At 63.9% G+C, this 56,282-nt stretch carries 50 protein-coding genes and 1 riboswitch (1 of these 51 only partly in view); of the genes, 26 read left to right on the top strand and 24 right to left on the bottom strand.

Annotation, left to right across the window (positions count from 1 at the left end; all coding sequences use genetic code 11):
• Positions 1-203: 203 nt before the first annotated feature.
• Positions 204-503, top strand: a complete 300-nt coding sequence (locus tag NDO48_RS00275; protein WP_267320665.1) for a hypothetical protein — start codon at positions 204-206, stop codon at positions 501-503.
• Here NDO48_RS00275 and NDO48_RS00280 read toward each other — a convergent pair.
• Complete coding sequence (locus NDO48_RS00280) at positions 500-1,147, bottom strand: GntR family transcriptional regulator (protein WP_267320666.1); 648 nt, start codon at positions 1,145-1,147, stop codon at positions 500-502. The two genes, NDO48_RS00275 and NDO48_RS00280, sit on opposite strands and share 4 nt — an antisense overlap.
• Before the next feature lie 593 nt (positions 1,148-1,740).
• Here NDO48_RS00280 and NDO48_RS00285 point away from each other — a divergent pair.
• The 7 genes from NDO48_RS00285 to pyc all read left to right on the top strand — a co-directional run bounded on the left by NDO48_RS00285 (position 1,741) and on the right by pyc (position 11,603).
• Complete coding sequence (locus NDO48_RS00285) at positions 1,741-2,643, top strand: branched-chain amino acid ABC transporter permease (protein ID WP_018430072.1); 903 nt, start codon at positions 1,741-1,743, stop codon at positions 2,641-2,643.
• Between the two features lie 4 nt (positions 2,644-2,647).
• Positions 2,648-4,039, top strand: coding sequence for a high-affinity branched-chain amino acid ABC transporter permease LivM (gene livM, locus NDO48_RS00290; protein ID WP_267320667.1), 1,392 nt, complete (start codon positions 2,648-2,650; stop codon positions 4,037-4,039).
• Positions 4,039-5,613, top strand: a complete 1,575-nt coding sequence (locus NDO48_RS00295) for an ATP-binding cassette domain-containing protein (RefSeq protein ID WP_018430070.1) — start codon at positions 4,039-4,041, stop codon at positions 5,611-5,613. Before livM ends, NDO48_RS00295 begins: the two co-directional genes overlap by 1 nt.
• Complete coding sequence (locus NDO48_RS00300) at positions 5,610-6,338, top strand: ABC transporter ATP-binding protein (protein WP_026227619.1); 729 nt, start codon at positions 5,610-5,612, stop codon at positions 6,336-6,338. Before NDO48_RS00295 ends, NDO48_RS00300 begins: the two co-directional genes overlap by 4 nt.
• An 11-nt stretch (positions 6,339-6,349) precedes the next feature.
• The gene (locus NDO48_RS00305; protein WP_018430068.1) at positions 6,350-6,697 is read left to right on the top strand and encodes a DUF6867 family protein; all 348 of its coding nucleotides are present in this window, start codon (positions 6,350-6,352) and stop codon (positions 6,695-6,697) included.
• A 137-nt stretch (positions 6,698-6,834) separates the two neighbouring features.
• On the top strand, positions 6,835-7,953 hold the full coding sequence (locus tag NDO48_RS00310) for a branched-chain amino acid ABC transporter substrate-binding protein (RefSeq protein WP_018430067.1): 1,119 nt from the start codon (positions 6,835-6,837) through the stop codon (positions 7,951-7,953).
• A 191-nt stretch (positions 7,954-8,144) separates the two neighbouring features.
• Positions 8,145-11,603 carry a pyruvate carboxylase gene (gene pyc / locus NDO48_RS00315; protein WP_267320668.1) on the top strand — a complete coding sequence of 1,153 codons (3,459 nt, stop codon included), beginning with the start codon at positions 8,145-8,147 and terminating at the stop codon, positions 11,601-11,603.
• 157 nt (positions 11,604-11,760) lie between these two features.
• On the opposite strand, the gene NDO48_RS00320 is transcribed toward pyc, so the two are convergent.
• Positions 11,761-12,564 (bottom strand): SH3 domain-containing protein, encoded by an 804-nt coding sequence (locus tag NDO48_RS00320; RefSeq protein ID WP_267320669.1) that lies wholly within the window; start codon positions 12,562-12,564, stop codon positions 11,761-11,763.
• Between the two features lie 374 nt (positions 12,565-12,938).
• Between NDO48_RS00320 and NDO48_RS00325 the strand changes: the two genes are divergently transcribed.
• Complete coding sequence (locus NDO48_RS00325; RefSeq protein ID WP_018430064.1) at positions 12,939-14,135, top strand: MFS transporter; 1,197 nt, start codon at positions 12,939-12,941, stop codon at positions 14,133-14,135.
• Here the strand turns inward: NDO48_RS00325 and NDO48_RS00330 are convergent.
• Entirely contained in the window at positions 14,114-15,007 is an 894-nt protein-coding gene (locus NDO48_RS00330; RefSeq protein ID WP_018430063.1) for a LysR family transcriptional regulator, read from the bottom strand. The genes NDO48_RS00325 and NDO48_RS00330 overlap by 22 nt on opposite strands.
• Positions 15,008-15,106: 99 nt before the next feature.
• Here NDO48_RS00330 and NDO48_RS00335 point away from each other — a divergent pair, with 99 nt between their 5' ends.
• Positions 15,107-16,066, top strand: coding sequence for an NAD-dependent epimerase/dehydratase family protein (locus NDO48_RS00335; protein WP_267320670.1), 960 nt, complete (start codon positions 15,107-15,109; stop codon positions 16,064-16,066).
• 8 nt (positions 16,067-16,074) lie between these two features.
• Here NDO48_RS00335 and NDO48_RS00340 read toward each other — a convergent pair whose 3' ends face one another.
• The 5 genes from NDO48_RS00340 to NDO48_RS00360 form a co-directional block, all read right to left on the bottom strand.
• Entirely contained in the window at positions 16,075-16,227 is a 153-nt protein-coding gene (locus NDO48_RS00340; protein ID WP_018430061.1) for a DUF3309 family protein, read from the bottom strand.
• Between the two features lie 92 nt (positions 16,228-16,319).
• The gene (locus NDO48_RS00345; RefSeq protein ID WP_267320671.1) at positions 16,320-19,493 is read right to left on the bottom strand and encodes an efflux RND transporter permease subunit; all 3,174 of its coding nucleotides are present in this window, start codon (positions 19,491-19,493) and stop codon (positions 16,320-16,322) included.
• A 2-nt stretch (positions 19,494-19,495) separates the two neighbouring features.
• Positions 19,496-20,626 carry an efflux RND transporter periplasmic adaptor subunit gene (locus NDO48_RS00350; protein WP_018430059.1) on the bottom strand — a complete coding sequence of 377 codons (1,131 nt, stop codon included), beginning with the start codon at positions 20,624-20,626 and terminating at the stop codon, positions 19,496-19,498.
• A 244-nt stretch (positions 20,627-20,870) separates the two neighbouring features.
• Complete coding sequence (locus NDO48_RS00355) at positions 20,871-22,001, bottom strand: patatin-like phospholipase family protein (RefSeq protein ID WP_018430058.1); 1,131 nt, start codon at positions 21,999-22,001, stop codon at positions 20,871-20,873.
• Positions 22,002-22,028: 27 nt separating this feature from the next.
• Complete coding sequence (locus tag NDO48_RS00360) at positions 22,029-22,811, bottom strand: 3-hydroxybutyrate dehydrogenase (RefSeq protein WP_018430057.1); 783 nt, start codon at positions 22,809-22,811, stop codon at positions 22,029-22,031.
• Positions 22,812-23,089: 278 nt separating this feature from the next.
• Between NDO48_RS00360 and ispG the strand changes: the two genes are divergently transcribed.
• Together ispG and NDO48_RS00370 are read left to right on the top strand one after the other, a co-directional pair.
• Positions 23,090-24,343 (top strand): flavodoxin-dependent (E)-4-hydroxy-3-methylbut-2-enyl-diphosphate synthase, encoded by a 1,254-nt coding sequence (ispG, locus tag NDO48_RS00365; RefSeq protein WP_018430056.1) that lies wholly within the window; start codon positions 23,090-23,092, stop codon positions 24,341-24,343.
• 2 nt (positions 24,344-24,345) lie between these two features.
• Positions 24,346-25,200 (top strand): lytic transglycosylase domain-containing protein, encoded by an 855-nt coding sequence (locus NDO48_RS00370; RefSeq protein WP_018430055.1) that lies wholly within the window; start codon positions 24,346-24,348, stop codon positions 25,198-25,200.
• Positions 25,201-25,203: 3 nt separating this feature from the next.
• Here NDO48_RS00370 and NDO48_RS00375 read toward each other — a convergent pair whose 3' ends face one another.
• The 4 genes from NDO48_RS00375 to NDO48_RS00390 form a co-directional block, all read right to left on the bottom strand.
• Positions 25,204-25,668, bottom strand: a complete 465-nt coding sequence (locus NDO48_RS00375) for a PTS sugar transporter subunit IIA (protein WP_267320672.1) — start codon at positions 25,666-25,668, stop codon at positions 25,204-25,206.
• A 2-nt stretch (positions 25,669-25,670) separates the two neighbouring features.
• On the bottom strand, positions 25,671-25,862 hold the full coding sequence (locus tag NDO48_RS00380; protein ID WP_157632812.1) for a hypothetical protein: 192 nt from the start codon (positions 25,860-25,862) through the stop codon (positions 25,671-25,673).
• A 200-nt stretch (positions 25,863-26,062) separates the two neighbouring features.
• Positions 26,063-28,396: a response regulator gene (locus tag NDO48_RS00385; RefSeq protein WP_018430052.1), complete on the bottom strand. Its 2,334-nt coding sequence runs from the start codon at positions 28,394-28,396 to the stop codon at positions 26,063-26,065.
• A 120-nt stretch (positions 28,397-28,516) separates the two neighbouring features.
• Positions 28,517-29,434: a polyprenyl synthetase family protein gene (locus tag NDO48_RS00390; protein WP_026227617.1), complete on the bottom strand. Its 918-nt coding sequence runs from the start codon at positions 29,432-29,434 to the stop codon at positions 28,517-28,519.
• A gap of 128 nt (positions 29,435-29,562) precedes the next feature.
• Between NDO48_RS00390 and mtgA the strand changes: the two genes are divergently transcribed.
• The 3 genes from mtgA to NDO48_RS00405 all read left to right on the top strand — a co-directional run bounded on the left by mtgA (position 29,563) and on the right by NDO48_RS00405 (position 31,177).
• The gene (gene mtgA, locus NDO48_RS00395) at positions 29,563-30,273 is read left to right on the top strand and encodes a monofunctional biosynthetic peptidoglycan transglycosylase (RefSeq protein WP_267320673.1); all 711 of its coding nucleotides are present in this window, start codon (positions 29,563-29,565) and stop codon (positions 30,271-30,273) included.
• Positions 30,274-30,431: 158 nt separating this feature from the next.
• Positions 30,432-30,614: a 50S ribosomal protein L32 gene (rpmF, locus tag NDO48_RS00400; RefSeq protein ID WP_026227616.1), complete on the top strand. Its 183-nt coding sequence runs from the start codon at positions 30,432-30,434 to the stop codon at positions 30,612-30,614.
• A 149-nt stretch (positions 30,615-30,763) separates the two neighbouring features.
• Positions 30,764-31,177, top strand: a complete 414-nt coding sequence (locus tag NDO48_RS00405; protein WP_018430048.1) for a hypothetical protein — start codon at positions 30,764-30,766, stop codon at positions 31,175-31,177.
• Between the two features lie 95 nt (positions 31,178-31,272).
• On the opposite strand, the gene NDO48_RS00410 is transcribed toward NDO48_RS00405, so the two are convergent.
• Both NDO48_RS00410 and phaR read right to left on the bottom strand, forming a co-directional pair.
• Positions 31,273-31,701 (bottom strand): GlcG/HbpS family heme-binding protein, encoded by a 429-nt coding sequence (locus NDO48_RS00410; RefSeq protein ID WP_018430047.1) that lies wholly within the window; start codon positions 31,699-31,701, stop codon positions 31,273-31,275.
• Positions 31,702-32,012: 311 nt separating this feature from the next.
• A complete protein-coding gene (phaR, locus tag NDO48_RS00415) occupies positions 32,013-32,612 on the bottom strand; it encodes a polyhydroxyalkanoate synthesis repressor PhaR (RefSeq protein WP_026227615.1) in 600 nt (199 codons plus the stop codon).
• Positions 32,613-32,909: 297 nt separating this feature from the next.
• Here phaR and NDO48_RS00420 point away from each other — a divergent pair, with 297 nt between their 5' ends.
• Both NDO48_RS00420 and NDO48_RS00425 read left to right on the top strand, forming a co-directional pair.
• Positions 32,910-34,094, top strand: coding sequence for an acetyl-CoA C-acetyltransferase (locus NDO48_RS00420; RefSeq protein WP_018430045.1), 1,185 nt, complete (start codon positions 32,910-32,912; stop codon positions 34,092-34,094).
• 96 nt (positions 34,095-34,190) lie between these two features.
• Positions 34,191-34,913 carry a beta-ketoacyl-ACP reductase gene (locus NDO48_RS00425; protein ID WP_018430044.1) on the top strand — a complete coding sequence of 241 codons (723 nt, stop codon included), beginning with the start codon at positions 34,191-34,193 and terminating at the stop codon, positions 34,911-34,913.
• Positions 34,914-34,990: 77 nt separating this feature from the next.
• Here NDO48_RS00425 and aqpZ read toward each other — a convergent pair whose 3' ends face one another.
• Positions 34,991-35,677: an aquaporin Z gene (gene aqpZ / locus NDO48_RS00430; protein WP_026227614.1), complete on the bottom strand. Its 687-nt coding sequence runs from the start codon at positions 35,675-35,677 to the stop codon at positions 34,991-34,993.
• A 740-nt stretch (positions 35,678-36,417) separates the two neighbouring features.
• Here aqpZ and NDO48_RS00435 point away from each other — a divergent pair.
• The 5 genes from NDO48_RS00435 to NDO48_RS00455 all read left to right on the top strand — a co-directional run bounded on the left by NDO48_RS00435 (position 36,418) and on the right by NDO48_RS00455 (position 42,217).
• On the top strand, positions 36,418-39,591 hold the full coding sequence (locus NDO48_RS00435; protein WP_018430042.1) for a helicase-related protein: 3,174 nt from the start codon (positions 36,418-36,420) through the stop codon (positions 39,589-39,591).
• 5 nt (positions 39,592-39,596) lie between these two features.
• Positions 39,597-39,980 (top strand): RNA-binding S4 domain-containing protein, encoded by a 384-nt coding sequence (locus NDO48_RS00440; protein ID WP_018430041.1) that lies wholly within the window; start codon positions 39,597-39,599, stop codon positions 39,978-39,980.
• A gap of 147 nt (positions 39,981-40,127) precedes the next feature.
• Complete coding sequence (gene fdxA / locus NDO48_RS00445) at positions 40,128-40,466, top strand: ferredoxin FdxA (RefSeq protein WP_018430040.1); 339 nt, start codon at positions 40,128-40,130, stop codon at positions 40,464-40,466.
• Between the two features lie 353 nt (positions 40,467-40,819).
• A complete protein-coding gene (locus NDO48_RS00450; protein ID WP_018430039.1) occupies positions 40,820-41,404 on the top strand; it encodes a CarD family transcriptional regulator in 585 nt (194 codons plus the stop codon).
• Between the two features lie 255 nt (positions 41,405-41,659).
• Positions 41,660-42,217, top strand: a complete 558-nt coding sequence (locus NDO48_RS00455) for a cysteine hydrolase family protein (RefSeq protein ID WP_018430038.1) — start codon at positions 41,660-41,662, stop codon at positions 42,215-42,217.
• A 20-nt stretch (positions 42,218-42,237) separates the two neighbouring features.
• Here NDO48_RS00455 and NDO48_RS00460 read toward each other — a convergent pair whose 3' ends face one another.
• From NDO48_RS00460 to NDO48_RS00470, 3 genes are all read right to left on the bottom strand, one after another.
• Positions 42,238-43,008 (bottom strand): amino acid ABC transporter ATP-binding protein, encoded by a 771-nt coding sequence (locus NDO48_RS00460; RefSeq protein WP_018430037.1) that lies wholly within the window; start codon positions 43,006-43,008, stop codon positions 42,238-42,240.
• Positions 43,005-43,685 carry an amino acid ABC transporter permease gene (locus NDO48_RS00465; protein ID WP_026227613.1) on the bottom strand — a complete coding sequence of 227 codons (681 nt, stop codon included), beginning with the start codon at positions 43,683-43,685 and terminating at the stop codon, positions 43,005-43,007. The genes NDO48_RS00460 and NDO48_RS00465 overlap by 4 nt, the downstream gene beginning before the upstream one ends.
• Positions 43,686-43,820: 135 nt before the next feature.
• On the bottom strand, positions 43,821-44,594 hold the full coding sequence (locus tag NDO48_RS00470; RefSeq protein WP_018430035.1) for an amino acid ABC transporter substrate-binding protein: 774 nt from the start codon (positions 44,592-44,594) through the stop codon (positions 43,821-43,823).
• A gap of 259 nt (positions 44,595-44,853) precedes the next feature.
• On the opposite strand from NDO48_RS00470, the gene NDO48_RS00475 reads away from it, so the two are divergent.
• Entirely contained in the window at positions 44,854-45,723 is an 870-nt protein-coding gene (locus NDO48_RS00475; RefSeq protein ID WP_018430034.1) for an RNA polymerase factor sigma-32, read from the top strand.
• Positions 45,724-45,730: 7 nt separating this feature from the next.
• On the opposite strand, the gene NDO48_RS00480 is transcribed toward NDO48_RS00475, so the two are convergent.
• From NDO48_RS00480 to thiB, 4 genes are all read right to left on the bottom strand, one after another.
• The gene (locus NDO48_RS00480) at positions 45,731-47,206 is read right to left on the bottom strand and encodes a M48 family metalloprotease (RefSeq protein WP_018430033.1); all 1,476 of its coding nucleotides are present in this window, start codon (positions 47,204-47,206) and stop codon (positions 45,731-45,733) included.
• 189 nt (positions 47,207-47,395) lie between these two features.
• A complete protein-coding gene (gene thiQ, locus NDO48_RS00485) occupies positions 47,396-48,121 on the bottom strand; it encodes a thiamine ABC transporter ATP-binding protein (RefSeq protein ID WP_018430032.1) in 726 nt (241 codons plus the stop codon).
• Positions 48,118-49,734 (bottom strand): thiamine/thiamine pyrophosphate ABC transporter permease, encoded by a 1,617-nt coding sequence (gene thiP, locus NDO48_RS00490; RefSeq protein ID WP_018430031.1) that lies wholly within the window; start codon positions 49,732-49,734, stop codon positions 48,118-48,120. Before thiP ends, thiQ begins: the two co-directional genes overlap by 4 nt.
• A 249-nt stretch (positions 49,735-49,983) precedes the next feature.
• The gene (thiB, locus tag NDO48_RS00495) at positions 49,984-50,988 is read right to left on the bottom strand and encodes a thiamine ABC transporter substrate binding subunit (RefSeq protein ID WP_026227612.1); all 1,005 of its coding nucleotides are present in this window, start codon (positions 50,986-50,988) and stop codon (positions 49,984-49,986) included.
• A 44-nt stretch (positions 50,989-51,032) separates the two neighbouring features.
• A riboswitch (TPP riboswitch) is annotated at positions 51,033-51,154 on the bottom strand.
• Between the two features lie 97 nt (positions 51,155-51,251).
• Here thiB and NDO48_RS00500 point away from each other — a divergent pair.
• The 3 genes from NDO48_RS00500 to NDO48_RS30520 all read left to right on the top strand — a co-directional run bounded on the left by NDO48_RS00500 (position 51,252) and on the right by NDO48_RS30520 (position 53,886).
• A complete protein-coding gene (locus tag NDO48_RS00500) occupies positions 51,252-51,896 on the top strand; it encodes a thiamine diphosphokinase (protein ID WP_018430029.1) in 645 nt (214 codons plus the stop codon).
• Between the two features lie 2 nt (positions 51,897-51,898).
• The gene (locus NDO48_RS00505) at positions 51,899-53,710 is read left to right on the top strand and encodes an ABC-F family ATP-binding cassette domain-containing protein (protein ID WP_018430028.1); all 1,812 of its coding nucleotides are present in this window, start codon (positions 51,899-51,901) and stop codon (positions 53,708-53,710) included.
• A 110-nt stretch (positions 53,711-53,820) separates the two neighbouring features.
• The gene (locus NDO48_RS30520; RefSeq protein ID WP_416377172.1) at positions 53,821-53,886 is read left to right on the top strand and encodes a hypothetical protein; all 66 of its coding nucleotides are present in this window, start codon (positions 53,821-53,823) and stop codon (positions 53,884-53,886) included.
• A 346-nt stretch (positions 53,887-54,232) separates the two neighbouring features.
• Here NDO48_RS30520 and NDO48_RS00515 read toward each other — a convergent pair whose 3' ends face one another.
• Together NDO48_RS00515 and NDO48_RS00520 are read right to left on the bottom strand one after the other, a co-directional pair.
• On the bottom strand, positions 54,233-55,795 hold the full coding sequence (locus tag NDO48_RS00515) for a hypothetical protein (RefSeq protein WP_026227611.1): 1,563 nt from the start codon (positions 55,793-55,795) through the stop codon (positions 54,233-54,235).
• A 77-nt stretch (positions 55,796-55,872) separates the two neighbouring features.
• Positions 55,873-56,282: the 3' end of an adenylosuccinate synthase gene (locus NDO48_RS00520; protein WP_018430025.1), read on the bottom strand. 889 nt of this gene lie beyond the right edge of the window; 410 of the gene's 1,299 nt are visible here — the last part of the coding sequence; its start codon lies off the right edge, out of view; the stop codon is at positions 55,873-55,875.

A 56,282-nucleotide genomic window follows, 5' to 3' on the forward strand; every position in this document is an offset into this window, starting at 1 on the left:
AGATGCAGGCTGGGCTGCTTGTGTGTGGGCGGGGGCGTCCCCATATCGAATCCAGGAGAACCTCGACAGGTTCCCCTGCGACAGACCGGAAACCAGAAAGGAGCGACGCGATGAAGACGTCGAAGCCGGCCTGGATCGTTCCGGCGCGCTGAGGCGGCACATGTGCCTCCATTGCCGGAACGCGAAGGCAAAGGAGGTGCCACATGGCACGCTATTTTTCGTTTCGATGGGTAAGGATGGCCGCGCTTGGCGCGGCACTGGCGATGCCGGCGCAGGCGCAGCAGCTCTGCGGCGCCCACAACGATCTCGTGGAGAGGCTGTCGGCGGCGTTTCAGGAGCGGCGCGTTGGCTACGGCGTGATCGGCAGCGAGGCGGTGATCGAGGTCTTCGTCTCTGCTGGCGGCACCTGGACGATGCTGATGACCGACGTGAAAGGCCGCAGCTGCATTGTCGCGTCCGGCGACGGCTGGGAAAACACGCTGGCCGTCATCGCCGCCGGCTAGCGTGTCGCCGTCGCTTCGGCGTGGACGCGCAGCATGGTCATCAGCCGATCGGCATCTGCCGCTGCGGCGTCCTCGTCATTGTCGAGAACCGAACGGATCAGAGCAACGCGATATTCGGCGAGTGCGGCGAGGTCCGTCTCGCGCCGGTAGCGGAACCAGAAGCGGCGGCCATGTGCCTGCAAGGGTGCTGCGAGCCGCGACGCGAACTGGTTGTCTGCGGCGACCGCCAGTGCCGCGTCGAGCGCCTTGTCGGCGGCAAGGAAGGCCTGGACGTCATTGGCGATCACGGCCTTCTGCACGGCCAGTGCCGCGTCATGGAAATGGTCGACAGCATCGCGGGTGACGAAGCGGGCGGCCGAACGCGCCAGGAGAGTCTCGACGCCGCGGCGTGCATCGATGACGCGGAGCCAGTCACCGGCGTGCAGCGATGCGATTGCGAGCCCCGCGCGCGGCCTGATCTCGACCAGACCCTCCCATGCCAGTCGCTGGATCGCCTCGCGCACCGGAGTGCGGCCGAGGCTCAGCAGTTCGATCAGCGAGCCTTCGGTGGCGATGCTGCCCGGTGCAAGTTCGAGCGTCACGATCAGCCGCTCCAGCTCGTGATAAGCCCGCATTGCTGCCGGTTCCAGTTTCTCAGCTGGCATGACCGAATCCATTGAAAACGTGATGATATATAATTGATATATCAGGTCAGATTGCAAACGAAAAGCCGCGCGGAACTTCCAGTATATATCTCTGATATATCAACTGCGGCATTCGGTGAATGGGTCACCGATGCGTTCCCGACCCTGGTGGCGGCATCCGGCGAGGGGTACCCGGATCGCCCTCCGCCTGCCTCGCTGCGATTGAGGCCGATGGGTGGCGTCACCCTCCCGCACATAGTCCAATAGTCTGATAACGCAGGGTCAATGCTGCCAATATGTCTAGACAATCTGGCAGCCGAGATCGATAGAGCAGCGCAAGGAACTGTTGCAGCTTGGCAATTTGGCGCTACATTCTTCGATCAAGGCGCGCAATATGGCCGGAATCGGCAAAGACATTGCGTTGAGCCAATGCTAGGTTTCGCGATGGTCCAGGGCCTGGACACCATAAGAACAGAGGTTGCCGCAACGGCAGTCCGACAAGCGGCGACGGGATGGAAAAATCACGTTGCAATCCAGGCTCGAAACTTTAGGACTAGGGGAAATATGAAAAGGAATGCGCGCTTGGCGCGACGTTCCAGGGGAGCCGCATCCATATGCAATATTTCGTCCAGCAGCTGGTCAATGGGCTGACGCTGGGGTCCATCTATGGCCTGATCGCGATCGGCTATACGATGGTCTACGGCATCATTGGCATGATCAATTTCGCGCATGGCGACATCTTCATGCTCGGGGCGTTTACCGCTCTGATCGTGTTCCTGATCCTCACGTCGTTCTTCGTTTCGGTACCTGTGGTCATCGCGCTGCTTGTCATGATGGTCGTGGCGATGCTGCTGACCAGCCTCTACAACTGGACGATCGAGAAGGTGGCTTACCGGCCGCTACGCGGGTCGTTCCGTCTGGCGCCGCTGATCACCGCCATCGGCATGTCGATCGCGCTGTCCAACTTCGTCCAGGTTACCCAGGGTCCGCGCAACAAGCCGATCCCACCGATGGTCAGTCAGGTCTACAACGTTGGCGGCATCTCGATCTCGCTGAAGCAGATCATCATCGTCGTCGTCACCGTCGCGTTGCTGGCGCTGTTCTGGTACCTCGTCAACAAGACCGCCCTCGGCCGCGCCCAGCGCGCCTGCGAGCAGGACCGCAAGATGGCGGCGCTGCTCGGCATCGACGTCGATCGCACCATCTCCATCACTTTCATCATGGGTGCAGCCCTTGCTGCAGTCGCCGGAACGCTGTTCCTGATGTATTACGGCGTCGTCGCCTTCTCGGACGGGTTCGTGCCAGGCGTCAAAGCCTTCACGGCGGCAGTGCTCGGCGGCATCGGCTCGCTGCCCGGTGCGATGCTCGGCGGCCTGATGATCGGCTTCATCGAGAGCATGTGGTCGGCCTATTTCTCGATCGACTACAAGGACGTCGCGGCGTTCTCGATCCTCGCCATCGTGCTCATCTTCCTGCCCTCCGGCATCCTCGGCCGGCCCGAAGTCGAGAAGGTCTGACAACATGGCCAATATCGCCCAAGCCTCACACGAAGAGACCGCCTCCCCGATACAGCGTGGCCTTCGTGAGGCGCTCTATGCCGGTGCCATCTCCTTCGGCCTGTTCTTCCTGTTCATCGGCCTCAGGACCGATCAGAACATCCGCAACGAACTGATCCTGGTTCCTCGCTGGCGTCTGCTCATCATCGTTGTCGCCCTGGTCATGATTGGCCGCTTCGTGATGACGGCTTTCATTCAGCCGGCTATCGACCGCCGCAAGGCCGAGCGAGCCAGGGCTGCACCGATTGCCGAGGAAGAGGGCTTTGTCCGCAAGAACTTCACCAAGATCGCGATCGGCGTGCTGTTCATCTACCCGGTGCTGATGGTCCTGCTTTTTGGCTTCCAGGGCTCGCTCAAGTGGGTCGACAATTTCGGCATCCAGATCCTGATCTATGTGATGCTGGCCTGGGGCCTGAACATCGTCGTCGGCCTGGCCGGTCTGCTCGACCTTGGTTATGTCGCCTTCTATGCCGTCGGCGCTTATGCCTATGCGCTTCTGGCCACGCATCTGGGCTGGTCGTTCTGGATCCTGCTGCCGGTAGCCGGCATCATGGCTGCCTTCTGGGGCGTCATGCTCGGCTTCCCGGTGCTGCGCCTGCGCGGCGATTACCTGGCGATCGTTACGCTGGCCTTCGGTGAGATCATCCGTCTCGTGCTGATCAACTGGCGCGAAGTCACCAACGGTGCAGCCGGCATCTCGGGCATTCCAAAGGTCAGCTTCTTCGGGCTGATGTCGTTCAACGTTTCCGATCCGAACTACATCGCCAAGGTGCTTGGAATCGCGCAGTCCGGCGCCTACTACAAGATCTTCCTCTATTATCTGATCCTGCTGATGGCGCTGCTGACGGCCTTCGTCACCATCCGCCTGCGGCGCATGCCGATCGGCCGCGCCTGGGAAGCACTGCGCGAGGACGAGATCGCCTGCCGCTCGCTCGGCATCAACACCACCACGACCAAGCTGACGGCCTTTGCCACGGGTGCGATGTTCGGCGGTTTCGCCGGCTCGTTCTTCGCCGCGCGCCAGGGCTTCGTGTCGCCGGAGTCCTTCGTCTTCATCGAATCGGCCATCATCCTTGCCATCGTCGTTCTCGGCGGCATGGGGTCGCTGGTGGGTATCGCGGTGGCTGCGGTCGTGATGATCGGCGGTACGGAAATCCTGCGCGAAATGGAGTTCTTGAAGCTGGTGTTCGGGAACGACTTCACGCCTGAACTCTACCGCATGCTGCTGTTCGGCATGGCCATGGTGATCGTCATGCTGTGGAAGCCCCGAGGTTTCGTCGGCAGTCGAGAGCCCACCGCATTCCTGAACGTGCGCAAGGCCGTCTCCAGCGCCTTCACCAAGGAAGGACACGGCTGATGAATGCGAGTGCTTCCATGAACAAACCGATCCTTCAGGTCGAGCATCTGTCGATGAAGTTCGGAGGCCTGGTCGCCATCGGCGATCTGTCCTTCGAGGTCAGGCGCGGCGAGATCACCGCGCTCATCGGTCCGAACGGTGCTGGCAAGACCACAGTCTTCAACTGCATCACCGGCTTCTACAAGCCGACCGAAGGCATGATCCGGTTCAACGGCCGCGAGGGTGGGGAATTCCTGCTCGAGCGCATGCCCGACTTCCAGATCACGGCCAAGGCCAAGGTGGCGCGTACGTTCCAGAACATCCGGCTGTTTTCGGGCATGACGTTGCTCGAGAACCTGCTGGTGGCGCAGCACAACAAGCTGATGAAGGCCTCGGGCTACACCATCATGGGTTTGCTCGGGCTGGGCGGCTACCGGGCGGCTTCGGCCGAGTCGGTCGAGATCGCCAAGCATTGGCTGGAAAAGGCCGAGCTTATCGATCGTGCCGACGATCCGGCCGGCGATCTGCCCTATGGTGCGCAACGCCGCCTCGAGATTGCACGCGCCATGTGCACCGGTCCGGAGCTGCTGTGCCTCGATGAGCCTGCCGCCGGTCTCAATCCGAAGGAGTCGCTTGCGCTCAACACGCTGCTCATGGACATCAAGAACAATACCGGCACGTCGATCCTGCTCATCGAGCACGACATGTCGGTGGTCATGCAGATTTCCGACCACGTCGTGGTTCTGGAATATGGCCGCAAGATTTCCGACGGCGATCCACTTTCGGTCAGGACCGATCCGAAGGTCATCGCCGCCTATCTCGGCGTCGACGACGAAGAGGTCGGCGAGGTGCTGACAGAGGTGGGCGACGAGCAGGTCATCGAGGAACTCGAGGGTGTGCCGGATCCGGCCCATGGTCCCAGCACTTCGGCTTCGATGATGGCTGGGCCTATCACCGATACCATCAGCCACAGTGACGGGCATGGCGAGACGGTGCCGGTCTCGAAAGCTGCCTCCAAGGCGGCTCAGGTCGAGGCGCTGGCCACTCGTTCGGCGAAGCCCGCCGCAACGAAGCCTGCTGTCGCCAAGGTGCCGGCGGCCAAAACGACCCCGGCGCCTAAGGCCGCGGTCAAGGCTCCTGCGCTCACCACGCCGGCTGCCAAACCGGTAGCGGCAAAGGCGGATGCCAAAGCTCCTGCAAAGCCGGCAGCAAAGGCCACGGTAGCTGCGCCGGCAACGAAGCCGGTTACGGCGCCGGCCAAGGCGTCCGCCGCCAAGTCCGCAGTGTCCAAGCCCGCCGCCAAGACAGTTGCCCCCAAGGCAATTGCCAACGTGCTTGCAGCCCCACGCGGGGGCGTGGCTGACCGGCTCGTCAGCATCAAGGGCATCGGGCCGGTCAACGAGCAGAAGCTCAACGAGCACGGCATCTTCCATCTCGACCAGATTGCGTCGTGGACGAAGGCCGATGTTGCCGCTGCCGAGGCGTATCTCGCCTTCGAGGGTCGCATCGGACGGGAAGACTGGGTAGGGCAGGCCAAAACGCTGGTGCGTGACGCGGCCAAGGCGGCGAAAGCCAAGCGCGGAGGTGGCAAGTGACCGCTAAGACGTTGCTCGATATCAGGGGTGTCGAGACCTACTACGGCAACATCCGTGCGTTGAACGGGGTCAATGTCTCGGTCAACGAGGGCGAGATCGTTGCGCTGATCGGCGCAAACGGCGCCGGCAAGTCGACGTTGATGATGACCATTTTCGGCAGCCCGCGGGCCCGCCGCGGCACCATCAACTTCGCCGGCACCGACATCACCGAAATGCCGACGCACGAGATCGCCAGGATGCGCATTGCGCAGTCACCCGAGGGGCGGCGCATCTTTCCGCGCATGACGGTGATGGAAAACCTGCAGATGGGCGCGAGCCTCGACAACCTCAAGCATTACGATGAGGACGTCGAAAAGGTGTTTGCGCTGTTCCCACGCCTCAAGGAACGCATCAGCCAGCGCGGCGGTACGCTGTCGGGTGGTGAGCAGCAGATGCTGTCGATCGGCCGTGCGCTGATGGCGCGGCCCAAGCTGCTTTTGCTCGACGAGCCGTCTCTTGGTCTTGCGCCGCTGATCGTCAAGCAGATTTTCGATGCCATCCGCGAGCTCAACCGCACCCAGGGCCTGACTGTGTTCCTGGTCGAGCAGAATGCCTTTGGCGCGCTCAAGCTCGCCACGCGCGGTTATGTCATGGTCAACGGCGTCGTCACCATGAGTGGCACCGGCAAGGACCTGCTCGCCAATCCCGAGGTTCGGGCGGCCTATCTCGAAGGCGGCCGCCACTAGGAGATACGATCATGCACGGCATTCTCTACGAGGAAGCCTCGGTCTGGCAGTTCATTTTCGTCAGCTGCCTGCTGGGCGGATGGGCAGCCTGGATGACGGGGCGTGCCTGCGCCCAGACCTGGCGCAGCTACGGCAAGCTCGTGCTCTACATCCTCGGTCTGGGGGTGGGCATACGCTTCATCCACCACGCCCTGTTCGATGGCACGATGTTCACGCTGCAGTTCTACATTGTCGACACTATCGTTCTGCTCGTGTTTGCAACGCTTGGCTATAAATACACGCGCACCAACCAGATGGTGAATCAATACCATTGGCTCTATGAAAAGGCATCGCCTCTTTCTTGGCGCCCAAAGTCTTGAGGGGTTTCTACCGGCGCCTATTCGCCAATGAATCGGCGTGACAACTGCCGGAAAATCGGCAAACTCACCTTTCTGCGATATGGGTGGGCATCGCATGAAAGAACATCCACGCCCGCTCAAATAATGGGAGTGTTTCAATGAAAAAGTCACTTTTGTCGGCTGTTGCACTGACCGCGCTCGTGGCGTTCAGCGGCAGCGCATGGGCCGACGTACTTGTCGCTGTGGCGGGTCCGATCACCGGCCCCAACGCCGCTTTCGGAGCCCAGCTCCAGAAGGGCGCTGAGCAGGCCGCTGCCGACATCAACGCTGCCGGCGGCATCAATGGCGAGCAGATCAAGGTTGTGGTCGGCGACGACGTCTCCGATCCGAAGCAGGGCATCTCGGTCGCCAACAAGTTTGTCGCCGATGGCGTGAAGTTCGTGGTTGGCCACTTCAACTCGGGCGTCTCGATCCCGGCCTCGGAAGTCTATGCTGAGAACGGCATCCTCGAAGTCACGCCTGCGGCCACCAACCCGAAGTTCACCGAGCGCGGCCTGTGGAACACCTTCCGCACCTGCGGCCGTGACGACCAGCAGGGCGGCATTGCCGGCGCCTATCTCGCTTCGAAGTTCAAGGATGCCAAGATCGCCGTCATCCATGACAAGACGCCTTACGGCCAGGGCCTCGCTGACGAAACCAAGAAGGCGATGAACGCCGCCGGCGTCACCGAAGTCATGTACGAAGGCGTCAACGTCGGCGACAAGGACTTCTCGGCCCTCATCGCCAAGATGAAGGAAGCCGGTGTCTCGATCATCTATTGGGGCGGCCTGCATACCGAAGCCGGCCTGATCATCCGCCAGTCGGCTGACCAGGGCCTCAAGGCAACGCTGGTGTCGGGTGACGGCATCGTCTCGAACGAGCTCGCCTCGATCGCCGGCGACGCAGTTGCCGGTACCCTCAACACCTTCGGTCCCGATCCGCGTCTGATCCCCGAGAACAAGGATCTGGTCGAGAAGTTCCGTGCCCAGGGCTTCGAGCCTGAAGCCTACACGCTCTACGCCTATGCCGCGATGCAGGTGATCGCCGACGCCGCCAAGGCGGCCGGCTCGGTCGATCCGCAGGAAGTGGCCAAGGCCATGAAGGCGAAGGGTCCGTTCAAGACCGCTCTGGGCGACCTCGCCTTCGACGAAAAGGGCGATCCGAAGCTGCCCGGCTACGTCATGTACGAGTGGCAGAAGGGCGCCGACGGCAAGTACACCTACGTGCAGCAGAAGTAATCTTCGCTGCTTCGATTACGACAATGCCCGGCGCTCAGCGCCGGGCATTTTTCGTTTGCCGGCAGGCATAATCAGGCTTTCTGACCCAACGGAATTTAAATCGGTTTAAGGGTGCGCATTTTTGGTTGCGCTGCAACATAATCGCGCTAATCATTCGCCGCCCCTGAAATTCCGGAGCCTGGAGAGTTTACGTGCCGATCAGCAAGATCCTCGTCGCCAACCGATCCGAAATCGCCATCCGCGTCTTCCGCGCGGCCAATGAGCTGGGGCTCAAAACCGTGGCGATCTGGGCGGAAGAGGATAAATACTCGCTGCATCGCTTCAAGGCCGACGAGAGTTATCAGGTCGGCCGCGGTCCCTGGCTCGCCAAGGACATGGGGCCGATCGAGAGCTACCTGTCGATCGACGAGATCATGCGCGTCGCCAAGCTGTCCGGCGCCGACGCCATCCACCCCGGTTACGGCCTGCTTTCGGAGAGCCCGGAGTTCGCCGAGGCCTGTGCCGAGAACGGCATCACCTTTATCGGCCCCAAGCCGGAGACGATGCGCCGCCTCGGCAACAAGGTCGCCGCGCGCAATCTCGCCATCGAGGTCGGCGTGCCGGTGGTGCCCGCCACCGACCCGCTTCCGGACGACATGGACGAGGTCAAGAAGCTTGCTGCCCAGATCGGCTATCCGGTCATGCTCAAGGCGTCATGGGGCGGTGGCGGCCGCGGCATGCGCGCCATCCGTTCCGAGGCCGATCTGGCCCGCGAGGTGACGGAGGGCAAGCGCGAGGCCAAGGCCGCCTTCGGCAAGGACGAGGTCTATCTCGAAAAGCTGGTCGAGCGCGCCCGTCACGTCGAGGTACAGGTTCTGGGCGACACCCACGGCAACGCCGTGCACCTGTTCGAGCGCGACTGCTCGATCCAGCGCCGTAACCAGAAGGTAGTCGAACGCGCGCCGGCACCTTACCTGTCCGCTCAACTGCGGCAGGAGCTGTGCAGCTATGCGCTCAAGATCGCGCGCGAAACCAGCTACATCGGCGCCGGCACCGTCGAGTTCCTCCAGGACGCCGACACCGGCAAGTTCTACTTCATCGAGGTCAATCCGCGCATCCAGGTCGAGCATACCGTCACCGAGCAGGTGACGGGCATCGACATCGTCAAGGCGCAGATCCATATCCTCGACGGCTTTGCCATCGGCACGCCGGAATCGGGCGTGCCTGCCCAAGCCGACATCCGCCTCAACGGCCACGCGCTTCAGTGCCGCATCACCACAGAGGATCCCGAGCACAATTTCATCCCCGACTATGGCCGTATCACCGCCTATCGCGGTGCCACCGGCTTCGGCATCCGGCTCGACGGCGGTACAGCCTATTCCGGTGCGGTCATCACCCGGTTCTACGATCCGTTGCTGGAGAAGGTGACCGCCTGGGCGCCGACGTCGGACGAGGCGATATCGCGAATGCACCGGGCGCTGCGCGAGTTCCGCATCCGTGGCGTGGCGACGAACCTGACCTTCCTCGAAGCGATCATCACTCACCCGGCCTTCCACGATAACTCCTATACGACCAGGTTCATCGACTCGACGCCCGAGCTGTTCGCCCAGGTCAAGCGACAGGACCGCGCCACCAAACTTTTGAACTATCTCGCCGACGTCACGGTCAACGGCCATCCCGAAACGCGCGGCCGTGCTGCGCCCAATCCGGAGGCTGCCGCGCCTGTCGTACCGTGGTTCACCGGCCCGGTTCCCGACGGCACCCGGCAGATGCTCGACGAGCTCGGCCCGGAAAAATTCGCCGCCTGGATGCGTGCGCAGAAGCGGGTGCTGGTCACCGACACGACTATGCGCGACGGCCACCAGTCGCTGCTGGCCACCCGCGTCCGCACCCACGACATCGCCAAGATCGCCGGCACCTATGCGCGCGCCCTGCCGCAGCTGCTGTCGCTTGAATGCTGGGGTGGTGCGACCTTCGATGTCGCCATGCGCTTCCTCACCGAGGATCCTTGGGAGCGGCTGGACAAGGTACGCAAGGCAGCTCCAAACATCCTGCTGCAGATGCTCCTGCGTGGCGCCAACGGCGTTGGCTACACCAACTACCCCGACAATGTCGTGCAGCACTTTGTGCGCCAGGCGGCATCGGGCGGCGTCGACCTGTTCCGCGTCTTCGATTGCCTCAACTGGGTCGACAACATGCGTGTGTCGATGGATGCGATCGGCGCAGAGGGCAAGCTGTGCGAGGCGGCCATCTGCTACACCGGCGACGTCCTCGACCCGAACAGGGCGAAGTATGACCTGAAATACTATGTCGGGCTCGCCAAGGAACTGGAAGCTGCCGGCGCCCACATCATCGCGCTCAAGGACATGGCCGGCCTGCTCAAGCCGGCGGCGGCGCGGGTGCTGTTCAAGGCGCTGCGCGAAGCGACCGACCTGCCGATCCACTTCCACACCCACGACACCTCGGGCCTGTCGGCGGCAACGGTGCTGGCGGCGGTCGAGAGCGGCGTCGACGCCATCGATGCGGCAATGGACGCCTTCTCGGGCAACACTTCGCAGCCGTGCCTGGGCTCGATCGTCGAGGCACTACGCGGTTCGGATCGCGATCCCGGCCTGGCGCCGGAATGGATCCGCCGCATTTCCTTCTACTGGGAAGCGGTACGCAATCAGTATGCCGCCTTCGAGAGCGACCTGAAGGGGCCGGCCTCGGAGGTCTATCTGCACGAGATGCCCGGCGGGCAGTTCACCAATCTCAAGGAGCAGGCCCGCTCGCTCGGGCTCGAGACCCGCTGGCACGAGGTGGCGCAGGCCTATCACGACGTCAACCTGATGTTCGGCGACATCGTCAAGGTGACGCCGTCGTCAAAGGTGGTCGGCGACATGGCGCTGATGATGGTGAGCCAGGATCTCAGCGTCTCTGATGTCGAGAACCCGGCCAAGGACATCGCCTTCCCCGAATCCGTCGTGTCGATGCTGCGCGGCGATCTCGGACAGTCGCCTGGCGGTTGGCCGGCAGCGCTCCAGAAGAAGGCGCTGAAGGGCGAGACGCCGATCACCGTCCGTCCCGGTTCGCTGCTCAAGCCGGCTGACCTCAAGGCCAGCCGCAAGGACATCGAAGGCAAGCTCGGCCGCAAGCTGGCGGAAAACGAGTTCGCCTCGTGGCTGATGTATCCGAAGGTGTTCTCGGACTTCGCACACGCCCAGGAGACCTACGGGCCGGTGAGTGTCTTGCCGACGCCGACCTATTTCTACGGCATGCAGCCGGAGGACGAGGTTTTCGTCGACATCGAAAAGGGCAAGACGCTTGTCATCCGCTGCCTTGCCGTCGGCGATGTCGATGAAAAGGGCATGGTCACCGTGTTCTTCGAACTCAACGGTCAGCCACGGCGCGTCAAGGTGCCCGACAGGGCGCATGGCGCGGGCGCCTCGAAGATGCGCCGCAAGGCCGAGGCCGGCAATGACGCCCATGTCGGGGCACCGATGCCGGGCGTGGTCTCGACGCTGGCCGTGGCCGCCGGCCAGCCGGTCAAGGCCGGCGACGTGCTGTTGTCCATCGAGGCGATGAAAATGGAGACCGCACTGCACGCCGAGCGCGATGGCACCATCACCGAAGTGCTCGTGCGCGCCGGCGACCAGATCGACGCCAAGGACCTTCTGGTGGTCTACGGTTGATCCTAGAGAGTTTCCGCTTTTCTTCGAATCGCGGAATCTCTCTATCTCTTTGTTTTTGCGCAATTCCGGACGGAAAACCGCTGCGCACTTTTCCTGGAATTGCTCTATCCTGCCGGGCGCCCTCAGGGGCTCCCGGCTTGCTTCCGATCCACGAGGCTTAGAAAAGTCCCTGGCCTGCGGCCGCTTCTTCGGCTGCGCCGCGGCGGATGAAGCTCTTGTAGACGTAGCCGCGCTGGCCCTTGTAGACGACGGTGCACCAGCCGCAGTCGGCCTCGGCATCGATGTCGGCATTGGCTGGTACGACCGTCAGCACCTGCGCCTCATCGGCCGGCCCATCGCGCAGATTGACGTATTTGGTCACCTTGGCCGGCTTGAGGTCGGGCTGGCTGACGGCTGCGAGGTTGGTGTCGGAGGCAGCGCTCGGAGTGACCGGCTGGATGCTTGCCGGCTCAGGCACCTGGTCCAGCATGCCGGTGGCCGCCTCAAGCTTGGCGACATCCGCCTCGGTCTCGGCCACCTGTACGTTCGATGCGCCTCGCTGCGGGACGATCGAGGCGGTGCCCGAGGCGTCGGGCACGTCCGCCTGCATCGTTGCCCGCGCGGTGTTGCGCTCGTCCGGTCCTGGCGTCAGCTGGCCATCGGCCACTGCAGGCTTGGCCGGTTCGATCAGATGGGTGTTGTTGGTCGCGACTGGCGCCCGCATCGGGGCACTTTCCGTTGGCTTCTGCAGCGGCGGGATGACCTTGGCCGTCTGGGGCAGCACCAGGCGAGGGGGCAGGACTGCTGCGGTTTCCATCGTGTCAGGCGCCTGGTTGCCGACAAATCCGAAGCCGACAATGGCGAGCGCCACTGCGCCGGCCGCACCGAGCAATGCGACGTCAGGCTTCGACAGCCGCGGACGAGGCAAACGGGCGGCCAGGCCGCTCGAAATCCCGGCGAACCGGAGAATGGGGGTATTCATGGTACAAGACTCCACACTGGTACAGCCTCGGCGACAATGCCGGAGCCGACCCCCAACCCGATTTGGCATGCAAGGCGTCGAAACAATTGCGAAAGCGGGGTGTGTTGCCTGTCCCGCCGCAGTTTCTCGACTGTCCGCCTAGCCGAGCTATTCGACGGAATTCGGGCAGCCGTTAACCTTTGTTACCAGACTGGCCCAACACCTCGCATCCAAAGCGCCTTGACGACGTGTTAAATCGATTTAATTATCCTTGCACGCAAGCGAAGAAGTGCGCCGTCCGGCGGGGCGGCGTCCGGTAACATTTTGAATCCGAGCCCTTCGATCCCCTGAAATCGATTTCGGCAGCAGGGTTCCTGTGCTAGGAGCGGCACTCGATGGACGCCAAGAATGCCATGAACACAAGCCTCATCGCCAAGCGCGGCCGCTGGGCCGTGGCTGCAGCCTTCTTCACCAATGGCTTCGTCACCGGAAGCTGGGCGCCGCAGATCCCGCTGCTGCTCGGCCGCCTCGAGATCAGCGAATTCGTGCTCGGCCTGCTCATACTGGTGTTCGGTCTGGGTGCGCTGACGGCCATGCCGTTCTCGGGCTATCTGATGTCCAAGCGCGGCTCGCGTCCGGTCGTCATCGGCTTTGCCTGGATCGTCGTCTTTGCGCTGCTTTTGGTGGCGCTGGCGCCCAATGTTTGGGTCGCGGCACTCACCATGTTCATCTTCGGCGGTTCCATCGGCGCCATGGATGTCGCCATGAACGCCAATGCGGTGGCCGTCGAAAAGAAGCTGTCGCGCGCCATCATGTCGTCGTCGCACGGCTTCTGGAGCCTCGGCGGCTTTGCCGGTGGCGGGCTCGGTGGCATCATCATCCTCAACTATGGCCATCTCGCCCATGCCGGCTTCGTCACGGTCGCCGCAGGCCTCATGGCTGCGTTCGCCCTGCGCCACCTGGTCACCGAGGACAAGCCGGTCGCGCATGAACACCATCACTTCCGCCTGCCGCGTCTGCCTGTCATCTATCTCGTCGGCATCATGGCGCTGTTTTCGATGATACCAGAGGGGGCGGTGCTCGACTGGGCAGCGCTCTATCTCAAGCAGGAACTGGGTGCGGACATCGCCACTGCCGGCTTCGCCTTTGCTGCCTTCTCCGGCATCATGGCGCTGATGCGGTTCCTCGGCGATGGTGTGCGCAACCGCTTCGGCGCCGTCAACACGTTGCGGGTTTCGGCACTGATCGCCGCCAGCGGCATGCTTGCGGCCGGTCTCGCACCCAATCCATGGGTCGCCATCGTCGCCTTCGCCCTGTGCGGCATGGGCGTCGCCAACATGGTGCCGATCGCGTTCTCCGCTGCCGGCAACCAGCCGGGCGTGGTTCCCAATGTCGGCATGAGCGTGGTCACCACCATGGGCTATTCCGGTATTCTGGTGGCGCCGTCGGCGATCGGTTTCGTTGCCGGGCACATCGGCTTCTCCACGGTCTTCATCGTGCTGTCAGGCTTCCTCGTGGTCGTCTGCACGATGGCGGGGCTTGCCCGCCATGCCGACTTCCGTGCAGTGCCTCAGGCAGCGCCTGCCGAATAGGCCTTCAGGCTGTCGTGAAGAAAATCCGCGACGCGGCGGATGCGGACGCTGGCGCGCACGTCGCGGTGCATGGCGAGCCAGACAGGCAGAACAGGCAAAGGCAGGTCGGCCAACACCACCTCCAGCCGCGGCTCATGGTGGATGAGCGGCTCCTGGCCGATGCCAATGCCGTTGCCAGATCGCACGGCCTGCCAGAGCACGATGTGGTTGTCGCTGCGCAGGCGGAACCCATGCCTGTCGATGCCGGGGACGAAATGCTCGAAGCCCCGCACCATCTCGTCGCTGCGGTCGAAGCCGATCAGGTCGTGATCGCCGAGTTCGTGCGGTTTAGCCGGGCGGCCGCGGCGCTCCAGATAGTCTGAGGTGGCGCAGAAACGCAGCTGGATATCGGTCACCTTGCGTGCCACCAGTTCGTTCTGCGCCGGCCGCACCATACGGATGGCAATGTCGGCGTCGCGGCGCAGCAGGTTCTCGACCTGGTTCGAGGCAACGATCTCAATCTCGATGCCGGGCTCGTCGATCCCCAGCCGGGCCAGCATCGACGGCAGAACATGGGCGGCCACCATCTCGCTGGCGGCAATGCGGACGGTGCCTTCTATGGCCTCGACCGAGCCAAGCGCCAGACGGGAGAAAGCGGTTGCCTCGGCGCTGACGGCGCGGCCACGCTCGAACAACAGGCTGCCTGCTTCGGTCAGCACGTAACCCTGTCGTCCGCGCCGGAACAGCGTCACGTCAAGCGCCTGTTCCAGTTCGGCGATATGCCGACCCAGCGTCGGTTGGCTGGCTGCGAGCTTGCGGGCTGCGGCTGACAGGCTGCCGCTCTCTGCGACCGCCACGAAGCTGCGAATGAGGTTCCAGTCGATCTCGGACATCTATTCAATAATGAATGACAGAGTTCCAAAATCAAGCAATTTCAATTCGCCAGCGCATGACGAGAATGAGGTCATAGCCATCCAACTGGAGTGACCGAAATGACCAGGATTGCAATTCTGGGTGCCCGTGGCCGGCTTGGCCGCGCAGTCGCCAAGGCATTTCTTGAGGCCGGATATGAGGTGCGGGCAATCACCCGCGACGGTAAACTGCCGAGCGACCTGAAGGGCGCCGAAGGCATCGCAGCCGACGCGCTCGACCGAGCCCGGCTTATCGACGCCACAGCCGGCGTCGACATCGTCTTCAACGGCTTGAGCCCAGTCTATTCGGACTGGAGTTCGGTCCTGCCCATGGCGGAAAACGCCATGGCTGCCTGCCATGCGAATGGCGCGCAGCACCTGGCGGCAGGCACCGTCTACAATTTTGGCTCGCCCATGCCCGCAATCATCACCGAGGATACGCCGCAGCGCCCGACCACCGAGAAGGGGCGCATCAGGGCCGAGCAGGAACAGCTCTACCGCCGCGAGGCAGAGGCAGGGCGGGTCCGCACGATTCTGCTTCGGGCGGGCGACTTCTTCGGCGGCAGGGGAACCGGGTCGTGGTTCGACCTGGTGATCGCGTCCAAGCTGGCCAAGGGCGTCTACACTGCACCGGGGCCGGTCGAACTTGTCCATGCCTGGGCCTATCTGCCCGACCTCGCCAGGGCCTTCGTGGCGCTCGCCGACAAGCGCAGGCAGCTTGGTGCCTATGAAAGCTTCAATTTCCCCGGCCATTCGCTCACCGATCTGGAGATCAAGGCATCGATGGAAAGGATCGTCGGCCACAAGCTCAAGCTCGCCAGTATGCCCTGGTGGGTGCTGCGCGCCGGCAGCCCGTTCGTGCCGATGTGGAAAGCGATCGTGTCGATGGCCTATCTGCGCTTCGAGCCGCATCGTCTCGTCTCGTCACGGCTGGAGGCGACAATCGGTGAAATCCCCCACACGCCTCTCGATGCCGCGGTGGCAGGGGCGCTGGCAGACCTCGGCCTGCTGTCGACCGAGGCCGGGCGCAAGGCGGCCTGACACGGCTGTCAGATCCGGCCCATAAGCAACAGCACCAGAACTACGATGAGCAGGATGCCGACGATGCCTGATGGTCCGTAGCCCCAGGAGCGTGAGTGCGGCCAGGCCGGCACTGCGCCGATCAGGATCAGAATCAGGATGATGAGGAGCAGGGTGATCATTTCACGGCCTCGTCTGTCGATTGCGACAAAGGCTGAACGCAAAAGGCCGCCCGGGTGTTCCGGGCGGCCTTTTCAGTCAGATGACCTGTTGCCTATTCGGCGGCCTTCGGGAAGACAGCTCCAGCCTCGCCGGCATCTGCCGCCGGAACGCCGGCTTCCACCTTGGTCTTGCCGCGGCGGAAGAGGCGACCGAACCAGCCGCGCTCGCCCTGTTTGCGCTTGTCGCGGGTGAACACCATCAGCATCGCAGGGGTCACCACCAGCGTCAGCACCGTCGCGAACGACAGGCCGAAGACGATGGCCGAGGAGAGCGCGATCCACCACTGTGTCGACGGCGCATTTATCGTCGTTTCATGGTGGAAGATCTCGAGGCCGAGGCCGAAGGCGATCGGCATGACGCCGAGGATGGCCGAGAGTGCGGTCAGCACCACGGGACGTGCGCGCTCGCGGCACGTCTGCAGCACTGCGTCGCGCTTGCTCCAACCTTCTTCGCGCAGCCGGTCATAGGTGTCGATCAGCACGATGTTGTTGTTCACCACCACGCCGGCCAGTGCGATGAAGCCGATGCCGGACATGACGATGACGAAGGTCTGCCCGGTCAACAGCATGCCGAGCAGCGCCCCGATCACCGCCATGACAACGCAGGACAAGACCAGGAACACGCTGGTGAACTTGTTGAACTGCGCCAGCAGCACGATGAAGATCAGGAAGATCGCCGCACCGAAGGCGTTGCTGAGGAAGGCAGCAGCTTCCGCGCTGTCTTCGTTCGAACCCGCAAGCTTCCAGTCGACGCCAGGCTTGGCCATGTCGCCGACGGTCTTGGCAACCGCCGCCTGCACTTCGGCGACCTGGAAGCCGCCTGCCACGTTTGCCTGGACCGTGATGGTGCGCTTTCCGTCGATGCGCTTGAGGACACCGACTGTCGGTTCCGGCTTGCGCGAGACGAAATTGGAGATCGGCACGGAACCCTGTGCGGTCTCGATGCGCAGCTCGTCGAGCGCCGACAGCGTGCGGCGGTCTTCCGGCAAACGCAGCCGGATGTCCACGGCATCGTCGGTGCCCGCAGGGCGGTAGTCGGTCAGCTTCAGGCCAGTCGTCACCAACTGGACGGCGGTGCCGACTGCCATCGGGCTGACGCCGAACTGCGCAGCCTTGGAGCGGTCGACCTGGAGAGCCCAGTCGACGCCGGGGGGCGGCAGGCCATCGGAGATGTCGATGACACCAGGCACCTTGGCCACGGCGGCCGCGACATCCCTGGCATAGTCGTTCAGCCCGGCCGGATCCGTCGCCGAGAGCTGCACCTGAATGGCCTTGCCGGTCGGCGGGCCAGCGTCAGGAACGCGCACTTCGACGTCGACGCCCGGAATGCCGGCCATCGCGACACGCAGGTCGTCGAGGATCTTGTGAGCCGACTGGCGCTCGCGCCAATCGATGAACTCGTAGTTGATGACGCCGACGACGTCTTCCGGAATGTCCTCGCCACCGCGCGTCTTGCCGACCTTGGTCAGCACCGACTTGATGCCCGGCCAGCCGATGATCCGCTGCTCGGCAATACGGGTCGCAGCATCCATCTCTTCAAGCGAGAGGTTGCCGCGGGCATGTACGTAGAGCAGGCCATAGTCCGGCTCCACCGACGGGAAGAACTCGACGCCGTTGCCGAACTTCACATAGGAGTACAGTCCCCCGCCAAGCAGCATCATCGTCAGCGCGATGGCGGTGATCGGATAGGCCACCGCCTTCTTGACGACCGCCATATAGACGCCGTCGCGATTTTCCTCTTCGCCGTGCAGCGGCGCCTTGCCGATGATCGCGCCGATCGCCGGAGCGAAGATCAGCGCGTAGGCCATCGATGCGGCAAGAGTGACAATCAGCGTGATCGGCAGGTACTTCATGAAGTCGCCGACGATGCCGGGCCAGAACAGCAGCGGCGAGAAGGCCGCGATGCGGGTCAGGGTCGCCGCGATGACCGGTCCGGCCATGCGCTTGGCAGCTTCCTCGAAGGCCTGTTCCTTGGGCATGCCTTCCGACATGCGGCGCTCGGCATATTCGGTGACGATGATCGCGTCGTCGACGAGCATGCCGACTGCCAGGATGAGCGAGAACAGCACGATCATGTTGATCGTGTAGCCCATCAGGGCGAGCAGCAGGATGCCGATCAGGAACGAGGACGGGATCGCCAGTCCGATCAGCATCGAGGCGCGCCCTGACAGCGCGTAGAGAATGACGATGAAGACCAGGATGACGGCAATCATCACGTGGTTCTGCAGGTCATTGAGCAGCTGGTTGACGAAGACCGACTTGTCCTGGGTGTAGGTCACCTGCAGGTCGGGCAGCGCCTGCTTGCTCTTTGCCACGAACTCTTCGGCGATCTTCTTCGAGCCCTCGATGGTCTCGACGACGTTGGCGCCGATGCGCTTCTTGACCGCAAGCGTGATGGCCGGCCTGCCGTCGATGCGGGCGATCGTCTCGGCGTCCTTGAAGGTCGAACGCACGGTGGCGAGGTCGCGAACCCTGACGACGGCGTTGGGGCCGGCGACGACCGGGAGGTTTGCGACATCTTCAGGCGTTTCGATCAGCGACGGCACCTTGACTGCGTATTTGCCTTCCGAACCCTCGATGGCGCCGGCGGCGACAAGGCTGTTCGATGCACCGACGCCCTGGATCATCTGGTCGAGCTGCAGGCCGTAGGAGGACAGCTTCACCGGATCGATGATCGCCTCGACGAGCTCGTCACGCGAGCCCTGGATCTCGGCCTCGAGCACGCCGGGCACCTCTTCGATGCGGTCGCGCAGCTCTTTGGCGGCGGCGGTCAGCGTGCGTTCCGGAATATCGCCGGAAAGCGTGATGAACACGACCGGGAATTCGGAGAGGTTCACCTCGTTGACGGTCGGTTCTTCCACGCCGGCGGGCAGGTCGCGCTTGGCGTCCTGCACCTTGTTGCGTGTATCGATCAGCGCGTCGCCGAGGTTCACCGACGGGTCGAACTCGACGATGACGTTGGCGCCGCCCTGATAGGCGTTCGACTTCATCTCCTTGAGCCCCTTGAGGCTCTTGAGCTGGGATTCGACCGGTCTGAGGAGCAGGCGCTCGGCGTCCTCGGGCGAGATGCCTTGATAGACAAGGCTGACATACATGATCGGAATCGCGACGTCCGGCTCTGCCTCCTTGGGCACGGCGCGGTAGGCAAGCGCCCCCGCGATGACCAGGAAGAGCAGGACCGAAAGGGTCAGTCGCGCATTGCGGATCGCAAGGCTGACGATATCCATTGTTACTGTGTCCCAGCCGCGCTTTCAGCGAGTTTCTTGAGGGCCGCCTCGTCGGCGGCCTGGGCCTTCACTTCATCGCCTTCCTTGACCAGGTCCTGGCCGGCGATGATGATCCTGGCGTCAGCGGGAATGCCGCCGAGCACGAGGCCGTTCTGGGTATCGTCGACCAGATCGATCGGGAAGAAGACGACCTTCGACGCTGCGTTGACGGCGCGGATGCCGAGGTCGCCATTCTGGCTCAGCGTCACCACCGAACGGGGCAGCACCACCGCATCGGTCGGATTGGCGCGCACAGTGATTTCAGCGGTCATGCCGGCCGGGATGGCGTTGTCCTTGTTCGGGACGGCGATCTCGATCGGAAAGGTACGGGTCTTGGCTGTGGCGTCGCGGCTGATGTAGCGGACCGTGCCCTTGACCTCTTCGCCGTTGATCAGGCGCACGTCGGCCTCGTCGCCGATCTTGACGTAGCGCAGGTCGCGTTCGCTGATCTCGCCCTTGGCGAGGATCGGGTCGAGGCTGAGCATCGTGGCCACTTCGCCGCCCTGCGTCACCGAGGAGCCAAGCTCCACTGCAACGCGATCGACGACGCCGTTGAACGGAGCCTTGACCTGGTTGCGCGACAATTCGGCTTCGGACGCCTGGAGCTGCGACTGCGCGGTCTGGAAATTGGACCAGGCGATGTCGGCGGTCAGCTTGGCAGCCGATCCGGCCTTCGTCAGCTTCTGGGCTGCTTCCCATTCGGCCTTGCGCTGCGACAGCACGGCATTGGCGGTATCCACCGCGGCTGCCTTTTCTTCGGCGTCGAGCATCAGGATCAGGTCGCCCTGCTTGATGTGGTCGCCCTGTTTGACCGGCAGTTCGGCAATGATGCCTGCGGCGCGGGTGGCAAGGGTTGCGCGCTTTTCGGCCTCGGTCTGGCCGGAAATGCGAATGGCGCGGGCGTGTTCGGTGCGCGGCGGCACGACGACGGCGACCGTGCGTGCCGGCGCCTTGGGCGTTTCGGCCACGGCCGGTTTTTCTTCGGGGGTCGTCTGGGCGCTGCCTACCGAGGAGAATTCGCCGGTGCCCATCCAGGCGGCGAAACCGACGAGCACGACCAAGGCTGCAAGCTTGTGGAACCTAATCTTCGACATGTCGTTATCCGTTAAAGACGGTTACGGCTTCACCGCCAACTTGCTTGGCGCGTCGGCCCGATATGGGAGCGCGCAATGCCGTGTTCAATCCGCCGTGGGGGCAAAATGGCGGAAGGGCGTCTTCTACATCAAATGTGAAGCACGAAATAGTGATAAAAAGTAATGGAAATATCATCCTGACAAAATGGCAGCAGTTGTCAGGTAATGTGCTTCCAATCCCGCTTTCGGCGGCTTTTCGCGACAGCTAGCCGTGCTGGCGCACCGCTGAAGGTCTGGTTCTGGTCGCTAGGAATTCGCGGACGCGGCGCCCTGTCGCCGGGCCTCGCATCGGTTTGAAGCCGTCGTCCAACTCGCCCGAAAGGTCGAGCGTTGCAACCTTGCCCACCGAATCAAAATTGTCTTCCAGCCAGTCGCTCGCTGCAGTCCGACCGAGATCGCGCAAGTATTCGAGGAAGGCCCACTCGGCGTTTATCTTCGAGGATGCCGACAGATCCTTGAAGGCTTCGTCGGCGTCGATGCGATGCATGCGGATGTCACGGTATTCGCCATGCGGCAGGCGCCCGGCCGCGATAAGCTCCTTGATGAAGGCGATGGCACGGAACTCGCGCAACAGCCCGGCATTGAAGGTGATCTCGTCGATGCGGTTCTGGATTTCGTTGGCCGTCCTCGGCGTCTCCTCGCGCACCACCGGATTGATCTGCACCAGCAGCACGTCCTCGGTGTCGTTGGCCTTGAAGAACGGATAGATCGCCGGATTGCCGCCGTAGCCGCCGTCCCAATAAGGTACGCCCTTGATCTCCACTGCCTGAAATATCTGCGGCAGGCAAGCCGAGGCCATCACCGTATTCAGGTCGATCTCGCCATCGCTGAAGACGCGCAATTGGCCGGTCTCGACATTGGTCGCCGAGATGAAGAGGTCGATGTCGGTGCAGGCCCTGACATTGGCGAAGTCGATCTGTTCGGCAACGACATCGCGCAGCGGATTGAGGTTCAGCGGATTGGCGAGGTAGGGCGAGAACACCCGCGACATGGTGTCGAACCAGATGTAGCCGGGCGTGTTTTCGATCGACCAGTTACCCCATGCCATGTCCCAGGGCGAACGTTGCACGGGGCTGAAGCGACCCTTGCGCGCCACCGCTCGCCAGAAGTCGTCCAGCTTGGCGCGGGCACCGTCGCGGCCGCCGCGCACCCAGCCGTCGGCAAGCGCAACGGCATTCATCGCACCCGCACTGGTGCCCGACACGGCCTTGAAGTCGAGCCGGCCGTCCTCGAGCAGCCGGTCGAGTACGCCCCAGGAGAAGGCTCCGTGCGAGCCTCCACCCTGGAGCGCGATGTTTATGGGTTTCGTCTCCTCCGCCTTGCCGTTTCCAGTCATGGCGTCTTCCGATCCGATGCTTCTTGTTTACTGGGCGGTCCAGCCGCCATCGACGGAGATATGGGTGCCGTTGATCTGGGCTGCCGCCGGCGAGGCGAGGAAGACAGCGGTCGCCGCCACCTGTTGGACGGTGACGAACTCCTTGGTCGGCTGGCGATCGAGCATGACCTCGCGGATCACCGTGTCGCGGTCCATGTTGTGGGCCTTCATCTGGTCGGGGATCTGGGCTTCGACCAGCGGGGTCAGCACATAGCCGGGGCAAATGGCATTGCAGGTGATGTTCTGCTGCGCGACCTCAAGTGCCACCGTCTTGGTCAGTCCCATGATGCCGTGCTTGGCCGAGACATAAGCCGACTTGTAGGCCGAGGCGACCAGCCCGTGAGCGGAGGCGATGTTGATGATGCGCCCACCGCCGGCCTTCTTCATCAAGGGCAGTGCCGCCGCAATCGTGTGGAACGCCGAGGTCAGGTTGATGGCGATGATCGCGTCCCACTTGTCGATGGGGAACTCGTCGACCGGGGCGACATGCTGGATGCCGGCATTGTTGACCAAGATATCGGCCGATCCGAAGCGTTCTGCCGCCCTGGTCACCAGAGCGCGGCAGTCCGCGCCCTTCGACATGTCTGCCTGTACGTAGATCGCCTCGACGCCATGCCTGCCGGCGATGCCTTCGGCGATGGCGTGGTCGGCCGGTGTGTCCGAGAAGGAGTTGACGACGACATTGCAGCCTTCGGCGGCAAATGCCTCGGCGATTGCGAGGCCGATGCCCGAGGTCGAGCCGGTGACAATGGCGGTTCTGCGCGTGCTCATTCTGAATCCTGCGGTGTCGGTTTCATGTTGCGATGCAACATATACGTCCTGAATGGCGCAATAAAAGCGCCGTGTCCGCACGGTTTCGTGAAATTGCCGCGCGAGCGGGCGATTTTCCTGCCGGCGACGCTACACTCGTCGTCCGGCAGGCATGACAATGGAGCCACTTGTCGTTGCAGGCCAGCTTCGCCCTTGGCGGGCGCGACTACCTGCGATATTGACATCGCGTGCCGAGCGCTCCACCTCAGGCGCGGATACCTCGAGCTTAAAGGCCGTCCATGTCCGGCTACTTCTCCTCTCCATTTCCTCGCCGCCATTCCGTCGGCGTCGATGTCGGCGGCGTGATCGTCGGTGGCTCGGCACCTGTCGTCGTCCAGTCGATGACCAACACCGACACGGCCGACATCGACAAGACGGTCGCCCAGGTGGCCGCACTGCATCGCGCCGGCTCCGAGATCGTGCGTATCACCGTCGACCGCGACGAGAGTGCGGCCGCCGTGCCGCATATCCGCGATCGGCTGGCCCGTCTCGGCGTCAACGTGCCGCTGGTCGGCGATTTCCATTACATCGGCCACAAGCTGCTCGCCGATCATCCGGCCTGCGCCGAAGCCTTGGCGAAATATCGCATCAATCCGGGCAATGTCGGCTTCAAGGACAAGAAGGACAAGCAGTTCGGCGATATCGTCGAGATGGCGATCCGCCATGACAAGCCGGTGCGCATCGGCGTCAACTGGGGGTCGCTCGACCAGGACCTGCTGACCCGTCTCATGGACGAGAACCAGGAAAACGGCTCGCCGCTCACCGCCAACCAGGTGATGCGCGAGGCGATAGTCCAGTCGGCGCTGATCTCGGCCGACCTGGCCGAGGAAATCGGTTTGCCGCGCGACAAGATCATCCTGTCGGCCAAGGTCAGCCAGGTGCAGGACCTGATCGCGGTCTACACCATGCTTGCCAGCCGCTCCGACCATGCGCTGCATCTCGGACTGACCGAGGCCGGCATGGGCTCCAAGGGCATCGTCGCCTCGTCGGCGGCCATGGGCATCCTTCTGCAGCAGGGCATCGGCGACACCATCCGCATCTCGCTGACGCCGGAGCCGAACGGCGATCGCACCCGCGAAGTGCAGGTGTCGCAGGAACTGCTCCAGACCATGGGCTTCCGCCAGTTCGTGCCGATCGTCGCTGCCTGCCCAGGCTGCGGCCGTACCACCTCGACCGTCTTCCAGGAACTGGCCCAGACCATCCAGGAAGACCTGCGCAAGAACATGCCGGTGTGGCGCGAGAAGTATCCCGGTGTCGAGGAGCTGAAGGTTGCTGTCATGGGTTGCATCGTCAACGGCCCGGGCGAATCCAAGCATGCCGACATCGGCATCTCGCTGCCCGGTACCGGCGAAACGCCGTCCGCTCCCGTCTTCGTCGACGGCAAGAAGGCCGCCACCTTGCGTGGTCCCGCCATCGCCGCCGACTTCGAGAAGATGGTCGCCGACTACATCGAGCAGCGGTTCGGGCGCGGCGGCAGGGCCGCAGCCGAGTAGCGATGCAGCGCCTGGCGAGGGCAGCGCTGGCTTGCCTCGTCGCGCTGGCGATTGCCGGGCCTGCGCTCGCGGACCCGCCGCGGTCGCGCAAGAAGGATCACGTCGCCCGTGTCTGCGACCTGATCGACATCCATGCCAGGCAGGAGGGGCTGCCCAGCGAGTTCTTCGCGCGGCTGATCTGGAAGGAGAGCCGCTTCGACCCCAATGCGGTCAGCCCGGCGGGCGCCGAGGGCATCGCCCAGTTCATGCCCGGAACTGCCGCGATGCGCGGGCTAACCGATCCTTTCGACATGGAACAGGCGATCCCGGCCTCGGCGCGCTATCTCGGCGAACTCAAGCGCGGTTTCGGCAATCTCGGCCTTGCGGCTGCAGCCTACAATGCCGGTGAAAACAGGGTGACGCGCTGGCTGTCGTCTGGCGGGTTCCTGCCGCTCGAGACCGAGGACTATGTGCTCGACATCATGGGCGAGCCGGCCGACAGCTTCTCCGACAAGGCCTATGCCGGCACCAACCGTCCGCTCGATGCCGCGACGCCGTTCCTCGACGCCTGCCGCAACCTGCCGGTCATCATGTCGGCCACGATCCCGATGGCGACGGTCCATGTGAAGCCCTGGGGTATCCAGGTCGCCGGCAATTTCCGGCGCGGGGTGGCAATCGGCCAATGGCAGCGGATGAGGGCGCGGTTCCCGGCACTGCTTGCGTCGCATGATCCAGTCGTCAGTCGCATCAGGACCCCGATGGGGCGGCGCGGCGTCTATGCGGTCAGGATCGGGGCCGATGATCGCGCCGAGGCCGATACGATCTGCCAGAGCCTGCACAAGGCGGGCGGCTCCTGCATCGTGCTCCGCAACCGCTGATCCCTAGGCTAGCGCGGCGTGCCTGCCTTCGGCGAGCACGCCGTGCAGGCTTTCCGCGTCCGCTGCGCCGCGCAGCCTTGCAACCGCAGTCTCGTCGCGCAGCAGCCGCGCGATCTTGGCCAACACGTTAAGGTGCTCCTGCGGCGAGGCCTCCGGCATCAGCAGCAGGACCACGATGTCGACATCCTGGCCGTCGATGGCTTCGAACGGGCAGCGCGCTTGCAGTCTGGCAAGCAGGCCGAACGGTCGCTGCAATCCATGCATCTTGGCGTGGGGAATGGCGACGCCGAGGCCCAGGCCGGTCGAGCCAAGCTTTTCGCGGGTTGAGAGTACCGAGACGATCTCGCCGGCCTGAACGCCGATACGCCGGGAGGCGAGCACGGACAGCTCCTTGAGCAGCCGCGTCTTGCCCTCCGGCCTGAGGTCGAGGACGACGTCCTCGACCGAAATCACGTCGCATATGTCCATGGTCAGTTGGAGAGCATGCCGGCGAGCGCCAGTCCGCCCAGAACGATGCCGGTGACGACAAAAAGCCGGGTGAACATGAAAGGGTCGGTCTGGGGCACCGAAGCATGGTCGTTCGCAGCCTTTCGCGCAGGGCGGACGGCAGCGTCGGATTTGTCGGCACCGGCCATCCGGTGCGTCAGGTGAGCGCGCAGCATCGCAGTCTTCCTTTGTTGTGCGCCGGGCGGCTGTGGCCGCATCCGGTCGCGTCAGGAAGCTAGAGATGGCCGCATCAGGATTCGAGACAGGACCGACAGCGAAGAAATAAGGAAGTCATAAAGGCGCAGCGCTTGAAACGAGAAGCGGCGCCCTGGGACGCCGCGTGATCGTTGCATAGCTGGACGCCTGGTGTCGTTCGTCAGGCCGATTGAACCAATTCGGCGCTCTCGCTCAGCCAGGTGCCGATCTTGGTGCCGAGCTTGTCGGGCGACACCGGCTTGGGCAGGTAGTCGTCCATGCCGGCATCCAGGCATTTCTCGCGGTCACCCTTCAGCGCATGCGCCGTTACTCCGATGATGGGCGTGCGGGTGCCGTTGGCTTCTTCCTCGGCGCGAATGGCGCGTGTCGCTTCGTAACCGTTCATCTCGGGCATCGAGACGTCCATCAGGATCAGCTTGGGCCTGAAGGTGCGGTACATCTCGACTGCCGTGCGGCCGTTGCCGGCGATGCGGTGGCTGAGCCCCAGGCCCGACAGGATCTGGCCGAAGACCAGCTGGTTGACCTCGTTGTCCTCGGCTACCAGAACGTCGAGCGCTCCGCCTTGTAATGGGCCTGGTTCGGGCTGGGCGAGCGGCGCTTGCGCCGGGCCACGAATGACGGTGAAGGCCGGCTGCTGGGTCTGCCTGACCGGTTCGCGGACGAACTGCGTCCGTCCGGCCTGGGAGCGCGCCTTCTGCACAGCGGCAATCACGGTGCCGAGCAGCACCGCCGAACGGGCCGGCTTGGTCAGGTGCGCGGCGATGCCGAAATCGAGCACCATGCGGCTGAAGTCGATCTGGTCGACCGAGGTCAGCAGCACGACGGGGATCGATGACGTGCGGCTGTCGGCGGCGATGGCCTTGGCAACGTCGGCGCCATTCATGCCCGGCATCTGGTAATCGAGGATGACGCAATCGACGCTGGCACCGAGCTGGGCAGCGCGGTCGAGGAAGGCGAGCCCGATGGCGCCGCTTTCGGCCGCGGCGCAGTCGAAGCCCCAGCTCTTGAGTTGCTCCAGAAGGATCTCGCGGTTGACCGGATTGTCGTCGATGACCAGCACGCGCGCCCCGGTCACGTCGACGGGAACGCCGGTACCGGTGTCTTGTGCCTCATAGGCGGGCAGCATGGCGGTGAACCAGAACACCGAACCCTTGCCGAGCTCGCTTTCGACGCCGATATGGCCGCTCATCAGGTCGACCAGGCGGGCGGCGATGGCGAGGCCAAGGCCAGTGCCTTCATGACGGCGGGTCGAGCTGCCGTCGACCTGGGCGAACTTCTCGAAGACGCTCTGCAGCTTGTCTGCGGGGATGCCGATGCCGGTGTCCTCGACGCGCACCTTCAGCGCCACCGTGTCGTCGACCGGCTCGCCTGTCACGTCGACCAGCACGTGGCCGCGCTCGGTGAACTTCACGGCGTTGCCGAGCATGTTGGTGATGATCTGGCGGAAGCGACCGACGTCGCCGATTACATGGCTGGGCAGGCGCGGATCGACGCGGACGATGAGTTCGAGATTCTTTTCGGCGACGCGTGCCGAGATCAGGGTCGCCACGTCCTCGACCGCTTCGCCGAGATGGAACGGGGCTGGGTCGAGGGTCAACTGGCCGGCGTTGATCTTGGAGAAGTCGAGCACGTCGTTGATGATGGTCAAAAGCGCGTTGCCCGATTTCACGATGACATCGGTGAAGGTCTTCTGGCGCGGGGTTAGGTCCGTGCGGGCGAGAAGCTCGGCCATGCCGAGCACGCCGTTCATCGGCGTGCGAATCTCATGGCTCATATTGGCGAGGAATTCCGATTTGGCGCGGTCGGCCGCCTCGGCCTTCGACAATGATTCTGCGGTCTCGGCAAAGGCACGGCGGATGGCATTTTCCATCGGGCGGAAGACCCAGAAGGCGACGCCGCCGATGACAAGCATCAAAAGCACGCTTGCCATCATCAGCAGGTTGTCGCTGCGTGCTTCCGCGACGCGGCGTTCCTCTTCCATAACGTTGCGTGCCCGCACTAGCATCGGCTGGGCAAACAGGTCGTTCTGGTTGCGGATCTCGCGATAGCTCCACTCGCTGGCGTTCTGGGCGGTGGCGAGGGCACTGAGATTGCGCGCCATATCGCGCGCCGACCAGAACAGGTCGCCATTGACCGCGGCACTGTCCAGCTCGCGTTGCGACTTGGTCGACAGGTCTGGGCGCACCGCGTCGATTGCGGTGCTCAGTTCGGTGATGCCGCCTTCGATGCGGGCAGCGTGATTGCGTGCGGCAGAGGCGAGCGCCTCGCGCGTCTCCGGGCGCCAGGCCGTCGTCGTGGTTTCGGCGAAGCTCGTGGCGTTTCGCAATTCACGTGTGAAGGACTGCAGATGCGAGGCGATGTCGTCGACATCGCGGCGGAAGGCATTGCCCTGGTTGAAGGCGGCCATGACCGCGGCTGACGTCGCGGCGAAGATCAGGAGACCCGACAGGTATCTGATCCGTATCGAACGGATGAAGGACGAGTGCTCCGGCATGCGCAACCCCAAACACATACGCACAATTTTATGGAGCTGGAATAGACACTATTAACATTAAGAGATTCTGACCCGCACCAAGCCTGGCGCAGGCACGAATCTACTGGCTGTCAGGCCGGATCAGCTGTTGCGCTCGGCCACGAAGCTTGCGGCCGCCTTGAGCATCGCACCGCCTTCGCCGAAGGGCTCGAGCAGGGCATGCGCCTGGGTCACCAGACCGGCGAGCTGGGCGCGGGCCCAGTTGGCGCCATGGAGAGAAACCAGCGTCGCCTTGCCGGCGGCCGCATCCTTGCCCGTCGCCTTGCCCATGGTCTTGGCGTCCGCCGTGAGGTCGAGCAGATCGTCGGCAAGCTGAAAGGCGAGGCCGATGGCCGAGCCGAATTCGGCGAGCGTTTCGCGCTCGGCGGTAGAGGCGCCGGCGATGATGGCGCCGGCCTCGCAGGCAAAGCGGATCAGCGCGCCTGTCTTCATCGCTTGCAGACGGATGATACCAGCCTCGTCGGGCTTGTTGCGTTCGGCGTCGAGGTCGAGCGCCTGGCCGCCGACCATGCCGCCGGGGCCGGCGGCGCGGGCAAGCGCCAGGACCAGGGCTGCGCGACGCTCGGCCGGCAGATGGGTGGCCTCGTCGGCGATAATGTCGAAGGCAAAGGTCAAGAGGCCGTCGCCGGCCAGGATCGCAGTCGCCTCGTCGAACGCCTTGTGGACGGTCGGTTGGCCGCGGCGCAGGTCGTCATCGTCCATCGCCGGCAGGTCGTCATGGATGAGCGAATAGCAATGTACGCATTCGAGTGCGGTAGCGACACGCAGCGCAGCCTCGCCGTCGGCGTCAAAGAGCGCGGCGCTTTCCAGCACCAGGAACGGGCGCAGCCGCTTGCCGCCGTTCAGCGCACCATGGCGCATCGCCGCCATCAGGTGACCGGGCCGCGATATCTCGCCCGACAGCATATGGTCGCTGAGCAGGTGACCGAGTTGGGTCTCGACGGCGTCGGCGCGCAGTCTCAAGGCGGTTTCGAACATGATATCGCTGTCGATCGTCATGGTGGCGAGCGGTAGCGGACACACAGACGTTGCGCAAGAAGCCAAGCGCCTTTATGCCGAAAGGCTGACAGGCAAGGGCAGGCGGGTTGGCGGAACCGATCATAGAGCCGGAAACCGAAGGGCTGGACATGGCTGCAGCGCGACGCGGGATCCTCTCGCGCGGAAGCCTGCGCCGCTGGGTGCGGCTCGGGGCGCTTGCGGCTGCGGCCTTGATCGCTCTGCCGGTCGTGCTGACCATTCTCTATTTGCCACCCTTCGTGCGGCCGATCTCCACCCTTATGGTCAAGGACATCGTCACCTTGCAGGGCTACGACCGGCAATGGGTGGCGCTCGACGATATCGCCCCGGTGCTCGCCCATTCCGTCATCATGTCCGAGGACGGGCAGTTCTGTTCGCACCGGGGCGTCGATCTCGGCGAGCTTCGTGGCGTCATCAGCGATGCGCTGGATGGCGAATCGACCCGCGGTGCCTCGACCATCCCGATGCAGACGGTGAAGAACCTCTATCTCTGGAACGGCCGCTCATTCATCCGGAAGGCGGCGGAGCTGCCGCTGGCGATCTATTTCGATGCGCTGATGTCCAAGCGGCGGATCATGGAGATTTATCTCAACATCGCCGAGTGGGGCCCGAACATCTACGGCATCGAGGCGGCCTCGCAGCACTATTTTGGCAAGCCCGCAAGCCAGCTCAGTCGGCGGCAGGCAGCACTCCTGGCGGTAACGCTGCCGAACCCCGCCGCACGCAACCCGGCCAAGCCGGGTGCCGGGCTCAGGCGGCTTGCTTCGGTGATCGAGCGCCGTGCCTCAAGGGCAGGCGCTTATGTCCAGTGTCTGGACTAGCGCCGGCATTGTGCGTCGGCTGAAAAAAGAGTCGGTTCGGGCTGGTCAAGCTTGGCCTCGCCGTGTATAGGCTCCCCGACTTCTTCATATTCCGGCCTTGGATGCGGCCCTTTCACGAGGGCGGACAGGGTCACTTGACCGATTAGTGGAGTGTATCCATGGCTGTTCCAAAACGAAAAACCTCCCCGTCCAAGCGCGGCATGCGCCGTTCGGCTGACGCCCTCAAGTCCCCGACCTATGTCGAGGACAAGAACTCGGGCGAAATGCGCCGTCCGCACCACATCGACCTGAAGACCGGCATGTATCGCGGTCGCCAGGTTCTGACGCCGAAGGAAAGCTGAGAAGCTTCTTCCGGACGGGCTTAGATCAGAAAGGACCGGCTTTGCCGGTCCTTTCTTTTTGTGCGTCGGTGATCGGGTGAAGCCACGAAGTCCTTGACCGAAGCGGCCGGGCCCCTTCTACAAGGGCGAGCAAAACGCGGAGTAGCTTTATGCTTGCCGGCATCCCCCTTCTGATCGTGCCCTTCATTCTCTACAACGCCGGCCTTGCCGGGTTGTTCGGCAGCGGCCCCGCGGGGGATCCGTGGCAGACCACGGTCGTCTCGCTCGGCATGATGTCGGGCGGCGTCTTCACGCTCACCCTCGGCGACCTGCTGATCGTCGTTGCGCTGCTTCTGTTCTTCGTCGAGATCGTCAAGGCGACCCGCACGGGCAGCGCCTCTGTCATCGACCACCTGCTGTCGACCTTCGTCTTCGTGGCGTTCCTGGTCGAGTTCCTGCTGATGCGCGGCGCCACCAGCTCGGTCTTCTTCATCCTGGTGGTAATCGCCCTGCTCGACGTCCTGGCTGGCTTCTCGGTCTCGATCCGATCGGCCAACCGCGACGTCACCTTCGGCCGCGACTAGAGCGTCGCCGCGATTCCCTCGAATCGCGAAAACGCGCTCTTTGGTTTGATGCGGTTTCCGACGGAAAGCCGCGTCATGCCTTGTCTGGGATCGCCTCAGACCTTGGCAACGAAGCCGGCCGCCTCGATGCCGGCCATTGCCGCCAGCTCGTCATTGTCAGACGTGTCGCCGGAAATGCCGACGGCACCCAGCACATCGCCGTCCTTGTTGCGGATCAGCACGCCGCCGGGGACCGGCACGATCTTGCCGCCCGATACCGCCGACAGTCCCTGGAAGAAATGTGGACGCTCTACGGCTGCAACTCCGAGCGCACGCGAGCTGGTGCCCACGGCGAGCGCGCCATAGGCCTTGCCCGAGGCAACCTCGGCGCGGATGAAGGGCGCGCGGTCCTGGCGCTGGAATGCCAGGAGATGGCCGCCGGCATCGAGCACGGCAACGCCCAGCGGCTTGAAGTCCTGCTGGGCGCCCAGTTCGAATGCGGTGGTAATGATGGCGTTGGCCTTGGCCAGCGTCAGTTCGGTCATGATGGGGTTCCTCCGATGTTGCGCGCCTAGAAAACACGCTCGGTGAGCAGAGCAAAACCCTGCGTCAGGTTGAAAATCTCTCGCCTGAAAGGGTAGGGCAGGGTGGCGTACGGTTGGCTTTGGCGCTGGCGCCGGAGTGAGAAGCCGTCGGGCTTAGATGATGAGTTGCGCTGCCCCAGTGGGGGGCTGAACCCGACAGCTCCCCGGCGTTCTCAAACAAAAAGCCCCAGCCCTTCGCTGTCGCTCCGGGCGTTCGGCACTCAAAAAGCCAAGCAGTTGGCTTTTTGAGTGCGCTCTGGGCCGACCGTGCCTCACCCCATAGAATCGATCTTGCGCTGCATTGCAGCGAGCTGTTCCTTCAGCTCCTTGAGATCGTCGGGCTTCTCGGCTGCTTCCTTCCGTGCCGGCTCGGCCGGCGCGCTGCCCGAAGCGGCCGGGAAGGGCGTGAACATGCGCATGGCGTTCTGGAACAGCTCCATGTTGCGCCGGGTCTGCTCTTCCAGCGCCTTCATCGGCGTGGCGCCCTTCATCATATCCATAGGCGCCTTGCCGAAGGTCGACTTCATCTGCTCGCGGAAGCGTTCCTGTTCCTTGGCAAAGGCGATCATCGACTGCTCGAGGAAGCTCGGCACCACCATCTGCATCTGGTCGCCATAGAACGAAATCAACTGGCGCAGGAACGGGATCGGCAGCATGTTCTGCCCGTCCTTGTTCTCCAGCTCGAAGATGATCTGGGTCAGCACCGGATGGGTGATGTCCTCGCCGGACTTGGCATCCTGCACGGTGAATTCTTCGCCCTTCTTGACCATTTCGGCCAAGTCCTCGAGCGTCACATAAGTGCTCGTGCCGGTATTGTAGAGCCGCCGGTTGGCGTATTTCTTGATCACCACCGGCTCGTCTTTTGCAGGCATCAGCATCCTCCCCCGGAAGACCGGATTGCCGTGTAAGCAGCCGGTAACATTGCGCCTCGGGGGCAGGATACGCGCAAAGCAACTGCAAATCCAAGCGCTTTGTGCAGTGCAAGAACGAGAAGCCCGGACATGCCGGCAAAAAAATGCTGCGCAGCATTGCTGCACTGCAAGCGCAGCATGAGCCGCTAGCCGATTTTCCGGTTTGACTCGGGTCCTGGAACGGGCAAGAAAAGTCGTGAGCGCCAATTTCTTCGACGCACAACAAACCTTCTCGTTTCACCAAGTCTGGAGAGAAACATGTCCGCCTCCACCTCCATCGTCGTCGCCAGTGCGGCACGCACGCCGGTCGGTTCGTTCAACGGCGCCTTCGCCAACACGCCGGCGCATGAGCTGGGTGCGATCGCGGTCAGGGAGGCGCTGGCGCGTGCCGGCGTCGATGCCAAGGAAGTCGACGAGGTCATCCTCGGCCAGATCTTGACGGCAGGTGCGGGGCAGAACCCAGCGCGCCAGGCGGCCATGGCTGCCGGCATCCCGCAGGAGGCGACTGCCTGGGGCCTCAACCAGCTCTGCGGTTCGGGCCTGCGCACCATCGCCATCGGCATGCAGCAGATCGCCATCGGCGACGCCAAGATCATCGTCGCCGGCGGCCAGGAATCGATGTCCATGGCGCCGCACTGCCAGCACCTGCGCGGCGGCGTGAAGATGGGCGACTTCAAGATGATCGACACGATGATCAAGGACGGCCTGACAGACGCCTTCTACGGCTACCACATGGGCAACACCGCCGAGAACGTCGCCCGCCAATGGCAGCTGACCCGCGAGGAGCAGGACCGCTTTGCTGTTGCCTCGCAGAACAAGGCCGAAGCTGCCCAGGTTGCCGGCCGTTTCAAGGACGAGATCGTGCCGGTCACGATCAAGGGCAAGAAGGGCGATACCATCGTCGACCAGGACGAATACATCCGTGCCGGCACGACCATGGATGCGCTGGCCAAGCTGCGTCCGGCCTTCGACAAGGAAGGCACCGTCACCGCTGGCAACGCATCCGGCATCAATGACGGCGCGGCCGCCGTGGTGCTGATGAGCGAGGCGGAAGCGGTGCGACGCGGCCTGACGCCGCTCGTGCGCATCGTTTCGTGGGCAACCGCTGGAGTCGATCCGCAGATCATGGGCACCGGCCCGATCCCGGCCTCGCGCAAGGCGCTCGAGAAGGCTGGCTGGTCGGTCGGCGATCTCGACCTAGTCGAGGCCAATGAAGCCTTTGCGGCGCAGGCCTGCGCGGTCAACAAGGACATGGGCTGGAACCCTGACATCGTCAACGTCAATGGCGGCGCGATTGCCATCGGCCATCCGGTCGGCGCGTCGGGCGCCCGCGTCTTCAACACGCTGGTCTACGAGATGCGGCGGCGTGGAGCCAAAAAGGGTCTGGCGACCCTGTGCATCGGCGGCGGCATGGGCGTCGCGATGTGTGTCGAGGCGATGTAAATCGAAATGCGAGAGGGCGGCCTAAGTGCCGCCCTCTTCGTCTTTAAATGCCTGTCATAAGGGCAAGTCATCCAAGCAGCAGAAAAGGGGAAACGAATGGGTAAGGTCGCACTCGTCACCGGCGGATCGCGCGGCATTGGTGCCGCTATTTCGATCGCGCTGAAAAACGCGGGCTACTCGGTCGCTGCCAACTATGCCGGCAACGACGAGGCCGCGCAGAAGTTCAAGGCAGAGACGGGTATTCCGGTCTACAAATGGTCGGTCGCCGACTATGACGCCTGCGAGGCCGGCATCAGGCAGGTGGAGGCCGATCTTGGCCCGGTTGCGGTGCTGGTCAACAACGCCGGCATCACCCGCGACTCGATGTTCCACAAGATGACGCGCGAGCAGTGGAAGGAAGTCATCGACACCAACCTGCATGGCGTCTTCAACATGACCCACCCGCTGTGGAGCGGTATGCGCGACCGCAAGTTCGGCCGCGTCATCACCATCTCCTCGATCAACGGCCAAAAGGGCCAGGCGGGCCAGGCCAACTATTCGGCGTCGAAGGCCGGCGACATCGGCTTCACCAAGGCGCTGGCGCAGGAGGGCGCACGCGCCGGCATCACGGTCAACGTCATCTGCCCCGGCTACATCGCCACCGAAATGGTGATGGCAGTTCCCGAGAAGGTGCGCGAATCGATCATCGCCCAGATTCCGGTCGGCCGTCTCGGCGAGCCCGAGGAAATTGCGCGCTGCGTGGTGTTCCTGGCCTCCGACGAGTCGGGCTTTGTCACCGGCGCGACGCTGACCGCCAATGGCGGGCAGTATTTCGTCTGACCGCCCGTCAGCATTTCAACAGTGGAAAACGGCGCCTTTCGGCGCCGTTTTTTTCTTGGCAAGGAAGTCGGGTTTGTTCACTCGCTCTCGAACAGCGCCTTGTGCGTGATGCCAGCCAGGATGGCGCCGACGATCGGCGCGACCCAGAACAACCACAGTTGCTGCAGGGCGATGCCGCCGACGAACAGCGCCGGTCCGGTCGAACGCGCTGGGTTGACCGACGTGTTGGTGACCGGGATCGAGATCAGGTGGATCAGGGTCAGCGCCAGGCCGATGGCGATGGGGGCGAAGCCCTTGGGCACACGGCCATGGGTCGAGCCGAGGATGATCATCAGGAACATGAAGGTCAGCACGACCTCGATGACCAGTGCGGACGTCATGCCGTATTTGCCGGGCGATGCATCGCCATAGCCGTTGGTGGCGAAGCCGCCGATGCCGGCAAAGTCGGCCTTGCCGCTGACGATCACATAGAGCACCGCCGAGGCGACGACGGCGCCCAACACTTGGGCGATCACATAGGGGATCAGGTCCTTGGCGTCGAAGCGGCCGCCGACCAGCAGGCCGACCGAAACGGCCGGGTTGAAGTGGCCGCCGGAAATGCCGCCGACAGCATAGGCCATGGTGAGAACGGTCAGGCCGAACGCAAACGCAACGCCGAGAAAGCCGATGCCGAGATCGGGGTATGCCGCCGCAAGGACGGCGCTGCCGCAGCCGCCGAAGACGAGCCAGAATGTGCCGAAGAACTCGGCGAACAGTCGTTTCATGTTGGTCCCTCCAGTGTCGTGCGCCTGCGCGGTGCGCCGCATTTTCCGGAGGCCCTGTCCAGGCAACCCCGCCGCACAGACTCAACCTGGCCATGGAGACACGCGTCGGCGTTGTACACAACCAGCGAGTATGACCTAACGGAATGCAATCACAGATATTTTCGCTACAGGCTGTTCGTGCCGGAATGGCACGCAAAGGTTAACGGCGGTTGTGGGCTTTCGCATGCGAACTTGCACCGGACTTGCCTCGAATCCGCCCGAGGAGATCAAGCGGCACAACATCTAGCGGTGAACAAACCGGGAAACAGGTACGGTCACCGATTCGTCGCCAGTTCGTTCCGCATTTGGTTCAAGTCTTAATCAAATCGCGGTTGCAGGCCTCGCTGCTGTTAACGCCTGAGTAGGAAACATCAATAATTTCATTATTTTGCGTGCGGCTTCACCCTGCTGGGCGCGACCTTGCCGGCAAAGGTTAACGGCAACGGCGCGGAATCGGGAACTGGCCACTTTAGTGAGTCTGCATGTGGTGCCGCTTGCCAGCTGTTCTTCAATATGTTGGGGTGAACAAAACCTGAATCGTCCAGAGTCAGTGATTCGTCGCTGATTCGTTCCAGACTCGTTCCAACTCTTAAACCGGAACATTCCGCTTTCGCTTTGGCGCGCAAATCCCTATGTGTCCACTCGGCGTCCGAAGGCGCCGCAACGCCGGTCCCGACCGGCGCCGAGGGTGGTTTCTTGAAATGAATGTTCACTCCAGGCAGAACGACCCGCTGATCCTGTCAGGGCGCGACGTCACGGCCGTGCTCGGCCCGACCAATACCGGAAAGACCCATCTCGCCATCGAGCGCATGGTGGCGCATGAAAGCGGCGTCATCGGCCTGCCGCTCAGGCTGTTGGCCCGCGAGGTCTACGGGCGGCTGTGCGAGAAGGTCGGTGCTCACAAGGTCGCGTTGATCACCGGCGAGGAGAAGATCCAGCCTGCCGGCGCCAGATATTCCGTCTGCACCGTCGAAGCCATGCCGCGCCAGACCGATGCAGCCTTCGTCGCCATCGACGAGGTCCAGCTCGCCGGCGACCTCGAGCGCGGCCACATCTTCACCGACCGCATCCTGCATCTGCGCGGCCGCCAAGAAACGCTGCTGCTCGGCGCCCACACCATGCGCGGCATTCTCGAGAAGCTGCTCAAGGGCGTGTCTGTGGTTACCCGTCCGAGGCTGTCGCATCTCGCCTATGCCGGGTCGAAGAAGCTCACCCGGCTGCCGCGCCGCTCGGCCATCGTCGCCTTCTCGGCCGACGAGGTCTACGGCATCGCCGAGCTGATCCGGCGCCAGCAGGGCGGGGCGGCCGTCGTGCTCGGCGCGCTCAGCCCACGCACCCGCAACGCCCAGGTGGCGCTCTACCAGTCGGGCGACGTCGACTACCTGATCGCCACCGATGCCATCGGCATGGGCCTCAACCTCGATGTCGACCACGTCGCCTTCGCCCAGAACCGCAAGTTCGACGGCTACCAGTTCCGCCAGCTGACCGCCGCCGAGCTCGGCCAGATCGCCGGACGTGCCGGTCGCCATCTGCGCGACGGCACCTTCGGCGTCACCGGTCGCGTCGATCCGTTCGACGAGGAGCTGATCGAAAAGATCGAAGCGCATGATTTCGATCCGGTGAAGGTGCTGCAGTGGCGAACCGTCCAGTTCGACTTTGCCAGCATTGATGCGTTGAAGCGCTCGATCGAGACGGTCGCTCCCGTGGAGGGGCTGACGCGTGCTTTGCCGGCTGTCGATGCCCAGGCGCTCGAGCATCTGTCACGCGATGCCGAAATCCGCGCACTTGCCACGAACCGCGAGCGGGTGGCGCTGCTGTGGGAAGCTTGCGCGCTGCCCGACTATCGCAAGATCGCGCCGGCGCAGCACGCCGATCTCATCGCATCGATGTATGACGACCTCGCCCGGCGTGGCCATGTCGACGAGAACTATATGGCCGAACAGGTCCGTCGCGCCGATTCCACCGAGGGTGACATCGACACGCTTTCGCACCGGATCGCCCAGATCCGGACTTGGACTTTCGTCTCAAACCGCCCCGGTTGGCTTGCCGATCCGGCACACTGGCAAGAAAAAACACGCGACATCGAAGACAGATTGTCGGATGCGCTGCATGAGCGGTTGACGAAACGCTTTGTAGACCGCAGGACTTCCGTCCTCATGCGCCGCCTTAGAGAAAACACCATGCTTGAAGCCGAAATCAGCCCGTCCGGAACCGTCCTCGTCGAAGGCCATCACGTCGGCGAACTGCAAGGGTTCCGTTTCACCGCCGACCAAAGCGCCGGTGGCGAGGACGCCAAGGCAGTGCGCACGGCAGCGCAGAAGGCGCTGGCGACAGAGTTCGAAGCGCGCGCCGAGCGTTTCGCCGCGTCGCCCAACGGCGACATCGCGCTGGGCTCCGATGGTGTCCTGCGCTGGATCGGCGCGCCGATCGGCACGCTGGTCGAGGGCGAGGACCCACTCAAGCCGCGCGTCGTGCTTCTGGCCGACGAGCAGCTGACCGGCCCGGCCCGCGACAAGGTGGCGGCGCGCGCCGAGCGCTTCATCAATTTCCAGGTCGAGCTTCTGCTCAAGCCGCTGGTCGATCTCAAGTCGGCCGAGCAGCTTTCGGGCATCGGGCGTGGCATCGCCTTCCAGCTGGTCGAGAATTTCGGCCTCATCAACCGCCGCGACATTGCCGAAGAGGTGAAGTCGCTGGACCAGGAGGGGCGCGCTGCCCTTCGCCGTCTCGGCGTGCGCTTCGGCGCCTATCACGTGTTTGTGCCCGCGCTGATCAAACCGGCACCGGCGGGTCTGGTCACGCTTTTGTGGGCGATCAAGAACGACGGCAAGGACAAGCCCGGCTTCGGCGACGTCGTCCATGCGCTGTCTGCCGGCCGCACCTCTGTTGTCATCGACCAGGCCTTCGACAAGTCGTTCTACAAGCTGGCCGGTTTCCGCAATCTCGGCCGCCGTGCCGTGCGCGTCGACATCCTGGAGCGCCTTGCCGATCTCATTCGTCCCGCGCTGGCCTGGAAGCAGGGCAGCGGCACGCGTCCCGATGGTGCCTATGACGGTTCGGCCTTCATCGTAACGCCGCAGATGATGTCGATCCTCGGGGCCACCGGCGACGACATGGAAGAGATCCTGAAAGGCCTTGGCTACCGCGCCGAGCCCAAGCCGGCCGCCGAGGTCAAGGACAAGCTCGAAGCCATCGACACGGCCACGCGCGAAGCTGCCGAACAGGCCGCTGCCGCCAAGGTTGCGGAAGCAGCTCCCGCTGAGCCGGTTGCTGAAGACGCAGCCGCCGAAGGCGTTGCAGAAGAAGCGGCCGTTGCCGAAGCCGTGACCGAGGTTGCCGAGGCGCCAGCGGAAACCGCAGCCGAAGAGACTGTTGCCGAGCCCGTGGTCGAGGTGGCGGCGGAAGCCGCCGCCGAGGAAGCTCCTGCCGTGGAGGCAACTGCTTCGACAGACGCTGCGGAGCAGGCCGAAGAGCCCAAGCCGATCCTCATCTGGCGTCAGGGCCGTTTCGAGCAGCGTCCGCGTCATCGCCATGACAACAACCGCCCGCGCGGCGGCCAGCGCGACCAGCGCAATGGCCAGGCTGCTCGGCCGGGCGAGGCCAATCGCGGCGGCCCGCGTGAAGGTGGCGAGGGCCGCGACGGCGGTCGTCCGCGCTTCGACCGCAAGCCCGGTGGCAAGCCGCAGGGTGAGGGCGGTCGCCCTGAGCACCGCAACCGCAACGAACGGCCGCAGGGCGAAAAGCACGGCGGCGATCGCGGTGGCTTCAAGGGTAAGCCCGCCTTCCAGCAGAAGCCGCGCGAGGAGCGTCCGGTGCGCATCGATCCCGACTCGCCCTTCGCCAAGCTCGCGGCGCTGCGCGACCAGCTGAAGAAGTAACCCACTTGGCCGGCGAGGGAAGACAGCGCATCGACAAGTGGCTGTTCTTCTCGCGCGCGGTCAAGTCGCGGTCGCTGGCGGCCAAGCTGGTGCAGGGCGGCGGTGTCAGGCTGAACGGCCAGAAGCTCGACCAGGCATCCGACATCGTCAAGACCGGCGATGTGCTGACCATAACGCTCGACCGTCGTATCCTGGTCTACAAGGTGACGCTGCCGGGTGACCGGCGCGGCCCAGCCGAAGAGGCGAGGCGGCTCTATGAAGACCTGTCGCCGGCGCCAACGCCCAAGGGCGAGGCTCCACCCGATGCGCTGCCGCCGCTGCGCGAGGCCGGAAGCGGTCGGCCGACCAAGCGTGAACGCCGCGCCACCGACCGCTTGCGGGGCGATTGAAGCATCATCTGAGCCGAACTGGGCCAAGATGAGAAAGTCGTTCCGCCAAGGCGGCCTTGCGCGCAATGGCCGCCCTTGCAAGAGCCCGACAAAGGGTCTACCTCACCGTCAAAGTTCGCCCGTACGGGAAGTCCCGGAGCCTACCGCATGACCTACGTCGTCACCGACAATTGCATCAAGTGCAAGTACACCGATTGCGTCGAGGTCTGTCCGGTCGATTGCTTCTACGAAGGCGAGAACATGCTCGTCATCCATCCCGACGAGTGCATCGACTGCGGCGTCTGCGAGCCGGAATGCCCGGCTGACGCCATCAAGCCGGACACCGAGCCGGGCCTGGACAAGTGGCTCCAGATCAATACCGAATACGCCAGCAAGTGGCCGAACCTGACCGTCAAGAAGCCTGAGCTGCCCGAGGCAAAAGAGTTCGACGGCGTCGAAGGCAAGTTCGAGCAGTACTTCTCGGCCGAGCCCGGCGAAGGCAACTGAAGGCTGCGGCGCCCCGGGGCGCCACATCGACAAGTTTGCGCACCGCAGTCGTGACTTGACGCGGGCCGGTGTTCGCGTATGCAGCAAAACCTTGATTCTTGCGACTTTTTGTGTTAGGGCTTGGTCAACATGCCGGTGACACAACGTCGATCATGGCGCGAAGCCTATTTCACTGAAAGGTGACAACCCCATTTCGGACCAGAGCAATCTGGGACGGCGTTTACAGTTTTTTGCTGTTGCCGGTCCAAGCTCTCCGAATGGGGGTCGATTGTCGTGCGGCACAAGGTCGCGTTAGCGGCCACCCTCGTTAGCCGGCCTCGGCGGGTCGGTGTTAAAGAAGGAGTTCAGGGCGTATGGCAACTTCCATCCCGCAGAAGAAATCCGCAGCACGTCACGGTTTCAAGACCGGCGAGTATATCGTCTACCCGGCGCATGGCGTCGGCCAGATCGTATCCATCGACGAGCAGGAAGTGGCGGGACACAAGCTTGAACTGTTCGTGATCGATTTCCAGAAGGACAAGATGCGCCTCAAGGTGCCGGTCGCCAAGGCGACCTCCATCGGCATGCGCAAACTGTCGGAGACTGACTATGTCGATCGCGCTTTGAAGGTCGTGCAGGGCCGCGCGCGCGTCAAGCGCACCATGTGGTCGCGCCGTGCGCAGGAATATGATGCAAAGATCAATTCCGGCGACCTGATCTCGATTTCGGAAGTCGTGCGCGACCTCTACCGTGCCGACAACCAGCCGGAGCAGTCTTATTCCGAGCGCCAGCTTTATGAAGCCGCGCTCGACCGCATGGCCCGCGAGATCGCTGCCGTGAACCGCATGTCGGAGACCGAGGCCGTTCGTCTCATCGAGACCAACCTCAACAAGGGTCCGAAGCGCGGTACCAAGGCCGACAATGAGGAAGCCGACGCCGAGCAGGAAGAAGCTGCCTGATCAGGCTTTGCAGTTCCATTATGAAAAACCCGGCCAATGGCCGGGTTTTTTGTTTGTGGGGTGAGGGATTGTTGCGCGCCCTGCCTTGAGGCCTCCAGGCCTGAAAACACTTGGTTCACTGCCGGCAGCCTGTGCTTGGTTGAGTTGCTGACATGCTTGGGGCCCTCAGGCAGCTTTTGTTTTGGGGGCGCTAGGGAGACGGGTGGATTTGCTGTATCCGAGGCTAAACATGGCCGGTTCGGGACGGGACAGCAGATGGGCAAGGCGCTTCTTATCATCGACGTGCAGAATGCGATCCTCAAGGACAAGGGGACGGCCGGGCGACAGCCCGTCATCGACGCCGCGCTCGAAGAGGTGGTGGCCAGGCTGCGTAATCTCCAGAACAAGGCGCGAGCCTCCGGCGTGCCGGTCGTCGTCATCCAGCATGACGGCCCTGATGGTCACCGGCTGGCGGTCGGGACCGAGGGTTGGCAAGTTCGGCCGGAACTTGCGCCGCAGCCTGGCGATGTTCTGGTTCGCAAGAAGAGTTCGGACTCGTTTCACGAGACGGAGCTGGTCATCCGGCTCGAGGCGCTGGGGATCTCCCATCTGGTCGTCGGCGGTTGCATGACCCAGTTCTGCGTCGACACGACGGTGCGGCGCGCCGTGTCGCTCGGCTATGACGTCACGCTGGTCGCCGATGGCCACACGACCGCCGACTCGGCAAATCTTGCCCATGTCGACATCATTGCCCACCACAACGAGACACTCGACGGCTTTGACGCCGGCAATGCCGTGATCGAAGTCCGCCGGGCGGCCGAAATCTCGTTCTGACGACTGGTTGGCGCGGGGCTTCAGCCCTCGCCGCCGCCTTTGCCGTGCTGGTGCGTGATCGAGGCGATGAAGCGCCTGGTGCGCTCATGCTTCGGGCTGCCGAAGACTTCGGTTGCCGGGCCCTGCTCGACAATCGAGCCGGCTTCGAGGAAGACCACTTCCTGTGCCACCTTGGAGGCAAGCCTGAGGTCATGCGTCGCCATCACCATGGTGGTGCCTTCGCTGGCGAGCTTGTTGAGCACGTCGACCACTTCCTGCGCCAGTTCGGGGTCGAGCGCCGAAGTCGGCTCGTCGCAGAGCAGCACCTTGGGCGAGGGGGCAAGTGCGCGGGCGATCGCCACCCGCTGCTGCTGACCGCCCGAAAGCGTTGCCGGCCAGGCGTCGGCCTTGTGCGACATGCCGACTTTGTCGAGCAGAGATGCCGCCCGTTCGCGGGCCTTTGCTTCCGGCCATTTCAGCACGGTGACAAGGCCTTCCATGACGTTTTCGATTGCCGTGCGATGCGGGAACAGCTGGAAGTTCTGGAACACCATGCCAGTCTGGCGGCGCAGCTGCTGGATGGTCCTGGTCGCGACCTTGACATCAGGCTTGAACTCGATGGCGTCGTCGCCGACACGCACCGTGCCCGAGGTTGGTATTTCCAACAGGTTGATACAGCGCAGCAGCGTGCTCTTGCCGCCGCCCGAGGGGCCGACGAGCGCGGTCACGCTGCCTTCCCTGATGTCGACCGACACGTCCCTGATGACGGTGTTGTCGCCAAAACGCTTGACGATGTGCGACAGGCCGATCATGTGCGCGCCTCCAGGAAGCCGCCATAGCGGTTGAGCCGCTTTTCAAGCCTGACCTGCAGGGCAGACAGCACCGAGCTCATGGCGAGGTAGAGGATCGCCGCCTGGACGTAGAGGATGAGCGGCTCGTAGGTGGTGGCGACGATGCGTTGGGCCGCCTGGAACATCTCCGGCACGGTGATGGCGGCGGCAAGCGAGGTGTCCTTGACCAGTGAGATAAAGGTGTTGGAGAGCGGCGGTACCGCCACGCGCGCCGCCTGCGGCAGGATGGTGCGCCGCATCGCCTGGCTCCAGGTCATGCCGATCGAATAGGCCGCTTCCCACTGGCCCTTGGGCACCGAAGTGATGACGGCGCGGATGATCTCGGAGGAATAGGCGCCGATGTTGAGCGTGAAGCCGATGAGGGCCGCCGGGAAGGCGTCGAGTACGATGCCGATGCTGGGCAGGCCGTAGAAGATCAGGAACAGCTGCACAAGAAGCGGCGTGCCGCGGATGATCCAGACATAGAAGCGCACGATGGCCGATAGCCAGCCAGGGCCAAACAGCCGGGCAAGGGCTGCGCCCAGCCCGACGGTCAGGCCGAGGGCGAATGACAGCAGCGTGAGTGGCGCGGTGAAGACGAGCGCGGCCCACAGCAGCGGGCCAAGCGAATCCAGCATCAGTTGAAGCCAGTGTGGCAAGATGAATGCTCCCTCCCCACAATAGACGAGCCCGGAAAATCGCAGATTTTCCGGGCGAGTTCATTGGGAAAAATGAAGAAACTGAAAAAGGGCGGCCGCCTGATGGCCCGCCGCCCCTTTTTGGGGGAGGACCGCTTACTGCGAGACGTCAGCGCCGAAATAGGTCTCGGAAATCTTCTTGTAGGTGCCGTCGGCCTTGATCTCGGCCAGCGCCTTGTTGATTGCCGCCACCAGCTCCGGGTCGCCCTTGCGTACGATCACGCCGGAATAGTCGGCCTTCTCTTCCTCGGCCACGATCTTCACGTCGGCATCGGGCTTGTGCTTCTTGAAGTCGTAGAAGGACAGGCTGTCGTTGATGGTGGCGTCGGCGCGGCCGTTCAGCACCAGCTGGATCGACTGGTCGAAGCCGTCGGTGCCGACCAGCTCTGCGCCATTCTTCTCGGCGATCTTGCCGAAGTTGCTGGTCAGCGACTGAGCCGACTTCTTGCCCTTGAGGTCGGCAAAGTCCTTGATGTCGGCGTTCTTGCCGCTGACGATGAGCACGGCCTTGGAGGCGATATAGGGCTCGGAGAAGTCGTATTTCGCCTTGCGCGCCTCGGTGATGCCGACCTGGTTGATGACGGCGTCATAACGCTTGGCGTCGATGCCGGCGATCAGGCCGTCCCACTTGCCTTCCAGGAACTCTGCCTTGACGCCGAGGCGCTTGGCGATCTCCTTGCCGATCTCGACGTCGAAGCCGACGAGCGCGCCCGAGGCGTCGTGATAGGTGAAGGGCGCATAGGTGCCCTCGGTGCCGATCTTGAACACTCCGGCAGACTTGATCTGGTCGAGGTTCTCGCCGGCATGAGCGGCGGCTACGGCTGCGATCTGGAGCGTTGCGGCAACGGCCAGCGATTTCAACCAGTTCATGGTCTGTGATCCCGATTTCTTAGACCGGCCGCGTTTGGGCCGGGAGCGTTGTGATTGGCGGCAATCTGTCAGAAGCGCCTGATCGGCATAAGGAATGGAATTTCAAATATGGCGTCATCTTGGAATTTCAATCCACCTCCCGGTTTCGGCCCGTTTTGCAGTGCGGAACATTCGCTGCGATGCCGCGTTATTTGCCGTGCGGGACCGCATTTGATGGCGGAGGCCGCGTCAGCTAGGCAACGCATCGAGAGACTGTGTCATGGGCATGGATCGGGCAGGATTGGCCGGCGAGCAGATGATGCTGAGGGCCGCGTCGCGCGCACCTTATCTCGAAAAGAGCGAAGAGATCGCACTTGCCGTGCGGTGGAAGGAACAGCACGACGAGGCCGCCCTGGACCGAATCGCCACCGCCCACATGCGGCTGGTGATCGCGATGGCGGTCAAGTTCCGCCGCTACGGCTTGCCTCTGGGCGACCTGATCCAGGAAGGCCATGTCGGCCTGCTCGAGGCTGCTGCCCGGTTCGACCCCGAACGCGACGTCCGCTTCTCGACCTATGCCACCTGGTGGATCCGCGCATCGATGCAGGACTACATCCTGCGCAACTGGTCGATCGTCCGGGGTGGCACGAGCTCGGCGCAGAAGTCGCTGTTCTTCAACCTCAGGCGTATGCGTGCGCGGCTCGCCCAGGGTGGCGGTCCGCTGGGTGGTGCGGCGGCCTATCATGAGATTTCGTTGGCGCTCGGCGTGTCGGAGGCCGACGTCGCCATGATGGACATGCGGCTTTCGGTGCCTGACACCTCGCTCAACGCGCCGCTCAACGAAGACGGCGACACCGGCGAGCGCATGGACCTGCTGGTATCAGAAGATCCGCTGCCGGACGAACTGGTGGGCGAGGCGATCGACGTTGAGCGGCGCACCCATTGGCTGCGCGACGCGCTCGGCGTTCTCAACGCCCGTGAGCTGCAGATCATCGAGGAGCGCCGCCTGACCGAGGAGGGCGCCACGCTGGAGGAACTCGGCACGTCGCTTGGCATCTCCAAGGAGCGCGTTCGCCAGATCGAGACGCGCGCCATGGAAAAGCTGCGTTCGGCCTTGGTGAAGCAGAACGCCGCTTTCCTGGCAGCCTGAGCTGAAACTACCTGTCGGTAATGACCTTGACCTTGTCGCCGACCGAAACGGTGGCGCCTGGCGCGAGGCCGTTCAACACCCTGAACAGATCGAGCTTGCGGTCGACGCCGACCATGCCAGCGGCAAGCGAACCCATGGTCTGGCCCGGCTGAACCGTGACGACGCGGATGCGCAGCGGCTTGAGCGCTGCCTTCTCCGCCGGGGTCATGACGTGGAAGCTGGAGCTAACCGTGCGCGCAACGCTGTCGAGATCGGTGCTGGCGGTGGGGGCCGCCGTCAGCAGGCGATAGACCTGGGCGCCGGCGCGGATCACCACGATGTCGAACTGCCAGCCTTCGGCGCTGGCGCGAGCGAAGGCGGCTTCGTTGCCATTGATCGTCTCGGTGCGCACCGTGGCCGAATCGAGCCCGGCCACCCAGCCGCTGCGAACGTAGTCGGACAGCGACAGCCTGCTGTCGATGGTCACGCCGTCGAAGCGGATGGCCATGTTGCCCGGGCCGGTTGCAGTGACGGCGGCGGCCGTATTGTCGATGACGAAGCCCTGCGGCACCGAGAAGGAAATGCCGAGCTTCGGATGCAGGAAGGTCGTGCCGCGCACGTAGCCTTCATCTGGCGTGTCGCCGAACAAAAGCCCGTCGATGCCGGCCAGGAAGGAATCGCGGTCGCGCTTGCCGATGCCAGGTGCGCCGAACTGGCGGGCATGGCGCTGCGCCAGGTCGATGCGCTGCGGTGCGTTGGGGTGGCTCGCCAGGAAGTCGAGGCTGGCGTCGGTGGCGCCACTGACCGAGCGCAGGTCGCTGTAGGCGGCCATCGACTGCAGGAAGCGTCCGGCGGCGAACGGATCATAGCCGGCCTGGCCGCTCATCTTGATGCCGATGCCGTCGGCCTCGAGCTCCTGGTTGCGCGAGAACTGCGCCAGCCTGAGCTTGCCTCGGATCAATGCCGCCTTGGCGGTGGGGCTTTCGCCGAGCACGTCGGTGACGACCTTGGTCGCCAGCACTTCCTCGGCTTCCTTCTGCTGGCGCTGGACGCCATGGTTTGCGGTCACATGGCCCATCTCGTGGGCGATGACGGCGGCGAGCTCGGCCGAATCGTTGGCGAGAGCCAGGAGGCCGCGGGTTACGTAGAGATAGCCGCCCGGCAGCGCGAAGGCGTTGACGTTGGGCGAATTCAGGATGGTGATGCGATAGGTCTGGTTCGGATTGTCCGAAACCGTCGTCAGGCTGCCGACGACCTTGGCGACCATGCGCTCAAGCTTGGGGTCCGAATATTCGCCGCCATAGGTGGCGAGAATGCGTGGGTGCTGTGCCTTGGCGATCTCGGCCAGCTTGTCGTTGCGCGTTACATTGTCGACCGTCACCGGATTGTTGGACGGCTGGAAGCCCTGTTCGCGCAGGTCGCTCGAGTTGAACGGCTGGCAGCCGGCGACAAACGCCGACAGCGCAACCGCGAGGGCTAGTCGCGTGCGGCGGGGCGTGCTCATCTCGATATGGCCATGGCGGCGGGTAGGCAGGGCAGGTTCCTTTCAGGTCCGGGCAGAGGCGAAGCAGTACCCGCGGGCATAGCATGGACCTAGCCATACTCCCCTTGCCGACACAACAAGTCTTGTTTCACTTGTGCGGCGATTTGACCGTAAATTATGTCGGCTTCCGGGCAATGTGCCGTGATTATGTCATCGCCTTTCGTCTCCGATATAGCGGCGGAACGCCTCGGGTCCAGATTCATCAAAGAAATCAGGTGTCTTGCCGGTAGCCACAATGGCGCCGGCTTCGACAAAAACCATGTTTTGCGCCAGTTTTCGCGCGTCTTCCGGCTGGTGTGTCACGAAAAGCACGGTCATCTGGCGTTCGGCATGAACGCTGACCACCAGCTCCAGCATGTCGGCGCGCAAGGCTGGACCAAGCGAGGCAAACGGTTCGTCCAGCAGCAGCACCGGGCGGTCGCGCACCAGAACGCGGGCAAGTGCCACCCGCTGGCGCTCGCCGCCTGACAGCTCGCGGGGCAGCCGCTGCTCCATGCCGGCAAGGCCTACTCGCGCCAGCGCTTCGGCGACGTCCATGCGGTCGTGGGCCGAGAGCCGTAGCGAGGGCGAGCGGCCGAGCCCGACGTTCCTGGCGATGTCGAGATGGGCGAAAAGATTGTTCTCCTGGAACACCATGGACACGGGGCGTGCCGAGGGCGGTGCGCAGCTGACGTCGGCGCCGCCGATCAGCACACGCCCTTCGCGCGGTGTCTCGAAGCCGGCGACGAGATTGAGAAGCGTCGACTTGCCCGCGCCGCTCGGGCCCATGATCGCGGTGATCTCGCCTGCCGCGAAGGTCGTGTCGAAGGCTACCATGGTCTCGCCATAGCTGAACACCATGCGGTCGAGCTGCACCGCCTCGCCTTTTGCCGTCATCTGGAGGTCTCCTTGCCGAGGCGGTCGGCCAGCATCATCAAGGCAAGGCACAGGAGCCCGAGCATCAGTGCCAGGCCGGCTGCGTCCGCGGTGCGGTAGCTGCCCATGCGGGCGAGCAGAAGATAGGGCAGCGTCTGCACGGCGTCGCTGCCGAACAGTGCGATGACGCCGAGATCGCCGAGCGAAAGCGCTGTGGCAAAGGCAAACGCTGTCGCGAGCGGCCGCCGCAACACCGGCCAGTCGATCAGCCGCAGCCGGTTCCAGCCGGAAATGCCGAGCTGCGCGCAGAGCCATTCATGGCGCTCGGCCGCCGCGTCGTGGGCCGGGCGGATGGCGCGCACGGCAAAGGGCATCGCCATGACGGCATTGACGGTCACCACCATGAAGGGCGCGAGCGCGAAGACATCGACTGACTGCCGCACCAGCACGAACCAGCCTGCGCCGACAACGACAGGCGGCACCACCAGCACGAAGCCGGCGCCGGTGTCGGTCAGCCGCTCGAGCAGCGATCCCTTGCCGTCGGATCTGGAGGTGGCGAGAACCCGCCGGGCCATGACGAGCGATAGCGAAAGAGCGCAGGCCAGCGTTGCCGAGATCGAGGCGAAGACAAGGCTGGTCAGCGTGGCGCGATGAACCGACGCTTCGGTGGCAAGGCGGGCGAGGTCGGCTTCGAGACCCGACACCACTGTTGCTGCCATCGGCCCGCCAACGAAGACGAGGGCGGCCACTATCACCACGATGTTCAGGACCTTTTCGCCTGGCCCGGCCTCGATGTAGCTGCGCCGCGCCACCGACAGATTGGCGTCGCCAGTGGTGTTGGCGCCGAGCCGCATCAGGGTGAGCACGATCCCCGCGGTCAAGCCGATCTGAAGCAGCGTCAGGGCGACAGCCCGCGCAGGGTCGAAGTCGAAGCGCAGAGCCTGGTAGATAGCCACCTCCAGCGTGGTTGCCGCCGGTCCGCCGCCGAGCGTCAGCACAATGGTGAAGGAGGTGACGCAGAGCATGAACACCAGCCCGGCAACGCCGGGGAGGGCCGCACGTACCGCCGGCCATTCGATCAGTCGGAAGCTGGCGCGCGCCCCCATGCCAAGCTGGCTCGCCAACCGCCACTGGTCTGATGGCACGGTCTGCAGCGCCTCCAGCAAAAGCCGCGTCGCCAGTGGCATGTTGAAGAACACATGCGCGACCAGGATGCCGGACAGACCATAGACGCCCGGCCATGTGCCTCCGCTCAGTGCGCTCAATGGAGCGGCGAAGTAACCGGCACGGCCGTAAAGCGTGAGAATGCCGAGTGCGGCGACGATCGCCGGGAGTGCCAGCGGCACGGCAAACAGGCGCAGGATCAGCCCACGGCCGGGAAAAGCGGGATGGCGGGCAAGCGCGCGGGCGACGAGGATTGCCGGGGCCACCGACAGCAGCATCGACAGCAGCGCCTGCCAGATGGTGAAACGCGCGACGCGAAAAAGGTAGCTGTCGAAGGCGGCATAGGCGCCTTCGGGATTGCGCCAGGCCTCGATGCCGAGCCCGACGAATGCGCCACCGATCAGCATGCCGATGGCCACCAGCGCAAGGATGCCGGCTATGATGCGAGAGTCGGTGGGGGGAATGCGCATGCCGGGCTAGACGCGTTTGGAGCGTGCATGACGCAGAGCGGCTACGCTGTACTCTACGTTGCCCCCCTCTGTCCTGCCGGACATCTCCTCCACAAGGGGGGAGATCAGTTGCCTCACCGTTGCCGCTTCTTCTGTCACCGTCGTGATTGGCAAAGGCCGCGCAACTGCCAATCTCCCCCCTTGTGGGGGAGATGTCCGGCAGGACAGAGGGGGGCAACGTAGGGTGGTCACGTTCGAGCCTTTCGGGCCTTATTTGCTCATCACGCCGAGCCACTCGTCGACCCAGGCCTTGCGATTGGCAGCCACTTCATCGGCGCTGAAGATCAGTGTCTTTGCCGGCTTCACCAGCTTGTCGAAAGCGGGGTTGAGCGGCTTGTCGGTCTTGCCGGCGGGCAGCATCCAGTTGGTCTCGGGGACCGCGTCCTGGAAGCCGGGGCCGGTCATGAAGGCCATGAACTTTTCGGCCAGCGGGTTCTTGGCGCCCGTTGTGGTGATGCCGGCCACCTCGATCTGCAGGTAATGGCCTTCCTCGAAGGATGCGGCCTGGTAACGCTCGGTGTTCTCGGCGACCATGTGGTAGGCCGGCGAAGTGGTGTAGGACAGAACCATCGGCGCTTCGCCCTTGGTGAACAGGCCATAGGCCTCGCTCCAGCCCGGCGTCACCGTCAGCACGCGGCCCTTGAGCTTGGTCCAGGCTTCCGGCGCTTTGTCGCCATAGACCGACTTGACCCAGAGCAGAAGGCCGAGACCTGGTGTCGAGGTGCGCGGGTCCTGGATGGCGATCTTTTCTTCCGGATTGCCCTCGACAAGTTCCTTCAGGCTCTTGGGCGGGTTCTTCAGCTTTTCGGTGTCATAGACGACGGCGAAGTAGCCGTAGTCGTAGGGCACGAAGGTGTCGTCCTTCCAGTCGCCCGGAACCTTGACGTCGGCGCCGGCAGCACCGTGTGGTGTAAACAGGCCGGTGGCCTTCGCTTCGGTCGTCAGGTTGGTGTCGAGGCCAAGCACGATGTCGGCCTTGGTCGAGGCGCCTTCGAGCTTGACGCGGTTGAGAAGGGCGACGCCGTCGGCGACCGAGACGAAATCGACCGTGCAGGCGCATTCGGCTTCGAAGGCCTTTTTCACCTGCGGGCCGGGGCCCCATTCAGAGGTGAAGCTCTCATAGGTGTAGATGGTGAGTTTTCCCTCGGCCGAGGCCGGGAAGGCTGCAGCGGCCATCGCCAGGGCGGAAGTCAGGGATAGGATCAGCGAGCGCATCAGCGCCTCCTTCATTGGTGTTGAAAGGGAATTTGAAGCGCCGGGCGTCCGAAGCATCTAATCCCTCCGCCGGTACAAACCGGATCAGGTTCAGCGGGTTGGCCGGAACTCTCCATGCCTCTCAGCCGGCCCCGCTTGCGCGTGACAGGCACCCCGTTAGAGCGATCCAAGGAATAGAGCCGGCGAAGGGGCGGTGCAAGCCCAAGTTTCAGCGCTGCTCGCCGGCCTTCCGTTTCGGCCGCCGGGCTGGTAATGGCCTCGGCATGAGCCGGTTCACCATCCTTCTCGGCGGCGAGCTACTGCGGACGCCGCGCCTCGACCGCCAGGTCGCGGGCAGCCGCGTCATCGCGGCCGATTCCGGCATCCGCCACGCGGCGACGTTGGGCCTGATGCCGGAGCTCTGGCTCGGCGATTTCGACTCGGCCCCGGCTGAGCTCGATCCTGCTTTCGCCGCAGTGCCGCGCGAGGTGTTTCCCGCCGAAAAGAACAAGACCGACGGCGAGTTGGCAATTTCGGCCGCGCTGGAGCGTGGAGCGACATCGCTCGTGCTCGTCGGTGCCTTCGGTGGCGCCCGGTCCGACCATGCCTTTCTCCATTTCGCGCTGGCGCTTCGTCTCGCCGAAGGCGGCACCGAAGTCGTGCTGAGCAGCGGCCATCAGGAAGGCGTGCCGCTTCTTCCCGGTACGGCAAGCTTCGATTACGACGACGGCACGATGTTTTCGGTGCTCGCCTTCTCGGCGTTGACCGGCCTTACCGAGGAAGGCGCCAAGTGGTTGCTCGACAGCGTCGAGGTACCGTTCGGTTCGTCGCTCACCCTCTCCAACGAAGTCCAGGGCACCCTCAGGATTTCGCTCGGCAGCGGCCGCGCCCTGCTTGTCGCTCACCCCTATCCCGCTCCGGAATTCTGATCATGGCGCCACCGCTTCTCAATCTCGACGCCATCCGGCTGACCTTTGGCGGCGTGCCGCTGCTCGACGGCGCGGCACTTTCCGCATCATCAGGCGACAAGATCGCGCTCGTCGGCCGCAACGGCTCGGGCAAGTCGACGCTGCTCAAGATTGCCGCCGGCATGGTCGAGCCGACCGATGGCGAGGTGTTTCGCCAGCCTTCGGCGACGATCCGCTACCTGCCGCAAGCCCCTGACATGGACGGCTTCGCCAGTGTGCGGGCCTATGTCGAGGCTGGACTCGGACCGGCCGACGACAGTCACCGCGCCACCTACCTGCTCGACCATCTCGGCCTGACGGGCGAGGAGCGCCCGGGTGATCTCTCCGGTGGCGAGGCCCGCCGCGCGGCACTTGCCCGCGTCATGGCGCCCGAGCCCGATATCCTGCTGCTCGACGAGCCGACCAACCATCTCGATCTCTCCGTCATCGAGTGGCTGGAAGAAGAGCTCATCCGTACCTCGTCGGCGCTGATCCTGATCTCGCACGACCGCCGTTTCCTCGAGCGCGTCAGCCGCAACACGGTGTGGCTCGATCGCGGCCAGACGCGCCGGCTCGACCGTGGCTTTGCCCATTTCGAGGAGTGGCGCGATCAAATCCTCGAGGAGGAAGAGCGCGACCAGCACAAGCTCGGCCGCCAGATCGTGCGCGAGGAGCACTGGCTGCGCTATGGCGTGACGGCGCGCCGCAAGCGCAACATGCGCCGGCTAGGCGAGCTTCAGTCGATGCGCCAGAAATTCCGCAGCCATCGCGGCGCCGAGGGCGTGGCGACGATGGTGGCGAGCGATGCTGCCGAGTCCGGCAAGCTGGTCATCGAGGCCAAGAACATCGAAAAGAGCTTCGGCGACCTGACCGTGGTCAAGGGCTTCTCGACCCGCATCCAGCGCGGCGACCGCGTCGGCCTTGTCGGGCCGAACGGCGCCGGCAAGACGACATTGCTCAAGATGCTGACCGGCGAGCTTGACCCAGATGCCGGCACTGTGCGGCTTGGCGTCAATCTCGAGATCGCAACCCTCGACCAGAAGCGTGAAGCGGTCGATCCGAACGAGACGCTGTCCAGCTACCTGACCGACGGGCGCGGCGAGAACCTCGTCATCAACGGCGAGCAGCGCCACGTCGTCTCCTACATGAAGGACTTCCTGTTCAAACCCGAACAGGCGCGCACGCCGGTGCGCGAGCTCTCGGGCGGCGAGCGCGCCCGGCTGATCCTGGCGCGCGTGCTTGCTCGTCCGGCCAATTTGCTGGTGCTCGACGAACCGACCAACGATCTCGACATGGAGACGCTGGAACTGCTGCAGGAACTGGTCGCAGGCTTTGCCGGAACCGTCATCCTGGTCAGCCACGATCGCGATTTCCTCGACCGCACGGTGACCAGCATCATTGCGCCCGACGGCGACGGCAAATGGGTCGAATATGCCGGCGGCTATGCCGACATGCTGGCCCAGCGCGGCGGCACCAAGCTCGACGACCGCAAGTCACGCAAGGCGAATGGCGAGGCGAATGCGGTACGCAGCGAGCCCGACGCTCCGAAGGGACCGGCCAAGAAGCTGTCCTTCAAGCAGAAATTCGCGCTCGAGAATCTGCCGAAGAAGATGGAAGCGGTGACGGCATCGATCTCGCGGCTGGAAAATCAGATCGCCGACCCGGCCTTCTATGAACGTGATCCCCACGGCTTCCAGAAGACCATCGCCGCCCTCGATAAGGAGCGGGCGACGCTCACAGCCCTCGAGGAAGAATGGCTGGAGCTGGAGATGCTGCGCGAGGAGCTCGAAGGCTAAGGCTCGCACGCCCTATGCGTGCCCGCCATGCCGCGGAGCTCCCAAGCGTGTCCGCAAGCCGACGAATGTGACCATCGACGCTGCTTTGGAATGTCGAGAACCAGGCAACCCTGGATGCCTGGAACGACCATGTCGGCAAGAACGGGTTGCTCCTGGCCAAATATCGGATGTTCTGATTGCCAGATACGACCTGTTCGTTGGCCCTTATGAAGGCGGCTACCTGTTGGATTTGCAGACGAACCTGCTTGATCGTCTGAAATCGCGTGTGGTGCCGCCGCTCTTGCGAGCGGCAGAAATCCCCGCCGATCAGGAAGCTCAATCCGGTTTTTGAGATCGGTGGCCGCAAGGTCGTGGTGGCAGCACACCACATCAGCGCAGATGCCGTTTCCGATTTGGGAGAATCGCAGGAAATCTGGCTGAGCACCATGACGAGGCTGTAGCCGCCCTGGACCTGCTGTTCCAGTGCTTCTGACGCGGGAGCCTCCCGCGTCAGCCGCTTGATTGCATGCAGCCCGAAGGGCTTTAGCCCGCTTCCTTGGCCTGCCAGGCCTTCATCGCGTCTTCAAAGACCTTGTCGCCGGGGATGCCCTTTTCCATAGTGAACAAGGCACGGCGGCCCGACTTGTAGACGACGGGCACGTCGATCCAGCTCTGCCGGCGCAGAAGGTTCAAATTGGCGTCGACCTCGGCCTTGTTGTCGTTGAGCGCAACAAGGAAAAAGCCGTCGGCAATCTTGGCGGGAATGCCGAGCAGCGGGCTGCCGGCGTCCTGTTCGGAGCTTTTCAGCGCCACGCGCAGGATGTTTTCGATGCCGCCGCCCTCGAAGCCGTCTGGCGTCAGGAAGATCATCTCGAGGATGTGGCTCGCCGGCAGCGTCTTGTCGGCGTTGCGGCGGATGGTCATGCGCAGCTGGATGTCCTTGCCTGGAATCGTCGCCTCGGCGCGGATTGCCGGTTCGGGCGGCAGGTCGCCGCCGGGCGATTCCTGGACCACGGTCCAGACGACGGAGCCCTGCTCGGCCGAGCCTTGCGCCACATTGGTGCGCTCTTCATAGAAGATGGCCTTCTGGCCGACCGCGACAGGCGCGTTCTCGCTTGCGGGAGGCGTCGTTGCGCCGGCCGCCGGCGGGGTGGCAGGTGTTGCGGGGGTGGTTGGCGTCGCCGCAGCGGGCTCAGGCGTGGTCGCCGGGGCCGGTGCGGGCGGCTGTGTCAGGGCTGCTACCGAAGTGCCTTCGCCAACGCCGTTGGTGCCGCTGGCCGGGCCGGGATCGACCTCCTTGCCGTCCTGCGTCATGCGCTGGGTGAACTTGCCCGGCTCGCCATTGGCCGGCGCCTGGGCGTTCTGCGTGCCGTTGGCGGGCGGAGGCGTCGTCGCCTCGTTGGCCGGTGCCGGCGTCTCGGCGGGTTTGTCGGTGCCGGAGCCGACGAAGGCATCGCGGTTCGACCACAGCGCATAGCCGCCGACGCCGAGCACGGCGACCGCAACGGTCGCGGCGATCAGACCGCCGCTGATGCGCTTGCGCGGCTTCTGCCTGGTCGCCTGGAACGGGTCGATATCCTCGTCCCTGGTGGCCTCGAACTGGTCGTCCTCGGCCGGCAGGGCGGGCTGGTCGTCTTCGTCATGTTCAGCCGCGAACTCGGAAAGCTCCTCGCGGGCCTGCGGTGCGTAGGACGATGCCGGCGCCTGCGTCGGGTAGCTCGGCGTTGCCTTGGGCTGTGCCGGCGGCTGCGGAGCGGGTGTCGGCGTCATGGGCGCCAGCGGGCGCCGCACCTCGGGCTCCGGCGCGCGCGGCGTGTAGACGGGCTGGTTCTTGTTGCGGTCGATCGAGGAGAACACATTCTCCAGCTCCGCCAGCGGATCGTTCTCCACGGGCTTTGCGGTGAACTCCGCCTCGACCGTCGCGATGGCGTCCTCGAGCGCCTTCTTCTGGCGATCAGCGACCGCTTCGGGCGGCGGCGGATTGAGGGCTGCAAGCTTGGCCGCAATCGTGCTGCGGGCCTTGTCATACACCCGTGCCCGCATTGCGGGCGTCGTGTCGCCCATGCCATCAAGCGTCTTTTTCAGAACCGCTACGAAGTCTGCCATTCTCTCGTCGACCTATCTTGTCGTCCCTGGGCCGCGTCTCCGCCTGACATTGCGGCCCACCGGAAAGGTATCAAAAATTAGTCTTCAAACGGGTCGGTCACAAGTATCGTGTCGTCCCGCTCGGGGCTGGTCGACAGCAGCGCCACCGGCGCACCGATCAGTTCCTCGATGTAACGCACATATTTGACCGCCTGCGCCGGGAGATCGTTCCAGCTGCGTGCGCCGGCCGTGGTTCCCTTCCAGCCTTCGAGCGTCTCGTAGACCGGCTCGACCCGTGCCTGCGCGCCTTGGCTCGCGGGCAGGTAGTCGATCAGTTCGCCGTCCAGCTTGTAGCCGGTGCAGACCTTGATCTCGTCGAGGCCGTCGAGCACGTCGAGCTTGGTCAGCGCGATGCCCTTGATGCCGTTGACGGCAACCGCCTGGCGCACCAACACGGCGTCGAACCAGCCGCAGCGGCGCTTGCGGCCCGTCACCACGCCGAATTCAT

The sequence above is a fragment of the Aminobacter sp. MET-1 genome (assembly GCF_026521175.1).
Classification (GTDB): domain Bacteria; phylum Pseudomonadota; class Alphaproteobacteria; order Rhizobiales; family Rhizobiaceae; genus Aminobacter.

What these genes read in the sequence shown, in the direction of transcription:
- NDO48_RS00330 (WP_018430063.1), bottom strand. Translation starts at nt 15,007, where the DNA reads ATGTCCGAGATCGACTGGAACCTCATTCGCAGCTTCGTGGCGGTCGCA.
- NDO48_RS00275 (WP_267320665.1), top strand. Translation starts at nt 204, where the DNA reads ATGGCACGCTATTTTTCGTTTCGATGGGTAAGGATGGCCGCGCTTGGC.
- NDO48_RS00375 (WP_267320672.1), bottom strand. Translation starts at nt 25,668, where the DNA reads ATGGACATATGCGACGTGATTTCGGTCGAGGACGTCGTCCTCGACCTC.
- phaR (WP_026227615.1), bottom strand. Translation starts at nt 32,612, where the DNA reads ATGCCTGCAAAAGACGAGCCGGTGGTGATCAAGAAATACGCCAACCGG.
- NDO48_RS00335 (WP_267320670.1), top strand. Translation starts at nt 15,107, where the DNA reads ATGACCAGGATTGCAATTCTGGGTGCCCGTGGCCGGCTTGGCCGCGCA.
- NDO48_RS00340 (WP_018430061.1), bottom strand. Translation starts at nt 16,227, where the DNA reads ATGATCACCCTGCTCCTCATCATCCTGATTCTGATCCTGATCGGCGCA.
- NDO48_RS00505 (WP_018430028.1), top strand. Translation starts at nt 51,899, where the DNA reads ATGGCGCCACCGCTTCTCAATCTCGACGCCATCCGGCTGACCTTTGGC.
- NDO48_RS00295 (WP_018430070.1), top strand. Translation starts at nt 4,039, where the DNA reads ATGAATGCGAGTGCTTCCATGAACAAACCGATCCTTCAGGTCGAGCAT.
- NDO48_RS00310 (WP_018430067.1), top strand. Translation starts at nt 6,835, where the DNA reads ATGAAAAAGTCACTTTTGTCGGCTGTTGCACTGACCGCGCTCGTGGCG.
- mtgA (WP_267320673.1), top strand. Translation starts at nt 29,563, where the DNA reads ATGGCTGCAGCGCGACGCGGGATCCTCTCGCGCGGAAGCCTGCGCCGC.
- NDO48_RS00410 (WP_018430047.1), bottom strand. Translation starts at nt 31,701, where the DNA reads ATGACCGAACTGACGCTGGCCAAGGCCAACGCCATCATTACCACCGCA.
- NDO48_RS00515 (WP_026227611.1), bottom strand. Translation starts at nt 55,795, where the DNA reads ATGGCAGACTTCGTAGCGGTTCTGAAAAAGACGCTTGATGGCATGGGC.
- thiQ (WP_018430032.1), bottom strand. Translation starts at nt 48,121, where the DNA reads ATGACGGCAAAAGGCGAGGCGGTGCAGCTCGACCGCATGGTGTTCAGC.
- NDO48_RS00345 (WP_267320671.1), bottom strand. Translation starts at nt 19,493, where the DNA reads ATGGATATCGTCAGCCTTGCGATCCGCAATGCGCGACTGACCCTTTCG.
- NDO48_RS00455 (WP_018430038.1), top strand. Translation starts at nt 41,660, where the DNA reads ATGGGCAAGGCGCTTCTTATCATCGACGTGCAGAATGCGATCCTCAAG.
- NDO48_RS00325 (WP_018430064.1), top strand. Translation starts at nt 12,939, where the DNA reads ATGGACGCCAAGAATGCCATGAACACAAGCCTCATCGCCAAGCGCGGC.
- NDO48_RS00390 (WP_026227617.1), bottom strand. Translation starts at nt 29,434, where the DNA reads ATGACGATCGACAGCGATATCATGTTCGAAACCGCCTTGAGACTGCGC.
- NDO48_RS00350 (WP_018430059.1), bottom strand. Translation starts at nt 20,626, where the DNA reads ATGTCGAAGATTAGGTTCCACAAGCTTGCAGCCTTGGTCGTGCTCGTC.
- aqpZ (WP_026227614.1), bottom strand. Translation starts at nt 35,677, where the DNA reads ATGAAACGACTGTTCGCCGAGTTCTTCGGCACATTCTGGCTCGTCTTC.
- NDO48_RS00370 (WP_018430055.1), top strand. Translation starts at nt 24,346, where the DNA reads ATGCAGCGCCTGGCGAGGGCAGCGCTGGCTTGCCTCGTCGCGCTGGCG.
- NDO48_RS00285 (WP_018430072.1), top strand. Translation starts at nt 1,741, where the DNA reads ATGCAATATTTCGTCCAGCAGCTGGTCAATGGGCTGACGCTGGGGTCC.
- NDO48_RS00380 (WP_157632812.1), bottom strand. Translation starts at nt 25,862, where the DNA reads ATGCTGCGCGCTCACCTGACGCACCGGATGGCCGGTGCCGACAAATCC.
- NDO48_RS00355 (WP_018430058.1), bottom strand. Translation starts at nt 22,001, where the DNA reads ATGACTGGAAACGGCAAGGCGGAGGAGACGAAACCCATAAACATCGCG.
- NDO48_RS00320 (WP_267320669.1), bottom strand. Translation starts at nt 12,564, where the DNA reads ATGAATACCCCCATTCTCCGGTTCGCCGGGATTTCGAGCGGCCTGGCC.
- NDO48_RS00425 (WP_018430044.1), top strand. Translation starts at nt 34,191, where the DNA reads ATGGGTAAGGTCGCACTCGTCACCGGCGGATCGCGCGGCATTGGTGCC.
- NDO48_RS00385 (WP_018430052.1), bottom strand. Translation starts at nt 28,396, where the DNA reads ATGCCGGAGCACTCGTCCTTCATCCGTTCGATACGGATCAGATACCTG.
- NDO48_RS00470 (WP_018430035.1), bottom strand. Translation starts at nt 44,594, where the DNA reads ATGAACTGGTTGAAATCGCTGGCCGTTGCCGCAACGCTCCAGATCGCA.
- NDO48_RS00280 (WP_267320666.1), bottom strand. Translation starts at nt 1,147, where the DNA reads ATGCCAGCTGAGAAACTGGAACCGGCAGCAATGCGGGCTTATCACGAG.
- fdxA (WP_018430040.1), top strand. Translation starts at nt 40,128, where the DNA reads ATGACCTACGTCGTCACCGACAATTGCATCAAGTGCAAGTACACCGAT.
- NDO48_RS00305 (WP_018430068.1), top strand. Translation starts at nt 6,350, where the DNA reads ATGCACGGCATTCTCTACGAGGAAGCCTCGGTCTGGCAGTTCATTTTC.
- NDO48_RS00360 (WP_018430057.1), bottom strand. Translation starts at nt 22,811, where the DNA reads ATGAGCACGCGCAGAACCGCCATTGTCACCGGCTCGACCTCGGGCATC.
- thiB (WP_026227612.1), bottom strand. Translation starts at nt 50,988, where the DNA reads ATGCGCTCGCTGATCCTATCCCTGACTTCCGCCCTGGCGATGGCCGCT.
- NDO48_RS00450 (WP_018430039.1), top strand. Translation starts at nt 40,820, where the DNA reads ATGGCAACTTCCATCCCGCAGAAGAAATCCGCAGCACGTCACGGTTTC.
- ispG (WP_018430056.1), top strand. Translation starts at nt 23,090, where the DNA reads ATGTCCGGCTACTTCTCCTCTCCATTTCCTCGCCGCCATTCCGTCGGC.
- NDO48_RS00500 (WP_018430029.1), top strand. Translation starts at nt 51,252, where the DNA reads ATGAGCCGGTTCACCATCCTTCTCGGCGGCGAGCTACTGCGGACGCCG.
- livM (WP_267320667.1), top strand. Translation starts at nt 2,648, where the DNA reads ATGGCCAATATCGCCCAAGCCTCACACGAAGAGACCGCCTCCCCGATA.
- thiP (WP_018430031.1), bottom strand. Translation starts at nt 49,734, where the DNA reads ATGCGCATTCCCCCCACCGACTCTCGCATCATAGCCGGCATCCTTGCG.
- NDO48_RS00435 (WP_018430042.1), top strand. Translation starts at nt 36,418, where the DNA reads ATGAATGTTCACTCCAGGCAGAACGACCCGCTGATCCTGTCAGGGCGC.
- NDO48_RS00405 (WP_018430048.1), top strand. Translation starts at nt 30,764, where the DNA reads ATGCTTGCCGGCATCCCCCTTCTGATCGTGCCCTTCATTCTCTACAAC.
- rpmF (WP_026227616.1), top strand. Translation starts at nt 30,432, where the DNA reads ATGGCTGTTCCAAAACGAAAAACCTCCCCGTCCAAGCGCGGCATGCGC.
- NDO48_RS00420 (WP_018430045.1), top strand. Translation starts at nt 32,910, where the DNA reads ATGTCCGCCTCCACCTCCATCGTCGTCGCCAGTGCGGCACGCACGCCG.
- NDO48_RS00475 (WP_018430034.1), top strand. Translation starts at nt 44,854, where the DNA reads ATGGGCATGGATCGGGCAGGATTGGCCGGCGAGCAGATGATGCTGAGG.
- NDO48_RS00460 (WP_018430037.1), bottom strand. Translation starts at nt 43,008, where the DNA reads ATGATCGGCCTGTCGCACATCGTCAAGCGTTTTGGCGACAACACCGTC.
- NDO48_RS00480 (WP_018430033.1), bottom strand. Translation starts at nt 47,206, where the DNA reads ATGAGCACGCCCCGCCGCACGCGACTAGCCCTCGCGGTTGCGCTGTCG.